Consider the following 55,591-nt stretch of genomic DNA (forward strand, 5'->3'; position numbering starts at 1 on the left):
ATGCCGGCAAAGGGGTCGAAGTGGCCGCCTATGTTTCGGGTGACGAGAGCGCGCCTTACGTGGTGCTCAGCGTGCTGGACCGGGGCACGGGGATCGACGAGTCGGAGCTGGAGACCATCTTCAACCCGTTCATTCGTGGGGACCGCGCCCGGGGTGGCAAGGGCACCGGGTTGGGCCTGGCGATCGTCAAGCGGATCGCGGCCCAGCATGGCGGCAATGTCGAGCTGCGCAATCGGTCCGGTGGCGGGATCGAGGCGCGGGTGAGGTTGCCGTTGGGGCTTTTGCTGCCGCGTAATGCCGTGTGATTGCCGGGGCCGCTTTGCGGCCCATCGCGACACAAGGCCGCTCCTACAAGGGTTACGCGATCCCCTGTAGGAGCGGCCTTGTGTCGCGATGGGCTGCAAAGCAGCCCCGAATCTCAGCCCTTACCCTTGGTCCGGGTCTGATTCGGCCCGCCGTTCTTCTCCAGGTGTTCGATGATCATCCCGGCCACGTTCTTGCCGGTGGTCACCTCGATCCCCTCCAGCCCCGGCGATGAGTTCACCTCCATCACCAACGGCCCGTGGTTGGAGCGCAGAATGTCTACCCCCGCCACGCTCAAACCCATCACCTTGGCCGCACGAATAGCGGTGATGCGCTCTTCTGGCGTGATCTTGATCAGGCTGGCGACCCCACCCCGGTGCAGGTTGGAGCGAAACTCCCCTGGCTTGGCCTGACGCTTCATCGAGGCAATCACCTTGTCGCCCACCACGAAGCAGCGAATGTCGGCACCGCCGGCCTCCTTGATGTATTCCTGCACCATGATGTTCTGCTTCAGGCCCATGAAGGCTTCGATCACCGACTCGGCCGCCTGGGTAGTCTCGCATAGCACCACGCCGATGCCCTGGGTGCCTTCGAGCACCTTGATCACCAGGGGGGCGCCATTGACCATCTGGATCAAGTCCGGGATGTCGTCGGGCGAGTGGGCGAAGCCGGTGATCGGCAGGCCGATGCCGCGCCGCGACAGCAACTGCAGCGAGCGCAGCTTGTCGCGCGAGCGGGCGATGGCCACCGACTCGTTGAGCGGGTACACGCCCATCATTTCGAACTGGCGCAATACCGCGCACCCGTAAAAGGTGACCGAGGCACCGATGCGCGGGATTACCGCATCGAAGCCTTCCAGCGGCTTGCCCCGGTAGTGGATCTGCGGCTTGTGGCTGGCGATGTTCATGTAGGCCCGCAGGGTATCGATCACCACCATTTCGTGGCCACGCTGGGTACCGGCTTCGACCAGGCGGCGGGTGGAATACAGACGCGGATTGCGCGACAGCACAGCGATCTTCATGCAGCACCTGTGACAGGGGAAAGGGTGGCCGGAAAGGCCGGTTTGTCTTGTACGTACTTCAGGCCAGGGTTGACCACCAGTTGGCCGTGAATAAGTGCCTTGGAGCCGAGCAGCAGGCGGTAGCGCATGTCCTTGCGGCAAGCCAGGGTGAACTCCACTTCCCATACAGCATCGCCCAATGCCAGCGAAGTGCGGATCACATAACGGGCCTGGGCATGGCCGTTGGAGCTCTTGATAGTCTTCATGGTCACCAGCGGGGCTTCGCAACGGCGGTGGCGCAACTGAACCACCGAGCCCAGGTGCGCGGTAAAACGGACCCACGGCTGGCCGTCACGCTCGAATGGTTCCACCTCGGTGGCGTGCAGGCTTGAGGTGCTGGCCCCGGTGTCGATCTTGGCGCGCAGCCCGGCCAGCCCGAGGTCGGGCAGGGCCACCCACTCGCGCAGGCCGATCACAGTCAAATGGTCAAATGTCTTCACGAAGCGCACCCAGGGGATAAGGTGGTGAACTGTAAGCACGGCGTGGACTTTTTGCATCCGCAAGATACGGTAGTACAGTTCGATGAAAGACTGAATTCGAGGTAACGGGATGGCACACAAGGCGGAAGAAGACGACAAGGTTCGCCTGGACAAATGGCTGTGGGCGGCGCGGTTCTACAAGACCCGAGCGCTGGCCAAGGCGGCGATCGAGAGTGGCAAGGTGCATTGCCGGGGCGAGCGCTGCAAGCCAGGCAAGGAGCCGAGGGTAGGCGATGAGTTCGTCCTGCGCACCGGGTTCGACGAGCGTACGGTCGTGGTAAAGGCGCTGTCGGTAGTGCGCCGTGGGGCGCCGGAGGCGCAGGCGCTGTACGCCGAAACCGAAGAGAGCGTGCGGCGCCGTGAACAGGCTGCCGAGCTGCGCAAGGCCGGTGCGATGGGTGTGACCACCGACGGCCGGCCTAACAAGAAACAGCGGCGGCAGATTCATCAGCTGCACGGCAGCTTCGAGTGAACGGGGCCGCATTGCGGCCCCAAGCATCAGCGAACCACAGCCAACCGCCCGACCAACGGCAGCTTGGCTGCCAACCGGAACAGCGGCGCCGTCCAGCGCATCAATGCCGCACTGCCCTTGGCCGCCAACGGTGTATAGCAGCTCCACCCCAACGCCAGTATCGCCATCAGCAACCCGCCGATGTAGTCATCCTGGCCCCAATGGGCGCCTGCCACCAAACGCGGCAGCATGAACACCACCGCCAGCCCCCAGACCACCAGGTAGTGCACCAGGCGCCGGCTGAACAGGCTCATGAACAACGCCCAGATCAGCAACACCGAGGCGTGATCACCCGGGAAGCTCTTGCTGGAGCGGTCCTTGAGTTCCCAGGCAGCCTCCAGGTTCGGGTAGTAGTCACTGAGGTGCACGACGTCATCGAAGATCATCGACGGGCTCTTGTGTTGCCATCCAGCGGCATCGACCCACTTGGAAAACAGCGCGCGAATCACCACTAATAGAACCAGGGTGACCAAAAAGCCGAAAAAGGCCTCACGCACCTGGCAGGCTTTGAACACCCAGTTGCCACGGATCAGCACTGCCAGCAGGATCAACCCGACCACGATGTCGAACGGGCGCAGGCTGCCAAGGGTCCAGATGTAGCGCCAGGCGGTGTTGTCGGCCAGCGGCGCATTGAGGCTGTGAAACAGCCATTCGTCGAAAGTCAGGCACAGGATCTGGCCAATAGGCCATAACCAGAAACACATTAGAGCGATGGGCAGCAGCGTGCAGGCTGCCAAGGGTCCCAAGGACCACCTTGCTTGGAACAGTGGTCGATTGTCCATAAGATACCTCTATTGCCAACAGGAATCGGAGCGCCTTGTGAGCGCTCTGTCACGGGCTTCGCAAGTGTTTCGAAATCCCGTGTAACCATTTTGTCATCATTTTTAGATAGCCAGAACCTATGAGCGAATTGCCGGATACCGATTTCACCCAACGCTTCATCTTCGACGACCGCGATATCCGCGGTGAGTGGGTGGGGCTCGACCGCAGCTATGCCGAAGTGCTGGCGCGTCACCCGTACCCCCAACCTGTGGCCGCGCTGCTCGGTGAGCTGATGGCTGCCACCGCATTGCTGGTGGGCGCGCTGAAGTTCGATGGCCTGCTGATCCTGCAGGCACGTTCCCAGGGGCCGATCCCGCTGCTGATGGTGGAATGCTCCGGTGATCGCGAGATTCGCGGCGTTGCCCGTTACGAGGCGGACCAGATCGGCGCAGAGGCGACCTTGGCCCAGCTGATGCCCGACGGCCACCTGACCCTGACCATCGACCCGGTCAACGGCCAGCGTTACCAGGGTACCGTCGACCTGGACGGCGCCAACCTGTCGGAATGCTTCACCAACTACTTCGTTCAGTCGCAGCAGCTCAATACCCGTTTCTGGCTTGATGCCAAGGACGGCAAGGCGCGCGGCCTGCTGTTGCAACAGTTGCCGGTAGACCGCCAGCGCGACGAAGAAGAGCGCGCCGAGAGCTGGCAGCATGTAACGGCCCTCGCCAGCACGCTCAAAGCCGAAGAGTGGGTGCTGGACAACGAAACCCTGCTGCACCGCCTCTACCATGAAGACGCCGTGCGCCTGTTCGATATCGAGCCGCTGCGCTTCCACTGCAGTTGCTCGCGCGAGCGCTCCGGCAATGCGCTGGTTAGCCTCGGCCAGCACGACGCCGAGCAGTTGGTCGAAGAGTGCGGTGGCAAGGTGGAAATCGATTGCCAGTTCTGCAACGAGCGCTATTTCTTCGATGCAAGCGATGTCGCGCAACTGTTTGCCGGTGGCGGGACAGACACGGCGTCAGAAACTCGGCACTGAAACGATTAACTACAGGGAATTCTGCTGTCGAATTGCGCAAAAGCGCAGTAACGACAGGAGGGGCCTACTTTTTTTGGGCGTTTCTGGCATAATCCGGCCACTTTTTTCGCTGTAGTAGTTTTTTACAGACAACTACAAAACGTTTGGAGCACTCGGCCTCGGGCCGGATGGGGTATCTCATGACGCAAGCCAACAACACCGTGTACACCGACCTGAGCGTCGATAAGCTGGTAGAAGAAGCGCTGCAACGCGGTGAGGGCGTGCTGGCCGATACTGGCGCACTGGTGGTCGAGACCGGTCACCGCACTGGCCGTTCGCCGGCTGACCGTTTCATCGTCGAAGAACCTTCCACCCAGGCTGCCATCTCCTGGGGCCCGATCAACCGCAAGTTCCCGGCCGACAAGTTCGATGCCCTGTGGGACCGCGTCGAGGCGTTCAACAACGCCCAGGATCACTTCGTTTCCTACGTTCACGTAGGTGCGGCCGCCGAGCACTACCTGCCGGTGAAGATGACCACCCAGACTGCCTGGCAGAACCTGTTCGGCCGTTGCCTGTTCATCAACCCTGAGCAGTTCAACCCGGCTGGTCGTGACCAGTGGCAGATCCTCAACGTTGCCAACTTCGTTTGCGAGCCTGAGCGTGACGGCACCAACTCCGACGGCTGCGTGATCATCAACTTCGCCCAGAAGAAGGTGCTGATCGCTGGCATGCGTTACGCCGGTGAAATGAAGAAAGCCATGTTCTCGGTGCAGAACTTCCTGCTGCCGGCTGCCGACGTGCTGCCAATGCACTGCGCTGCCAACATCGGCGAAGAAGGCGATGTGACCCTGTTCTTCGGCCTGTCCGGCACTGGCAAGACCACCCTGTCGGCCGACGAAAGCCGTTACCTGATCGGTGACGACGAGCACGGTTGGGGCGAAGGCGTTGTCTTCAACATGGAAGGCGGTTGCTACGCCAAGTGCATCGACTTGTCCGAGAAGAACGAGCCGGTCATCTGGAAAGCCATCAAGCATGGTGCAGTGCTGGAAAACGTCGTGCTCGACGCCAACAAGCACGCCGACTACACCGACGTCAGCCTGACCCAGAACAGCCGTGCGGCCTACCCGCTGGAGCACGTTGCCAAGCGTTCCGAAGCGAACCTGGGCGGCGAGCCTAACGCGGTCATCTTCCTGACCTGCGACCTGACCGGCGTTCTGCCTCCGGTTTCGATCCTGAACAACGAACAGGCTGCCTACCACTTCCTGTCCGGTTACACCGCGCTGGTCGGTTCCACCGAAATGGGTTCGGGCGGCGGCATCAAGTCGACCTTCTCCACCTGCTTCGGCGCGCCGTTCTTCCCGCGCCCGGCTGGCGAGTACGCTGAGCTGCTGATCAAGCGCATCAACGGCTTCAACTCCAAGGTCTACCTGGTCAACACCGGCTGGACCGGTGGTGGCTACGGCGTTGGCAAGCGCTTCAGCATCCCGACCACCCGCGCGGTGATCGCTGCGATCCAGAGCGGCGCGCTGGTAGGTGCCGACACCGAGCACCTGGACATCATCAACCTGGACGTGCCAAAAACCGTTCCGGGCGTTGATACCGAGCTGCTCAACCCGCGCACCAACTGGGCTGACAAAGCTGCCTACGACGAGGCCGCCAAAGGCCTGGCCAAGCTGTTCATCGAAAACTTCAAGAAGTTCGAAGTTTCCGACGCCATCAAGGCTGCTGGCCCACAGCTGTAAGCTGTCGTTAGCTGTAAAGAAAAGCCGCCTGAGATGGCGGCTTTTTTGTGCCTGATGCTTTTGCACGATTACTAATGGCCTTTTCGCGGGCTGCCCGCAAAAAGGACGTAAAGACATCCTCCAGTCTGGATTTTCTGTTTCACTGTTAGCATCCATTGCGACCTCGCGAGACAGACAGATGACCGAAGCCCCACAGCGCAGTGCATTCGCCCACTTCCATCCCATCCTCACCCGCCCCCAGGACAACGACCTGAACGGCCACATCGCCGGTGCCACCGTGCATGGCTTTTTCGAAACCGCCATCCAGGCCTTCCTCGTCGAGCAAGCTGAGCTGGACCTGCGTGAAGGTGCTCTGGCCGCGTTCGTGGTCAGTTCGGCTGCGGACTTTTTCGCGCTGCCGGGTTTTCCGGATGTGCTTGAGGTGGGCCTGGGGGTGACGCGGTTGGCCGGCAGTACCGTGGAATACCGGTTGGCGCTGTATCGCCCTGGCGAAAGGGATGCGTGTGCGGCGGGGACGGTGGTGCAGGTGTTCATCGAGCGCTCAAGCGGCCGGCCTGTGCCGCTGCCTGAGGCACTGCAGGCCATTCTCAGCGGCCTTCAGCTCGCCCCGCAGGCATAAAAAAGCCCCGCCGGGCGGGGCGGGGCTTTTGCTGCCAGGGCCAAGCCCTCAGGCATCAGTGGCGCCAGTGGCGCTTGTGCTTGCGGTGGCCGTAATGGTTGCCACGGTCATAGTGACGACGGTCGTCGTAGCTACGGCGGTAGCGGCGATCGTCATGGCGTTCGTCGTCGTCGGCCTTGTTGCCCATGTAGTTACCCAGCGCGCCACCGGCACCGCCGCCGGCTGCCGCACCAATATAGCTACCGGTGGTGCCGCCCACCGAGCGACCAACCACGTTGCCGCCTGCGGCGCCCAGCGCGCCACCGATGGCGGCTTCGCCACGCTGGCGTTTGTCGGCACCCAGGGCGCCGCCGGCTGCGCCGCCCAGGCCGGCACCAATAGCGCCGCCCGTGCTACCACCGATGGAGTTGCCCACTACGGAGCCGAGTACCCCACCCAATGCGCCGCCAATGCCGGCCTCGGTATTGCCGCCGGCCATGGCAACGCCGCTGAGCAAGCTGAAAGACAACAACAGAATCGAGGAGTACTTCTTCATCAAGAGAGCCTCATAAGGATGACGAGGCGAATTTGAGGCTCTGGAGGGCGGCTGGCAATTGAAATCCGACGAGTAGCACGAGTTGTACACAATTCTCTAAGTTACTGTTTTCTAGGTGAAACTTTATTGTTTTTTGGCTGTCAGAGGTACTTATGACAAAGCCCTGAACCGTTACGGAACAGGGCTTTTTCGTTTTTGCCGTAAGCCTTTCGAGCGCTACAGAATACGCCCGTCGTCCCGCGCACGTTCCAGCTTGATGGCAATGAATTTGGACGTCGGCGTATGGCTGCCATCGCCAATGCTCTCCAACGGCACCAGCGGGTTCACCTCTGGATAATAGGCCGCCGCCTGCCCGGCCGGGATATCGAAGGCCAGCAAGGTGAAGCCGTGCACACGGCGCACATGCTCATCCCCCCACAACGAGACGATGTCGACCTTCTGCCCCGGCTGGAAGCCAAGGCGGATGATGTCGGCCTCGTTGACGAACAGCACCTCACGCTGGCCGCGCACGCCTCGGTAGCGATCATCCAGGCCATAGATGGTGGTGTTGTACTGATCGTGCGAACGCATCGACTGCATGACCAGGTCGGGCAATTGGCCGCTGGCCCGCACGCGCTCATCAAGCAAGGTGTCCGGCAGCAAGTTGGCCTTGAAATTGGCGCGCCCGGTGCTGGTCTGCCATTCGCGGTTGGCGGCGCTGTTGCCCAGGTAGAAGCCACCCGGCTCGCGCAGGCGCTGGTTGAAGCCGCTGAACCCGGCAATGGTGTCGCCGATCAGGTCGCGGATGCGGTCGTAGTCGGCAACCAGCCAGTGCCAGTCGACCGGCTGCTTGCCCAGGGTGGCGGCAGCGATACCGGCAACCACCGCAGGCTCCGAGCGCATCTGCGTCGTCAGCGGCTTCAACTGGCCGTTGGAGGCATGGACCATGCTGAACGAGTCTTCCACGGTCACCGCCTGTGGCCCGTCGGCCTGCAGGTCGATATCGGTACGGCCCAGGCACGGCAGGATCAGTGCCTGCTTGCCGTGCACCAGGTGGCTGCGGTTGAGTTTGGTGCTGATGTGCACGGTCAGCTCGCAGTTGCGCAGCGCCTGCGCGGTACGCGCGGTGTCTGGCGTGGCCTGGGCGAAGTTGCCGCCCAAGCCGATGAACACCTTGGCACGGCCGTCGAGCATGGCGTGGATGGCTTCGACGGTGTTGTGGCCATTGTGCCGCGGCACGGGGAAGTTGAAGCGCTTCTCGAGGGCGTCGAGCAGTGCCAGCGGCGGGCGCTCGTTGATACCCATGGTGCGGTCGCCCTGCACGTTGCTGTGGCCACGCACCGGGCACAGGCCGGCGCCTGGCGCGCCGATGTTGCCGCGCAGCATCTGCAGGTTGACGATTTCCTGGATGGTCGGCACCGAATGGCGATGCTGGGTGATGCCCATCGCCCAGCACATGATCACCCGCTTGCCACGGCAATACATGCGCGCGGCCAGCTCGATGTCGGCCAGGGCCAGGCCGGATTGCGTCTGGATATGCGCCCACGGCGTGGCATCGACCACTGCCAGGTAGTCATCGATGCCGTGACCATGCTCGGCGATGAAGGCGTGGTCGAACACGGCAGGTTCGCCGTTGGCCTGGGCCTCACGTTCCCACTGCAGGACGAACTTGGCCATGCCGCGCAGCAGCGCCATATCGCCACCAAGGGCCGGGCGGAAGAACGCGGTGTTGGTCGGCCGGTCGCTGTTGGTCAACATCTCCAGCGGGTTCTGCGGGTGCTGGAAACGCTCCAGGCCACGCTCTTTCAGGGGGTTTACGCACACCACCTGGGCGCCGCGTTTCACCGCATCGCGCAGCGGGTCGAGCATGCGTGGGTGGTTGGTGCCCGGGTTCTGGCCCCAGACGAAGATCGCATCGGCATGCTCGAAGTCGTCGTAGGTGACCGTGCCCTTGCCGACGCCGACGCTTTGCCCCAGGGCCACGCCGCTGGCTTCGTGGCACATGTTCGAGCAATCGGGGAAGTTGTTGGTGCCGTAGGCCCGCACGAACAGCTGGTAGAGGTAGGCGGCTTCGTTGCTGGCCCGGCCCGAGGTGTAGAACTCGGCCTGGTCAGGGGTGGCCAGGTTGTTCAGTTCGCGGGCGATCAGGGCAAAGGCGGCATCCCAACTGATGGGCTGGTAGCGGTCCTGTTGTGCGTCGTAGACCATCGGTTCGGTCAGGCGCCCCTGGTACTCCAGCCAGTAATCGCTCTGCTCGCGCAGCGCGCTGACGCTGTAGCGCGCGAAAAAGGCGGCGTCCACGCGGCGCTTGGTGGCTTCCCAGTTGACCGCCTTGGCGCCGTTCTCGCAGAACTTGACCATGCCGCTTTCCGGCGAATCGCCCCAGGCGCAGCCGGGGCAGTCGAAGCCGCCGTTCTGGTTGGTCTTGAGCAGCGCGCGGAGGTTCTTCAGTGCATTATCGCTGCCGACCCAAGCCTTGGCCACGCTGCGCAACGCGCCCCAGCCTCCGGCGGGGCCGTGGTAGGGCTTGTAGCGAGGGGGGGCGGCTGGGGCGTTGTCAGGGAGGGGCTGGTACGAGGTCACGGCTGTTACGACTCCGCCGCTGGGCTGTAGACCCGCGGTGCACTGTGTTTGGGCAAGTGAATGAGGTTGAGGTTGTGCTTGCGCGCCCATTGCAGGGCCAGGCCGGTGGGTGCCGAGAGGCTGACCAGGGTCTGGATGCCGGCACGCAGCACCTTCTGGATCAGCTCCAGGCTGCAGCGGCTGGTGACGATGGCCAGGCCGCCGGTGCTGTCGATGCCTTGGCGCAGCAGGGCTCCGATCAGTTTGTCGAGGGCGTTGTGCCGGCCGATGTCTTCGCGGCCGAGCAGCAGTTCGCCGTTACGGTCCATGAACAGTGCCGCATGCACCGCGCCGCAATGCTGGCCGAGCGGCTGGAAGGCGTCGATACGCCCACGCAGGCCTGCCAGCCAGTGCGCAGGCGGCAAGGGCGCACCGGGCAGTTCGGCCAGCTCGGGCAGTGCCTGCTCGAGTGCTTCGACCCCGCACAGGCCGCAGCCGCTAGTGCCGGCCAGCTGGCGGCGCTGGTTCTTCAGGTTCCAGAAGGCCCGGCTGGAGATTTCCAGGTCGGCGTACAGGGCCGAACCGGTGCCGGACAGCTTGAGGTCATAGATCTCGTGGGTGCCTTCGACAAGCCCGGCGCCGACGCTGAAGCCGACGGCAAAGTCTTCAAGGTCGGTAGGGCTGACCAGCATCACCGCTTGGTTGAGGCCGTTGTAGGCAATGGCCAAGGCCACTTCTTCGGCCAGGGGCGTACTGGCGCGCTCGGCGTCGCCGAGCTGGGCATAATCGTAGGTGTTGCTGGCGGCGGGCAAGGCCAAAGGCGATGAGGCCGCGCAGACCGGAGGTTTGCTGTTCATCGGGGCTGGCTACCGGCGGCGATTTGATAGCCCAAGCCTAGGCCTGTGGGACGGTCTCGTCTAATCGCTAGGGTCTATGCCTTGATAGACCGCGTCGATTGGTCGCGGCAGGGGCAGGTCGGGTAATCCTGGCCTAGACTCCTGGCTCCGAGGTTTTATCAACAAGGAGAACGCAATGAGCCTGTTCAGTTTCGTGAAGGAAGCCGGCGAGAAGTTGATCGACCTGCTGACCCCCGGTAATGCCAATGCCGAGGAGCAGTTGAAAAAGCACGTGGAAAGCGTCGGCCTGGGTAATCCGGACATCACCGCCACTGTAGAGGGCGACACGATCATCCTCAAAGGCGAGGTTGCCAGCCAGGAGGAGAAAGAGAAGATCATTCTGGCGGCGGGCAACATCAACGGTGTGGCCAGCGTTGATGATCAGATCACCGTAACAGGGCCGGTCGTTCAGGCTGCGCGTTTCGTTACCGTGAAAAAGGGTGACACGCTGTCAGCCATTGCAGTAGTCGTGTATGGCAATGCCAACCAGTACAACAAGATCTTCGAGGCCAACAAGCCGATGCTGTCGCACCCGGACAAGATCTATCCGGGGCAGGTGTTGCGCATTCCGGACTGATAGATCGTGCTGGCTCTTTCGCGGGGCAAGCCCGCTCCCACAGGTACCCTGCAATGCTCAAGGGTTTTGCTTACCTGTGGGGGCGGGCTTGCCCCGCGAAGAGGCCCTCAAAGCCCCGACAACAAATCCCGGTAATCCTCTACCGCGGCAAACTCCTGGGTATCGCGCGGCGCTGCCTGGCTGTCCGGCTGCCTCACTGCCAGCAGGTGCCCGACCCCAAACTGCCGTGCGCTGCGCAAAATGGCCAGGGTGTCGTCTATAAACAGGCTGCGCGCCGGGTCGAAGCCGATATCCGCCTGCAACGCATGCCAGAACTGTGGGCTTTCCTTGGGGTAGCCATAATCATGCGAACTGATCAGCCGCTCGAAGTACGGCGCCAGTTCTACCCGCTCCAACTTCAGTGACAACGAATCGCGGTGGGCATTGGTGATCATCACCACGCGCTTGCCCGCCTGGCGGATGGCGGCCAGGAAGGTGTCGGCATCCGGGCGCAGGGCGATCAGGTCGGCGATCTCGCGCTTGAGCTCACGGATCGGCAGCTTCAGCTCACGGCTCCAGAAGTCCAGGCAGTACCAGTTGAGCGTGCCAGCATTGCGCTCGAACAGCGGCTGCAGCTCCATTTCTGCCATGGCCCGGCTGACGCCATGCAGCTCGGCATAGCGCTGGGGCAGGTGCTCCAGCCAGAATCGGTTGTCGTAGTGCAGGTCGAGCAGCGTGCCGTCCATGTCCAGCAGGACGGTATCGATGGCAGACCAGGGAAGAACAGACATGGGAAACTCTCGTTCAGTCGGCTAGCCACGGTATAGTAACCCGTTCACGCCAAGGAGCTGCCCCATGCGCCAGAAACCCACCGTCCTCAACCGCGAAATCGTCGCCAGCAGCCGCCTGTTCCGCGTCGAGGCCGTGCAACTGCGCTTCAGTAATGGTGCCGAGCGCACCTACGAGCGCCTGGTCGGCCGGGGCAACGGTTACGGGGCGGTGATGATCGTGGCGATGCTCGACGCCGAACATGCTGTGCTGGTCGAGGAATACTGCGGCGGCACGGACGAATACGAGCTGTCGTTGCCCAAGGGCCTCATCGAACCGGGCGAGGACGTGCTGGCGGCGGCAGACCGGGAGCTCAAGGAAGAGGCCGGTTTTGGGGCGCGGCAACTGGAGCACCTGACCGAACTGTCGCTGTCGCCTGGCTACATGAGCCAGAAGATCCAGGTGGTGCTGGCGACCGACCTGTATGAAGAGCAGCTTGAAGGCGATGAGCCGGAGCCGATGCGGGTCGACAAGGTCAACCTGCGCGAGTTGTCGGCCCTGGCCATGCACCCGCAGTTCACCGAGGGCCGCGCCTTGGCGGCGCTTTACCTGGCGCGCGACCTGCTGAGCCAGCGGGGGCTGCTGGAGCTATGAACGACCTGCAGCTGATGCACGAAGTGGTCAAGCTGGCCCAGGTGGCGGGCCAGGCGACTCTGCCGTTCTGGCGCGCCGATGTGGCGGTCAGCAACAAGGCCGACGATTCACCGGTCACTGCGGCAGACCTGGCGGCGCACCGGGTCATTGCCGATGGCTTGCTGGCGCTGGCGCCGCACATCCCGGTGCTGTCCGAAGAAGACTGCGACATATCGCTGGCCGAGCGCCAGGGCTGGAGCCGTTGGTGGCTGGTCGACCCGCTGGACGGTACCAAGGAATTCATTGCAGGCAGTGAAGAGTTCACGGTCAACATCGCGCTGATCGACAATGCTGAGGTGGTGTTTGGCGTGGTGTCGATGCCGACCAACGGGCGCTGTTACTTTGGCGGCCGCCAGTTGGGTGCCTGGCGTGCCGAGGCGGGTGAAGCGGCCGAGCCGATCCAGGTACGCAATGCACCGCCTGCCGATGGCCGTTTCACCGTGGTCGCCAGCCGTCGTCATTCCAGCCCGGAGCAAGAAGCGCTGCTGGCCGGGCTAGGGGCTGCGGTGGGGGACCTGGCGCTGGCCAATATCGGCAGCTCGCTGAAGTTCTGCCTGCTGGCCGAAGGCAGCGCCGATTGCTACCCGCGCCTGGCGCCGACTTCGCAGTGGGACACTGCTGCGGCGCAGGGTGTGGTCGAAGGTGCCGGTGGCGAGGTCATCGAGCTGGACGGCCAGCCGTTCCGCTATCCGCCGCGTGAGTCACTGCTGAACCCGTTTTTCCTGGCCTTGCCCAGCGCTGCCAGCTGGCGCCAGGCCTTGATCGACCTGTCGCGCCGCGCCTACAACAACTAGGGTGCGTGCAGGCAATCAGCGGTGCAGAACGTACTGCCCGCTGAACTGCACGGCCGGTTCGTCGCTGCCGGCATTGCTGACGGTAGTCTCCAGCGTCAGCCGCGCCCGCCCACGGCGCTGGTACATCGTCACGAAGCGCGCCCAGCTCTTTTCATCCGGCGCCGCACAGCGGGCCACTGCCGTACCGGTGACCGGCAACGGGTAACTGATCTGCCCCTCCTGGATGACGATATGCCCGTCATCGATGCCCAACTCGCGCAGGCGCAGGTGCAGCCACCCCCAGCCCACCAGTACCGCAGCGCAGTACAAGCTGCCGCCGAACATGGTGCTCTTGTGGTTGACGTTGGCCGCCAGCGGCAGTTGCAGGCGCAGGGTGTGCTGCTGCCAGTCGATGACCTCCAGGCCCATTTCCCGCGTGAGGGGGATGTCGCTGTGCAGTACGCCCTGCAGGTACTGGCTGTCGGTGCTCATGGACGGTTGTCCTCCTGGTCGTCGTGCCCGCCGCTGCCGCCGTCAAAACTGAGGCTGTGCTTGCGCAGCTTGTCATGCAAGGTCTTGCGTGGAATGCCCAGAGCCTCGGCCAGGCTGCGCATGGAGCTGTGGGGTTGGGCAAGCTCGGCGGCAATCAGCGAGCGCTCGAACTGCTCGACCTGTTCGCTGAGGTTGCCGGCCACGACCACCGGCGCCGGCGTTGCCGCAGCCGGTGCCTGGCCGTCGAGGGCAAGCTCAAGGCCCAGGGCAAAGCGTTCGGCAGCGTTCTGCAGCTCCCGCACATTGCCAGGCCAGGCGTGGCGCAGCAGCATGGCGCGCTGGGCGGGCTGCAGGGTGTGCGGCGTCAAGCCGTGGCGCTGGCTGGCGGCATCGGCGAAGTGCTGGAACAACACCAGGATGTCGTCACCGCGCTCACGCAGCGGGGGTATGCGCAGCGGCGCCACGTTCAGGCGGTAATACAGGTCGGCGCGGAAGCGCCCCTGGTCGGCGGACTGGCGCAGGTCTTCCTTGGTGGCAGCAATGATGCGGATATCCAGCGGGATCAGCTGGTTGCCGCCCAGGCGCTCGACCACCCGCTCCTGCAACATGCGCAGCAGTTTGACCTGTACATCCAGGCTCATGCTTTCGATTTCATCGAGAAACAGCGTGCCGCCATTGGCGAATTCGAACTTGCCGATGCGCCGCTTCTGCGCACCGGTGAAGGCGCCAGGTTCGTGGCCGAACAACTCGCTCTCGACCACCGACTCGGCCAGTGCCCCGGCGTTGATCGCCACGAATGGCCCGTCACGGCGGCTGGACAGGTCGTGCAGGGCGCGGGCCACCACCTCTTTGCCGGCACCGGTCTCACCCAGTATCAGCACATCGGCGCGGGTACCGGCCAAGGCGCCGATCTGCTCGCGCAGGCGCAGCATCGACGGCGACTGGCCCACCAGGCGCGTGGCCAGTTGCTGGCGGTCGCTCAAGGCCAGGCGCAGGCTGCGGTTGTCCAGCACCAGGCGGCGCAGGGCCAGGGCGCGGCGCACGCTGTCGAGCAGGGCGTCGCTGGCAAACGGTTTTTCAAGGAAGTCATAGGCACCGGCGCGCATCGCCTGTACCGCCAACGGCACATCGCCGTGGCCGGTAATCAGCAGCACCGGCAGCTCGCTGTCGCGCCCGTGCAGTTGCTCCAGCAGTTGCAGGCCATCGATGCCAGGCATGCGGATGTCGCTGACCACCACACCGGGCCAGTCGGCTTCGATACGCTCGGCCAGGCCTTGGCCATCGGCCAGCGCCACCACCTTGAGCCCGGCAAGGTCCAAGGTCTGGCTCAGCGCTTGGCGCAGGTGGGGGTCGTCGTCGACCAGAATGACCTGGGCTTGGCTGTCGATCAGTGTCTCGGGGGTCATGCCGAGGGGTCCTCCGAATTGGGCAGGGTAGCGCCGGGTGCGGCCACGCGCAGTTGCAGGGTAAGCAAGGCGCCGCCTTCAGGGTGGTTGGCCAGTAGCAGTTCACCGCCCAGCGCGCGCATCAGGCTTTCGCAGATGGCCAGCCCCAGGCCCAGGCCCTGGGTGCGGGTCTTGGTGGTGAAGAACGGCTCCTTGGCATGCTCCAGCGCCTGGCGGCTGAAGCCAGGGCCGTTGTCGCGGATGAACAGGTAGACGTAGCCATCGCGCTGTTCGGCACTCAGCCACAGACGGCGCGGGTTGGCCTTTTCGGTCAGGGCGTCGAGGGCGTTGGCCAGCAAGTTGCCCAGTACCTGGCGCAGGCGGGTTTCGCCCGCCTGTACCCACAACGTGGCCTCTGGCAGGTCGCGGATCAGCTCGACGGCCATCGCGCGGCGGCGCTTGGCCAGCAACGCCAGGGCATCGTCCAGTGCCGGCTGCAGGGCCACGCTCTCCGGGGCGTGGCGGTCGCGGCGGGCGAAGGCGCGCAGGTGGGCGATGATAGAGGCCATGCGCCCGGTCAGTTCACCGATCAGCTTGAGGTTGCCGCGGGCGTCGTCGGTGCGTTGATGGTCAAGCAAGATCTCGGCGTTCTCGGCGTAACTGCGAATGGCCGCCAGCGGCTGGTTGAGCTCGTGGCTGATACTCGCCGACATGGTGCCCAGCACCGACAGCTTGCCGGCCTGGACCAGTTCGTCCTGGGCCCGCACGGCTTCCTGCTGGGCATTTTCACGTTCCAGCACGGCACTTTTGAGGCGGGTATTGAGGCCTTCGAGGTCGGCGGTACGTTCGGCCACGCGCTTTTCCAGCTCTTGGCGGCCACGGGCCTCGAAGTCGATACGGTCGATGTAGTGGCGCCGCCGCTGCATCACCAGGCCTGCCAGCAGCATCATCACCAGCAGCGTGCCGGCGCCGATGGCCATCACCGTCTGCACCGAGCGGTCGACCAGCATGCGTGGCGCGAGGATGCTGACTTGCCAGCCGGTTTCCTTGATGTCGCGGGTCTGGGTGATCCACGCATCCTGGCTGAGCAGCAGCGGCTGCGGGGCCTGGGTCGGGTACGGCTGGATGGCGATGATCGCCTGGCGCTCGGCCTCGGTCAGCGCGCGGGTGGCACGGAAGCGCCAGTCGGGCCGTGAGGTCAGGATCACCACGCCGTTATGGTCGGTCAGCAACAGTTGCTCTGGGGTGCGGCCCCAGAGGGTTTCGGTGTGGTCCAGGTCGACCTTGACCACCAGCACGCCCACGATGCGCTCGCGGTCCCGCACCGCTGCGGCAAAGAAGTAGCCACGCTTGGCCGAGGTGGTGCCCTGGCCGAAGAAACGCCCCAGGTGGCCGGCCATGGCCTCGTTGAAGTAAGGGCGGAAGGCGAAGTTACGGCCGACGAAACTGTCGTGCTTGTCCCAGTTGGAGGCGGCCAGGGTGTTGCCGCTGACGTCCATCAGGTACATGACCTCGGCACCGGTCTGCTGGACGATGCCCTTGAGCAGGCGGTTGGCGTTGGTCACCGCTTCCAGGCGGAACGGGTCAGCCAGCACGCCGCGCAGGGCCGGCAGGTCGCCGAGGATCTGCGGCAGGGTTTCGTAGCGGTGCAGGGTGCCGAGCAGGTTGGCGACGTACAGGTCGAGGGTCTGGCGGTTCTGTGAGGCCAGTTCTTCCTGGTAGTAGCGCTCGGCCAGGTGATGCAGCGGCCACAGCAGCGGTGCGAGGCACAGGGCCAGCAGGGCCAGGCTGCGCCAGCGGGGACGGCGTGGGGGCGTGGGTTTTGCAATCATCACGTAAGTGCGCCAGAAAAGTCTGACGCAATTATGCGCTACTTGAGGCAGTCGATCAGCGCCTGCTGCCAGTGCGGCAGGCGGATGTGCCATTCGTGGGCCAGGCGTGAGCAGTCCAGGCGTGAGTTGAGCGGCCTGCGGGCCGGCGTGGGGTAGTCGCTGGACGGGATTGGCAGCAGTTCGGCGCAGGGCAGGCCTTGGGCCTTGAGTTGCTCGGCGATGGCCTGGGCGAAGCCGAACCAGGACGTCTCGCCTTGCGCGGTAAGGTGGTAGGTGCCCCAGGCGCCCGCTTGCCCGGCCTGCCAACGTTCGACCAATACACGGGTGCTGGCGGCAATGCTAGCGGCCCAGGTCGGTGCGCCGATCTGATCGTCGACAATGCGCAGTTGAGGCTTCTCTTGCAGCAGGCGCTGCAGGGTCAGCAGAAAGTTGCGCCCGTACAGCGAATAAACCCAGCTGGTACGCAGGATCAAGTGCTGGCCGGCCACTGCGGCAATCGCCTGCTCGCCTGCAAGTTTGCTTTGGCCGTAGACCCCCAGGGGGTTGGGGGCGTCTTGTTCGGTATAGGGCGTGGCCTTGCTGCCGTCGAAGACGTAGTCGGTGGAGTAGTGGATAAGCGGCGCGCCGAGCCGTGCCGCTTCTTCGGCAAGTACGCCAGGGCCGTGGGCATTGATCGCAAAGGCGCGCTCTGGCTCGTGCTCGGCCTGGTCGACCGCCGTGTAGGCACCCGCATTGATGATCAGGTCGGGGGCCAGCTGGCGCAGCGGGCCACGCAGGGCCTCGGGCTGGGCCAGGTCCAGTTGCTCGCGCCCGAGCACGTGAAGCTCGCCAAGGCCGACCAGCTGCGCCTGCAGCGCCTGGGCTACCTGGCCGTTACGGCCACATACGACAATCTTCATGGCAGCAGTTGCGCCTCACTCAGCGGTACGCCGACCTTGTCCTTTTCCGACAGCACCGGCGGCCCTTCGAGTTGCCAGTCGATGGCCAGCTGCGCGTCGTCCCAGCGGATGCAACGGTCGGCGCCTGGGTTGTAGTAGTCGGTGGTCTTGTAGAGGAACTCGGCCGTTTCGCTGACCACCGCAAAACCGTGGGCAAAGCCAGGCGGAATCCACAATTGGCGATGATTGTCGGCCGACAGGTGCACGGCAACCCACTGGCCGAAAGTTGGCGAGCTCTTGCGCACATCCACGGCAATATCGCGGATCTCACCCTGTACCACGCGCACCAGTTTGCCTTGGGTGTTTTCTACCTGATAGTGCAGGCCGCGCAACACGCCCTTGAGGGAGCGGGAGTGGTTGTCCTGGACGAAGTCCACGGCAACGCCGGTCTGCTTGGCAAACTCACGGGCGTTGAAGGCTTCGAAGAAGAAGCCTCGGCTGTCACCGTATACCGTCGGTTCGATGATCAGTACATCAGGGATCTCGGTGGGGATGATGTTCATGCAGACTCGTTAGCCAGTTTGCCCAGGTACTGACCGTAACCGGTCTTTTTGAGTTTTTCAGCCTTGGCCAGCAACTGGTCACGGGTGATCCAGCCCTTGTTGAAGGCGATTTCTTCCAGGCAGGCCACCTTCAGCCCCTGGCGATTCTCGATGGTTTGCACATATTGCGAGGCATCCAGCAGGCTCTCGTGAGTCCCGGTATCGAGCCAGGCAAAGCCGCGGCCAAAGCGCTCCACGCGCAGGTCGCCGCGCTTGAGGTAGGCATTGGTGACATCGGTGATTTCAAGTTCGCCCCGCTCGGAGGGGCGGATGCCCTTGGCAATTTCGATTACGTCGTTGTCGTAGAAGTACAGGCCCGTCACCGCATAGCTGGACTTGGGCTTGAGGGGCTTTTCTTCGATGGACAGGGCATTGCCTTGCTCGTCGAACTCGACCACGCCGAAGCGCTCCGGGTCCTTGACCCAATAGCCGAATACCGTGGCGCCACTCGGGTGGTTGACCGCGCGTTGCAACTGTTCGGTGAAGCTCTGGCCGTGGAAGATGTTGTCGCCAAGAATGAGGCACACCGAGTCATCGCCGATAAACTGCTCGCCGATCAGAAATGCCTGGGCCAGGCCATCGGGCGAGGGCTGCTCGGCATAGTTGATGTGGATGCCGAACTGGCTTCCGTCGCCGAACAGCTGGCGATACTGGGGCAGGTCCTGAGGTGTCGAGATCAGCAGGATTTCGCGGATATCGGCGAGCATCAGCACCGAAATCGGGTAGTAGATCATCGGTTTGTCGTAAATCGGCAGCAGTTGCTTGGAAACCCCAAGGGTGATGGGGTGCAGGCGTGTGCCGGATCCTCCGGCCAGGACGATGCCCTTGGTCATGCAATGAGCTCCTTGATGTCGGTATTGCCCAGGCGTTCACCCTGGTAGCTGCCATCCTGGACATGACGGCACCATTGCAGGTTGTCCAGGTACCACTGCACCGTCTTGCGCAGCCCGCTGGCGAAGGTTTCTTGCGGTACCCAGCCCAGTTCCCGTTCGATCTTGCTGGCATCGATGGCATAGCGCAGGTCGTGGCCGGGGCGGTCCTGGACGTAGCTGATCAGGTCTGCATAGCGGGCCACGCCTTGCGGGTGCTGCGGCGCCAGCTCTTCGAGCAGGGCGCAGATGGCGTGCACCACGTCGAGGTTCTTCTGCTCGTTGTGGCCGCCGATATTGTACGTTTCGCCGACCTGTCCGTGGCTCACTACTTCAAGCAACGCCCGGGCGTGGTCTTCGACGAACAGCCAGTCACGTACTTGCTGGCCATTGCCATACACCGGCAGTGGCTTACCGGCCAAGGCATTGAGGATCATCAGCGGGATCAGCTTTTCGGGGAAATGGTAAGGGCCGTAGTTGTTCGAGCAGTTGGTGATCAGCACCGGCAGCCCGTAGGTGCGGTGCCAGGCGCGCACCAGGTGGTCCGAGGCGGCCTTGCTCGCCGAATAGGGTGAGCTGGGCGCATACGGCGTGGTCTCGTGAAACAGGTCGTTGGCGCCATGCAGGTCGCCATAGACTTCGTCGGTGGAGATATGGTGAAAACGGAACGCACGGCGCTGCTCGGCCGGCAGCTGGCTCCACCAGGCGCGGGTGGCTTCGAGCAGGGCGTAAGTGCCGACGATGTTGGTCTGGATGAACGCGGCCGGGCCGTCGATCGACCGGTCCACATGGGACTCGGCTGCCAGGTGCATGATCGCCCCAGGCTGAAAGCGTTCGAGCACGGCGCTGACGGTTGCCGAGTCGGCGATATCGGCCTGGACGAATTCGTATCGGGTGTTGTTGGCGATGCTCTGCAGCGATTCGAGGTTGCCGGCGTAGGTCAGCTTGTCGAGGTTGAGCACTTCGTGTTCGGTGTTGTCGATCAGGTGGCGGACCAGCGCCGAGCCAATGAAGCCGGCGCCGCCTGTGACGAGTATGCGCATCTCAAGTGGCCTCTGGAAAACCAAGTTCTATGGCATGCAGCCTAGCTCGTCGGCTAGGGTGGTGGCAGACAAATATCATGGGTTTGGCGGGAAGGCTTGGGGTTATTTCGATTGATATCGGTATAATTGGTTTAATGGTTTTCTTAGGCAGGTTTTTTTGCTTTTAATGCCGATATATATCGGTTATAAATTTGCGATAGCCGGGGGCGCTTTGCGCCCCATCGCGACGCAAGGCCGCTCCTACACACACACACACTACCAACGCCCCAGTGCACATCGGCTCAGGGCCTACGCAGAGGTTAACCATGAAAACCCTCAACTCCACCCCCCGTGCCGACGGCTTCCATATGCCCGCTGAATGGGCGCCGCAGACCCAGGTCTGGATGGTCTGGCCGGAGCGTTCGGACAACTGGAGCCTGGGTGGCAAACCGGCGCAGGCTGCGCATGTGACGCTGGCCAAGGCCATCGCCCGCTTCGAGCCGGTGACCGTGGGGGTTTCCGCTGGCCAGTACGAAAACGCCCGTCGCCAACTCGACCTGCCGAACATCCGCGTGGTGGAAATCAGCAATGACGATGCCTGGGTGCGCGATACCGGCCCAACCTTCGTCATCAACGACCACGGCGAAGTGCGCGGTGTGGACTGGGGCTTCAATGCCTGGGGCGGTTTCGAGGGCGGCCTCTACGCGCCCTGGAACCGTGACGAGGAACTGGCCGCCAAGGTACTGGAAATGGAGCGCTGCCAGCGCTACCAGACCGAGGGCTTCGTGCTGGAAGGTGGCTCGATCCACGTGGACGGCGAAGGCACCGTGATCACCACCGAGGAATGCCTGCTCAACCGCAACCGCAACCCGCACCTGGGCCGCGAACAGATCGAGGCGGTGCTGCGCGAGCACCTGGCGGTCGACACCGTGGTCTGGCTGCCGGACGGCCTGTACAACGACGAAACCGACGGCCACGTCGACAACTTCTGCTGTTACGTGCGCCCAGGTGAAGTGTTACTGGCCTGGACCGATGATTCCAACGACCCCAACTACGCACGCTGCCACGCCGCGCTGGAGGTGCTGAAAAACACCCGCGATGCCAAAGGCCGTGAGTTCGTGGTGCACAAGATGCCGATTCCGGGCCCGCTGTATGCCACCGCCGAAGAATGTGACGGTGTCGACCAGGTGGCCGGTAGCCAGGAGCGCGACCCGTCGGTACGCCTGGCCGGCTCGTATGTGAACTTCCTGATCGTCAACGGCGGCATCATCGCGCCCAGCTTCGATGACCCTGCAGATGCCCAGGCCAGAGCGATCCTGGCCAAGATCTTCCCGGACCACGAAGTGGTGATGATCCCTGGCCGTGAGCTGCTGCTGGGCGGGGGCAATATCCATTGCCTGACCCAACAGCAACCCGCGCCGCTCAAGCGCTGAAGCCACGCTGAATCAATAGGCCCGTCATCTGACGGGCTTTTTATTTCCAGGCGACGTCCGGCGCCGCGAATGGCATATGTTTTGTATTGTTTTTCAAAGAGATAGCTCGGCTTGGCCGGGCGCTTGGATCTGTAACAATACCTACGTAGATTAGCCGCTCACGGGCAAGGGAGTACGTGTGGAAATGAACGCAGCAAGTGAGTCGGCTTTGTGCCCATCGGCAGTGAATCATCAATCGCTCAAGGTTCTGGCGCAGTGGTTGAAGCACCATGGAAGCAAACAGGTCAGGACGACCGACCCACGACGTCTGCTTGCCGGGCGATACCCCCAAGGGCTGATCAGTGAAGCGGAGATGCAAGCGCTGATGGCGGTGTGGCACTGACCGTATCGGGCTAGCCTGCACCGGCCCTGACACCGGTGCAGGCAGTAAACATCAGAAGCGGTAAGTGCTCGTCACCACCAGGCTGCGCGGGTCACCCGGTTGAATCTGCGCGGCGCTGGTCGCCGAGCTGTAGTAGGTCTTGTCGGCAATGTTGTTCAACGCCGCGCGCACATCCCAATCGTGCGTGCGGTAGCCGGCGAGCGCATCCCAGCGGCCATACCCCGGCATTACCGTGGTGTTCTGGTTGTCGGCATAACGGTCACCCACCAGCGTCAGCCCCGTCTCGGCGTACCAGCCCAGCTCCGGCTTCCAGGTCACGAACAGGCTGGCGTTGCGCTTGGCCACGTCGTTGATGCGGTTGCCTTCCTGGTTGTTGTTGTCCTTGACGATGGTTGCATCCTGCAGGCCGATGCCCCCGCGCACGTACCAGTTGCCGACGATGTTGCCGGTAGCGGTCAGCTCGATGCCGCGCGAGCGTTGCAAGCCGGTGAGTACAATGATTTCCGGGTTGTTGGCGTCACGCGTGCGGCGGTTGTACAGCTCCAGTTCATACACCGCGAGGGTGGTGGTCAGGCGTTGGTCGAGCCAGTCGCTCTTGACCCCGATTTCCTTCTGCCGGGTCATCTCTGGCCCGGTGTCGTTGGTGTTGCCCGGCGCGCCCGGGGTGATGCCGATCAGGCCACCGCCCACGGGCGAGAAGGTCTTGCTCCACGACGCATAGAACGAGTGATCACGCCACGGCGTATACACCACACCCAGGCGCGGGCTGGTGGTGTTGCTGTCCTGCGGCTCGGAAATGCCCTTGATCTTGTTGGTGGTTTCCACCTCGAACTGGTCGAAGCGCACGCCCGCGAGGATTTGCCATTGATCGTTCAGGCGGACCTGGTCCTGAAGGTACAGGCCACGGCTTTCGACTACGGTGTGGTTGTTGCTCGACACCAGCAGCGGCCCATTGTGCTGCAGGTTACGGTTGGGGTTACCCACGTCCAGGCTCGGCACCGTACCCGTCGGGGCGGTGTACAGGGTCGGGTCACGCCGTTGGCTGCCGAACTCCAGGCCCACCAGCAGTTTGTGCTCCAGCCCCAGGGTGTTGAAGTCGCCCTCGGCTTCCAGGTTGTTGAACAGGTTGCGGGTGTTCAGGTCTTGCTGCCAGCGCTGGCGGGTGACGGTGTTGTTGCTGGCGTTGTAGCCCGTGGCGTAGGTGTTGTCGAACTCGCTGTCGAGCTTGAACAGGCCAAGGGTGTGGCGCAGTTGCCAGGCTTCGTTTAGCTGGTAGTTCAACCGCGAGCGCAGCGACTGGGCGCGGTCGTCGATGTAGTCGCGCTGGGTATCGCCATAGGTGGTGCTGCGGCTTACGTCTGCCGGGCGGCCGTTGACGCCAGGGATGCCGCGGTCGGGCGTGCGGTTGTAGCGGCTGTATTCGTATTGCACCAGCCAGTTCAGGTCCGGCGTCAGTTGCCAGCTCATCGAGGGCGCGAACAGTTGGCGGCTGCCATCGATGCCATCGCGGAAGCTGTTGCTGTCCTCGTTGCCCAGGTTCAGGCGCAGGCTGATGGTGTCGCTGGGGTCGGCACTCAGGTCGGCGTACAGGCTGCGCAGGTCTTGGCTGCCGCCTTGCGCCTCGATGCTCGAACGGCGGCCGTGCTCGGGCGCCTTGCTGACGCGGTTGACGATGCCACCCTGGCTGCCACGGCCGTACAGCACTGCGGCCGGCCCTTTGAGCACTTCGACACGCTCGATGTTGTTGAGGTCGCGAATGTACTGGCTGTCATCGCGAACACCGTCCAGATAGAAGTCGTTGCTGGCATCGAAGCCGCGGATGCGCACGCTGTCGAAACGGGTGTCGGCGCCGCTGCTGACGTTGGGGATACCCTCGAGTGCCTTGCCCAAGGTGTTGCTGCCGTAATCCAGCACGTTGGCGGTTTTCACCGTGTCGATGGCCTGGGGTACATAGCGCACCGGCGTTGAGGTGCGCGTCGCGGTACTCACCTCCTTGACCCGCGGGTTGTCCTGTTCACGCTCGCTTTCGGCGGTGACCGACAGTTCCGGCAGGGTAGTGGTGGCGGCGTTGGCGAGGCTGGCGCTGAACAGCAGCGACAGGCCCAGCGACAGGGGGGAAAGGCGGCAGGGTACAAGCATGGACACATCCGGACCGAGGCAGGTGAAAAGAAGGTGCGAATGGTAATGCTTGCTATTTACTGTTGCTTGGGTATTTGTAAAGGGTTGTCTTTACATATGTATCACTTTGTAACTAGGTACTTTGTATAATCCCCCAGCCCAAGATTGCTCCCACAACGTCAGCTGACTTACCTGACAAGAGAAAAATTGCCCACCGATAGCGCGAACAGGCATGGAAATGCACCAGACCTGCCGGTTATTTTGGTTATATCAACCTGCATTTCACGATTTTTTGACATTTGTAATCGCACACCGCTAGGATTCGGCCAACGCCTGCTGGCCATGACATGGCCATGCTGCTGTTAAAGGCCACCGTGCGATTGCCGGCAAAGCCTTCCAGTTTGGATCCGCATAGCGTCGAACCTACGAAGGGGCGTTGGTTCCTGGCGTCATATTGCAGAGCGTTTTTGATTAAGAAATAAGGAAAATAACATGTTGAAAACCAGGATCAGCCTGGTCGCCTTGGCGATGATCGCCGCGACCCAGGCACAGGCCAATGAGCAGGCCGACAGCAAGGGCTTCATCGAAGACAGCCACGCTAATGTGCTGCTGCGCAACGCCTACATCAACCGTGACAAGAAGCACGGTACCGATGACCAGATCGAATGGGGCCAAGGCGTCATCGCCAACTTCTCCTCCGGTTTCACCCAGGGCACCGTCGGTGTCGGCGTCGACGCATTCGGCCTGTATGCCGTGCGTCTGGACGGCGGCAAGGGCCACAACGGTGGTGGCGGCGTCGACTTCTTCAAACCGCACGAAACCACCAATGCCGAGGGCAACGCCAGCTCGCCGCATAACCTTGCCCGTGGCGGCGCTGCCGTGAAATTCCGCATCTCCAACACCGTGCTGAAGTACGGTGACCAGATGCCGGCACTGCCTGTGCTGCAGTACGACGATGCACGTCTGCTGCCAGAAAGCTTCACCGGCACCCTGCTGACCTCGAAAGAGATCGAGGGCCTGGAGCTGAACGCCGGTCGCTTCACCCAGGAAGCGCGCAAGAGCGCCGAGCGTCGTGACGGTGGTGGCCTGAAGTCGATCAACGTCTTCGGCGGTAGCTACAAGTTCACCGACAACTTCACCGCTTCGCTGTACACCGCAGACAACGAAGACGTGATGAAGAAGCACTACCTGGGCTTGAACTACGTCTTCCCGATCGCCAGCGACCAGTCGCTGACCCTGGACTTCAACGGCTACAAGTCGGACATCGACAAGCAGTACGTCCAGGCCGCTGGCCTGAACGGCGACTCCAACACCATCTGGAGCCTGGCTGCCACTTACGCGTACGGTGCCCACTCGTTCACCCTCGCGCATCAGCGCAGCACCGGCAGCACCGGCTACAACTACGGCTTCTACCAAAACGCCGGTGGCGTGGGTGACGGTGGTTCGACCATCTACCTGGCCAACTCGTACTGGTCCGACTTCAACGCCGAAGACGAGCGCTCCTGGCAGCTGGGCTACGGCCTGGACTTTGGCGCCTATGGCGTTCCGGGCCTGACCTACAAGCTGGCCTACGTGGTGGGTGACAACATCAACACCCGCAACGTCGCCAACCCGCAAGGTTTCGGTGAAGGTAAAGAGCGCGAGATCTTCAACCAGATCCGTTACGTGGTTCAGGACGGCCCGGCCAAGGACCTGTCGATCAAGCTGCGTAGCTCGTTCGTGCGTACCAACAATGCGGTACAGCAGAACGGCTACAACGACGACGGCAACGAAGTCCGCGTATTCGTCGAGTACCCGATCAGCATCTTCTGATCTGATCCCGCTGGGGCTGCTTTGCAGCCCTATCGCGGCGCAAGGCCGCTCCCACACTGGCTGGCTCTAAACCTTCAAGGCCGGCGCAACCCCTGTGGGAGCGGCCTTGTGCCGCGAAAGGGGCGCAAAGCGCCCCCAGCCTTCAAGCCGGCTCCGCCTGTCTACGTCGTACCCCTGCTGCTTTTTCAACTTCCCCCGTCTCCGGTGCAAAGCTGTCGCTACGCGCCATTCGCCACATCCGCGCATAAAACTCGCTTTCAATCGAGCCACTGAGCAATTCGCCAGGCTTGAGAAACGTATGCAAATCCGAGAACAAGCCGATTTCACTGGCGCTGACACGCCGTGCCAGGTGCTTGGGCTTGAGTTCGCTTGGGTGCTCCAGCCCTGCGGCCGCCAGCATCTCGGCCAAGGTGTGCAGCGTGTTGCGATGAAAGCTGGCCACGCGTTGGGCCTTGTCCGGTACCACCAATGCGCGCTGGCGTAACGGGTCTTGCGTGGCAACCCCGGTCGGGCACTTGTTGGTGTGGCAGCTTTGCGACTGGATGCAGCCGATGGCGAACATGAAGCCGCGCGCCGAATTCACCCAGTCGGCACCAATGGCCAGCACGCTGGCGATATCGAAGGCGCTGACGATCTTGCCCGCTGCGCCAATGCGGATGCTCGAACGCAGGTTCAGGCCGACCAAGGTGTTGTGCACGAACATCAGCCCTTCGCGCATGGGCACGCCCATGTTGTCGCTGAACTCGCGTGGTGCCGCGCCGGTGCCGCCTTCCTTGCCGTCGACGACGATGAAGTCGGGGGTGATGCCGGTGGCCAGCATGGCTTTGGCAATGCCCATGAACTCCCACGGGTGCCCCAGGCAGAACTTGAAGCCCACTGGCTTGCCGCCCGACAGTTCGCGCAGGCTGGCAACGAACTTGAGCAATTCGACCGGCGTGCGGAAGGCGCTGTGCGCAGCCGGGGAAATGCAGTCCTGGCCTTCGCGCACGCCCCGGGTCGCGGCGATTTCCGGGCTCACCTTGTGCCCTGGCAGGATGCCGCCGTGGCCGGGTTTGGCGCCCTGGCTGAGCTTGATCTCGATCATCTTCACTTGCGCCGAGCGGGCTTGCTCGGCGAAGCGTTGCGGGTCGAAACGGCCCTCTTCGGTACGGCAGCCAAAGTAACCGCTGCCGATCTCCCAGATCAGGTCGCCACCATGTTCGCGGTGGTAAGGGCTGATGCTGCCTTCACCGGTGTCATGGGCAAAGCGGCCCAGGCGTGCGCCCTGGTTGAGGGCAGCGATGGCGTTGGCGCTGAGGGCGCCGAAGCTCATGGCCGAGATGTTGAAAATCGAGGCCGAGTAGGGCAGCCGGCATTGCCGCCCGCCGATGGCGATGCGGAACGAAGCAGGGTCGGGGGTGGCCACCGGCAGCATCGAATGGCTGATGAATTCGAAGCCCGGCTTGTAGGCATCGTTGAGTGTGCCAAAGGCTTTTTCGGCGCTTTCATTCTTGGCCCGGGCGTACACCAGCGAGCGCTGGGAGCGGGAGAACGGCAGCTTGTCGTCGTCGCCTTCGATCAGGTATTGGCGGATTTCCGGGCGGATGGTTTCGATCAGGTAGCGGATGTTGCCCAGGATCGGGTAGTTGCGCCGCACCGCATGGTGGCTCTGGCGCAGGTCATTGAGGCCGACCAGGCTGAGCAGGGCGGTGAGCACGGTGAACGGCCAGAGCCAGGCCTGTTGGGGCAGTAGCGGCAGGCTGGCGAAGGTGAACAGCAGGCAGGTGACGAGGCAGGCGTAGCGGCTGGGCAGTGAATGTTTCATGGGTCCATCGCAGGCAGGATGACCGGGCCTAGGATAGGCAAAGGCAGGCTGCGGAAAACCTGGTGAATCGGTAAAAGACTGTTACCTGATCGCAGGTTTGCCCTGCGCGACCCTTTCGCGACGCAAGGCCGTGATGGCAGGTTATTCGGGCAACTGCACACTGGCCCGCAAGCCGCCGCCGTCGCGGTTGTACAGCAGCAACTCGCCGCCATGACTGGCCGCGATGCGCTGGGCGATGCTCAACCCCAAGCCATACCCGCCAGACGCCTGATTGCGCGACCCTTCCCCCCGCACGAACGGGTCGGTAACCGTCGCCATCAAGCCGGGTGCAATCCCCGGCCCGCAGTCATCGATGTGGATAAAAACCCCCGTGGCCGCGCGCTCTAGCGTGACCGAAACGTCTTTGCCATAGCGCAAGGCATTGACCAGCAGGTTCTGCAGGCACCGCTGCAGCAGCAGGGCATCGACCCGCACGGTGCCAGCCTGGCCCTCAACGGGAAGCGGCTCACTGGCGGTGGCCAAGTCTGCGCACTGGCGCGCCACCAGCTGGTCCAGGTCCACCTGTTGCAGGTTCTGCTGCTCGCCGGCGCGCAGGTAGTCGAGTACCTGGCCGATCATGTCGTCCATCTGCGTGATGTTCTGCCGCAGCCGTTCGCGCTGCTCATCGTCTGGCAGGCGCTCCAGGCGCAGGCGCATGCGGGTCAACGGGGTACGCAAATCGTGGGAAACGGCGGCGAGGAAGTAGGCCTTGTCGTTGACCATCGCAATCAACCGTTGCTGCATCGCATTGAAAGCCTGCGCCGCCTGGCGCACTTCCTGCGGCCCATCCAGCGCCAAGGGCGGCTGCTCCAGGTTGCTGCCCAGCCCTCGCGCTGCGTCCGCCAGGCGCTGCAGCGGGCGCAGGCACAGGCGCACCGCCAGCAGGCACACCAGCAGCACGGCGACGATACGCAGGGCATACACCCGCAGCAGGTAGTCGCTGATCAACGCCCAGGCAGACTCGCCACTCCAGCCCTGCAGCTCCTGGCCATCGATGGTCAGCCAATGCCCATCGGCCAGCGGCACGGCAAACTGAATATGCGCCTGGGCCGTGCGCAAGCCGAACAGGCTGCGCCAGACAATCGGCTGGCCCAGTTCGTCAGTCAGTTGCACCTTCATCAGGCGCACGTCTACAGCATGGCCAAGTTCGTACTTGAGGGCCTGGTGCAGCAGCAATTCGATGCGTTTGCGCCCCCTGCGTTCGTCCCCTTCTTGCGCGGGCAAGGCTTCGGCACAGCGCAGCTGATAATGGGCTGGCGCCTGCACTGCGTCGGCATGGCAGTCGGCCTTGGCAATCAGGGGCGCGCTGCGGGCGGCGATCAGCCGCACCGGGGCTTCGAGCACCTGCGCGAAACGCACATCGAACCAGATGCTGCTCGACATCAGTTGGATTACCAGCGTGCCGCTGACCATGATCAGCAGCAGTTGGCCAAACAGCGTGCGCGGCCACAGCCGGCGGAGCCAGCGCACCTCAGGCATCCGCCTCGCTGCGGGCGAGGCTCAGCAGGTAGCCTTCGTTGCGGATGGTGAGGATCTGCGCGACGGCGCCCGGCGCGCGGCGCAGTTGCTGGCGCAGGCGGCTGACGCACATGTCTACCGAGCGGTCATCGGGCAGGTGGTCACGGCCGAACGCACTGCGGGTCAGATGATCGCGCGACACCACACGGTTGTTGGCTTCAAGCAGCTCACGCAGCACGCGGTAATCGGAGCGGGGCAGGGGCAGTGTCTCGCCGTCCGGGCGGGTGAGCAGGCGCTTCACGTGGTCGAGGCGAAAACCGGCAAATTGCTGCGCTTCGACAGCCGGTTTTGCCACCGGTGTATCGAGGCGCTGGGGGCGACGCAGCACGGCCTTGATCCGGGCAATCAGCTCGCGTGGCTCGAAGGGCTTGGCCAGGTAGTCGTCCGCGCCCACTTCAAGGCCAATGATGCGGTCCAGCGTGCTGCCTTTGGCAGACAACATGATCACCGCCAGGCCAGGGGTGGCTTGCAGCTGGCGGCACAGGCTCAAGCCATCCTCGCCGGGCAGCATCAGGTCCAGCACCACCAGCTCCACTTTGTGCGCAGCCAGTTGCTCACGCATCTGCTCGCCATCAGCGGCGGCCAGTACGGTGTAACCGGCATCTGTCAGGTAATCACAGAGAAGTTCGCGGATTTCGTCGTCATCGTCGACAACCAGCAGCGTTGTACTCATTGCTAAACACACCTGTTCGGTGAGGGCCGGAGGCGCTCGTTACGTTCAATTACATCCCCGTACAAGCCGGGGCTGGAGCCCCAAGGGCGGATCCCTAGAATCGTAACAAAAAATCATCTGCGAATACGAAACCTTCCCAAATGAAACCTCGGAGTATCATGAACGACTTCTCTTCCATCGGCCGAGGCGCAAGTCACCTCACCCCGCTCGCCTTCTTCATCGCCGCGGCCATCAGCGGCAGCGCCATGGCTGCCGACAGCAAGCCACTGGTGCTGGATGCCACGCAGATCGAGGACAGCGCGCTGGCGCCTGCCGATGAAGCCGGCCAGCTAGGGTACACGGTCGAGAGCAGCCGCAGTTCAACCGGCCTCAAGCTGACGCCGCGGCAAACGCCGCAGTCGGTAACCACCATTACCCGCCAGCAGATGGACGACCGCGCCATCCACACCATCGAGCAGGCGCTGGAAACCACGCCAGGGGTGACGGCCAGCAAAGCCGAAGTCGGCGGGCGCACCGACTACCGGGCGCGAGGTTATTCGATCAGCAACTGGAAGGTCGATGGCCTGCAGTTTCAGGGTGGCTCCGACTTCAGCGGCGGTGGTAACGCGCTGAACATGGACCTGTACGAGCGCATCGACATCGTGCGTGGCGCCAACGGCCTGCTGGGCGGCACCGGCGACCCCTCGGCCACCGTCAACCTGATCCGCAAGGCCCCGACCAAGACCTTCGGCGGCAGTGCCTACGCGACCTACGGCAGCTGGGACAAACGCCGCCTGGGCGCCGACCTGAACCTGCCATTGTCCGAGGACGGCCGCCTGCGTTCGCGGTTTGTAATGACCCAGCAGGACGCCAACTCGTTCCGCGACAACCAGTCCGAGCGCGCCCGCGCTGCGCTGGCCAACTTCGAATTCGACCTCGACGACGCCACCACCCTGGGTGCCGGTTACCAGTACGAATACAACAAGGTCGTCGGCGGCGGCTGGGGTGCGAACATCCCGATCTGGTACCGCGACGGCAGCAAGACCGACCTGCCGCGCAGCACCAACGTGGTGCCCAGCTGGAGCTTTGGCGAGTACACCACCCGCACGGCGTTCGGCTCGCTCGAGCATCGCTTCGACAACGACTGGACGCTGGACCTGAAGGCCGCCCAAAGCACCGCCGAGGCCCTCAACCACCGCGGGCTGGCCAAGGTCAACTCGGCGGGCCGCGGCACCTTCGGCGGCTACTGGGACCAGGACGGCAGCGGCGCCGTGCTCAACGGCCTGCACAGCGCCAGCGACACCACCCAGCAGTCGGCGCAGATCGACCTGTCCGGCCCCTTCCAGCTGTTCGGCCGTACCCATCAGGCGATGGTCGGTTACAACGACAGCCGCACCGTGGCCTGGTCACCGGAATACACCTGCAACATGGTCAGCGACGGCCGCGTCAGTGCTGCGGCGCTGGGTTGCCAGTTCCGCGCCAACAACGGTTTCCCGCTGACCGACTGGCGCAATGGCGTGGATGACGACTACGACATGATCGCCTCGCGCACCGGCCGCCACAGCAAGACCACCACCCGCTTGCAGGGTATGTATGCAGCTACTCGCCTGAGCATCACCGACCCGCTGTCGGTGATCGTCGGCGTGCGCACCAGCAACTACTCCGCAATCACCCGCAGCAATGCCGGCGTGCGCACCAGCCAGGAAGAAAACGGCATCGTCACCCCCTACCTGGGCGCGGTGTACGACCTCAACGACACCTACTCGCTGTATGCCAGCTACACCGACATCTTCACCCCGCAGACCGCCGAGACCAGCAGCGGCAGCAAGGTCGAGCCGATTCGCGGGCAAAGCTACGAAACCGGCATCAAGGGCGAATGGTTCGATGGCCGCCTGAATGCCTCGGCGGCGTACTTCCGTACCAAGCAGGAAAACAAGGCCGTGCTGGACGGCGACCTGACCACACCGACCGGTAACGACGCCTACAAAGCCGGCTCTGGCCAGGAAACCGACGGCATCGACCTGGAAATCGCCGGTGCACTGACCCCGAACTGGAACGTTTACGCGGGCTACACGTACCTGCACTTCCGCCGTATCGACAGTGATGGCCGCAGCGACCCGTCGCACCTGTTCAAGGCTTCGACCACGTATCGGCTGTCTGGCCCGCTGGACCGCTTGACCCTTGGCGCAGGGGTGACCGCGCAGAGCAACATTCGCGCGGTATCCAGCCCGGCTGGGCAGCCGAGCAATGGCGTGAGTACGGGCGCTACCGACGTCAACTGGTCGGGGTATGCGATCTGGAATGCCATGGCCAAGTACCAGCTGACTGACGATACGAGTGTCAGCCTCAATGCCAATAACCTGTTCGACAAGCACTACTACACCCGCTACGGGTTCTACGCGGGGGCGATTTATGGTGATCCGCGGAACCTGTCGTTGATGGTGAGTACGGCGTTCTGACGGAGGCACCTGGGGCTGCTGCGCAGCCCATCGCAGGCCAGCGCTGTGCCTGTGGTGTTGCGCGTTTTGTGTAGGAGCTGGCTTGCCTGCGATGGGCCGCAAAGCGGCCCCCTGCGGTCAGTTGGATTGCGCCTGCTGAACCTCGCGAACCGGCTTGTCCAACCGGTCCTCCATACGGTCCCAGTCCTCCCCGAACAACTCCACCGGATGCATAGTGCGATCGGCTCCATTGCCGCAGGCCAGCGCTTTGGCGGGGCAATACAGGTCGCACCCCCAGCAGATGCGTTCAGGGTGGCTGGGGTTGGTGGGGAATTTCTTGGCCATAGCGTCCATTCTCGCAAGTGGGGTGCTGAGCCCAAGCTATGCCTTCCAGCGCTTTCAGCCTTGATTGAAATCAAGGCGGGCTGCGTCTGCGGTAAGGTTTCAACTTATCGTTTCTGCGATCGGCATGTGATCGCGAAAGTCGGTCCGAGCAGTATCACTGACTGGAGGTGATAGGGGCTCTATCTGACACAAGAAGGAGTGGATGAAATGGCATCGATGAAACGTCCCCGCCTGCGGGCGGTTCAGCCTCGGTCGGGCGCTAGCCTTGAGCTGACTTTTACCAATGGGCAGCGGTTTACCCTGGATATGAGCGACGCGCTTAAAGCGTATCCGGGCTTGGCGCCACTGGCTAAGCGCAAAGCGTTCGAAGACGTAACGTTAGGGGATGGAGGCTGGTCCGTGGAATGGCCGGCGCTGGATATTCAGATCGGTGCCGACACCCTACTGCTGGACGCGCTTGCCCAAAACGCCCCGGATGAGAACACCCGGATATTCATTCGCTGGCGGCTGCGGCATCGGATGACGCTCGACCAGGCTGCCGAAGCACTGGGCGTCAGTGCGCGCAGTATCAGCCGTTACAGTAGCGGTCGTGAAGCGGTACCACGCACACTGGCGTTGGCTTGTTTGGGCTGGGAGACGTTGGAGCAGAAGGCAGCCTGATAGGTCATGCTTGCTCCGCCCTGGGGTAATTGCGCGGCGGGGTAGCGAACACACAAACAAAGGCCCACCTTGCGGTGAGGGTCTGGATCGAAAATTAAACTCCAGAGCGGATTGCGAGATTCTTACGGATGTACGCTTTATTTACTGCGGCACTTGAAAAGCCAAAGCAGTGTTAGCACCGTCGGCCAAAATAATGTGTTGAGAACGTCATGAGCGCTGGCCTGCCAGCGCCAGTATCCGAAGCTGCCAATATCGTCTCGCCGATCTACCCACTCGCCAGCACACGCAATGAGTAAAACAACCAGCCAACCAAAGTATGGCCTGAATCGTTGGGTGCCAACGATCATCGTCAAATAGACCGCCATGCCAAAATAGATATGCAGCGCGTCTTTTGACAGTCCGGTTGCCGCCACAATCGCGAGCTTGATGCTTTGTACAGTTGAGATATCCATGTCAATTTTTCATGTCTGTGCCAAGGCGTTTTGTCTCGTGCGTGATGCTATGCGGGAAGCTCTAACCCTAAAGCAGCGTCTATCGTTCCACGCTGCTTGATCGATTCCAAGGGCTGCATGAGGTCATATCGACAGTGCCGCGCGGGACCTCGTAGGTTTTGAGGCGGCTCTCAGGTGCGACATAAGGTACTCCCTTTCTTCGAAGTGACCTTGATCCCCAAACTGAAACGGTTGGAACCCACCAGTTTTTGAAGGAATCCGACGGAACGCCAAAACGAAAAAACCCGCCAGAAGGCGGGTTTTTCGGGTGTTCCAGAGATTTTGAAGGCTTTCTATGGAACCTTGAATGGTGCGGCACCAGGAGTCGAATAAAATCGTAACTATATAATATATATGATTTTAATCTGTGTGGTTGAGTTAATCTATCTCTAAAACTATCCTTTGGTACTTTATGAACATTGCGTGGGGTTGAGGAAGTCCAGGCGAGGCGCAGTTTCTTCGATGAGTGGCAGTGCTGGCGCATCCAAATTGGATAGTTGCCTTCCTCCCCAAAATGGTGAGTTGCAGGAGGTGGTGCCAAGCCGCGCTCACGATGCACCTTTATCGGCCAAAGCAGACGTACACGGTTATAGGCTAATGTCCATTGGCGGTTTCTAGGTTAGCAGTTCGTTAGTGCTTAAAACTTTTGTTGATCAATAGCTGGTTTAATAGTTTTAGCTTTTCATTGTTTGGGAAGTCGTCAAGTAAGACACGGACAAGCGCCTTAAGTCCTTCCGGTAAGCTGCCGGAAGCCGCTTGGTTTGACGCACGAAACCAACGATCTGCCGAGTTTACCGAGGTGGGCAGAGAAGCCGCGCGTCCTCCTGCACGAACCCACAGATCCTCCAAGCGGTCATGGGCTATTTCACTGCCAACTTCCGCGATACTGGCAATTATTTCATTTCTCTCGATCTCTATTGATCCTATGTCAGAAGGTCTCGGGATTGAAATTTTGTCGAAGAAACCTAAGAGTGCATAACAGGCATGAAGTGCGGGAAGTACATCTTTTTTCCTATGCCGATATTCGGAGGCGAGTTCTCTGGCAATAAGTTTCCATTGCCTTTCCTGTACTATTTCGCCTAGCATTTTAGAATCCTTTGACCAGTCCCGTATACTGCGGACCAGATTGATTGCTTTTGATTCTGTGATGGAGCTGTCCCAGCGAAGCAGGTAATTTGCTTGAGCAGAGCTTAGACTGCTATTTGGCACTTGCAAAATAACGTGGCTCAGCAAATAAGGCTCTGGGTTTGGTAAGTCATATGCAGTGTGGGAGCGCTGTAGTAACAGTCGTGCGACGACAGTCGCTAGTGCACGAGCGTCGGTCGAGTCTAAACGGTCCCAGAGATTTTTGCGATTCTCAAGGTCAATTGCAATAGGTGCAAAATCTTCAGCTAATTGCGCAATAATACCAGGGCGATAATTTCTTGTCTCAACCGAAGAAAGATATTTTTTTGCCTGTAAATATATATCTACTGACGTTGGCCAGGGATTTCCGCCGAGCGTAACATGAAATGCCCATAGTTCACTCCAGGCTGGCACTCCAAGGTCTAAATTCGTCAATAGATCGGGATCTTTTGACGTGCGAGTTGCTACCAAGGAGGTCAGCTTTGGGTTGGCAATGATAATGGTTGCTTCTACCAATTCCTCACCGTAGATTTGGTCGACCATAATTGATAGGCCAAGTAATGGGTCTGGTCGAAATGCTAGCTGGCTTTGTAGAGCCTCAAGAGCATTAGTCTCTCGCAATGTTGCGATCGCATGCATGCCAGACCATCCTAAGGAGATAGCATTTTGTCGAAGCTTCGAAAACTGAGCCGCCGACAATACTGAGGATGGCAAGATAGTCAGTAACTGCCGCTCTGTTGCATCGGTTATGATGCCTAACGATACAATAAAACGCGCATGCAGCTTTTCTGACAGCCAATTGAGTAAAAAAACATTCCAATGTCCACTATTGGAGCGCAGTCCATTTACGATCTCGGGACGAACTGCAGAAAGCCACCATTCCTGTGCCGTTCCAGCTTCAAGACGTGATAGAAATTTATCCGCATTTGGAACTGACGTTTGTGGTAAAACGTTCGCGATCCATGATGCTACTATCTCGGCTAGCCTTTCTCCGTCCAGCAATTGCTCACACGGGATGTTTGCCAAGGATACAATGACGTCTGGTGAAGCATCAGGAGTAGTAGCAGCAAGGACTGAAATAGCTTCTTGCTTGAAATCTTTCAGCTCTTCACGATTAGAAGATAAGTTCAGCAGAGATCGGAGCAGATATATGGCGGTAGTGGCATCCGGCGCCTTCCGTAATGTCTCTAGATGGTCGGCTGCGCGTGCGATTCGCCTCAGGGTGCTCAGAGTTGAGCCAAGATTCGTACCAGACTCGAATAGTTCCTTGAGAACCGTATCCTCCTGACCCATCAGCCAGCGTGCTGCACGAGAGGGGTTGGCTGTTTCAGACACCGCGGAGGTGATGACTTTGCTATTGGTCCACTCAAGCAAGCGCCCGGAGTCGACGCCGTACAACCAAGGAGGCGCAACGGACTCTCCACCTTGAGAAGGGCTAATCGCAACTCGAGCAGAGAATGCCCGACGCGCTTCCGGCCATAATCGCTCCCAAAGCATCGTCAGAAGCCCAGGCCAGAGGTGCAGATTTCCAAAGACGGGAGCCGACGCAGCGTCCGCAATAAGAGCTTCGGCCACAAGAGCAACGACGGAAGGTGGCGGTAGTGAAATGGCCTTGCCACCGCTCAGCACTTCAAGCTCTCTGCCTAGGTCGTGGACTTCGCTAATTTCTTCTAACGGCCATAGCGCTACTTGGCTCATCACCATACCAGCTCGCAAGGCCGATGGGTCTGGCTCGGTCCACCACAGCGCCCACCATTGGCCAATTGGCCCGCAGCCAACCGAAGGCCCCCACGCTTCCCCTGACGATGTGTAACCTGGCGGCTTGTCGGTGAGATCCAACAAAATCGGTGGCAGTAGACTCAAGTCACCGCTGCACGTGAGTAGCCCATGCGTCTGGTTAGTCTCTCCGTAGGTCGCGCGAATAGGGTAGGCGGTTTCTGTAGGGGACATTAGATATCCATTTCTTTCAAAACCCAGGCGAGTGGAAGGGTGAGATCGCTGCTTCGATTGCCAGCAGGATCAACAATCCACCCCAGTGTTTCCGGGCCTTCATCAATGAAATGCTCATCACAGCTGTCTTTATCGAGTTCCCCGCCAAGAGCAGAGAGCCCCCAGACGCTGATTTTGTCTGAATTCCAGTTGCTTTTAATGAATGAGGACACGAGGGGGAGACGCTCGGCAAGAACTGCAGCTGGGGGCTTATTTGAGGTCTTCAATTCATCGTAGCACGACAGCATTACGGCCAGTTTTGGTTTATTGAGTCGATCAACGACTCCATGCCCTGCCACGTGTAGAAAGATCTGAAGCATTTCGACCCAACGGGCATTAGCGTCCCACTGCGACACGCGCGCAGTGTTTACATTACCCTCGGGGGGACCATCTCGAAGTCGTGTAAGAACTTCGGGATAGGTCGTCTCTGTTTTGAGTCGAATTAACACAATCCAACCACCCGCGCATTGCAACCGCTCGCGCCATAACTCAGATATCGCGCGTTGCTGAAAAGCGTTCGTCAATTGCTCTCCACCGTAATCAGGCCAGCGAAGATCGAAGCAGTTGCCATCGTTGTCTACGATGGGCAAGGTGATTTCAGCCCACGTTTGCACTTGGGTATGCTCGGCGGCGTGTCCCGATGCGAGGCTGTTTAGCACGTTGTCGAGCGGGGTTAGGTCAGGCGGGGTGCCCTTATCCTGGCGCAACAGGAGATTCCCCGTAGTACGCCGCAGGCGTCCATACAATTGCCCAGCAAAATGCGTCTTGCCGCTGCTCGGTAGTCCCAGCAAGACAATTTCAGGCGTGTGCATGGTGCCCCCTAAACGAAAGAAAAGGATCGTCTGTCTGAGTCTCGATCAGAATTTCGCCTGCCGCAGCCAAACGCCAAGCCGCTCTTACAGTGGCATCAATTGGGGTCGCAAAGCTCTCAGGCGTTTTGATTGAAACTGCGTGCTCAGTTGCTCTAGGGAAGCTGTTCTTCAGCGCCTCACTGATTGCTTTTTTAATACCTACTGGTACATCGTACTCGCTTTTAGTCCAAAGAAGTGTTAGTGGCCGATCTGCGATATGATTGGCTAATCGGTCAAGAAGCTGCAGCAGTTCCTTTCTGGCAAGACCGCGTTCTTGGCCACTCAACCTCTGGCAATCAGCGACAACGATAAATGCGTCCGAATGCATAGAAAGCCAGCGAGCACCTTCCGCCTGTGGTGCACTTTCGCTCACCGCCCAACTCGAAAACCACTCACCGGGAGCGTCGGCAAGCAATACATCCCGAAAATCGCCGCCCTCCCTCCGCAACGCAATGTGCAGCAAACCGGGAACCCGATTACTTGCACGAGGGGTATGCGGTGGGAAGGTCGGTGGCCTTGCCGAATCGTCGAACCGCATCCAGGAGGCGAGTGATTCCCAAGCGTGTAAGGTGCGGGAGCCGGAAAACATAGCGTCCGCCATCGCGCGCCCTTGCAGCATCAGCAAGTAATTAGCCGCGAGCAAGGTGGTCTTTCCACCGTTATGGGCTCCTAGAACACCTACCAGAATGTGTTTACTGCGTGGTAGCAGTAGCAGCAAATCAGACAGGCCAAGCGCACTTCCGGACCATGGGACACGCGTTTCTATTGGGTGGGAAACGGCTTCAGTAGTGGAATTCGACTCCTTCAGCGTCGAATTCCATTCAGTACATGACTCGGGAACAAGTTCACCAAGGACGCACGTCTCGCCATCATGCACATTGCAATTGGGATTGGTGCAGCGTCGCATCGTCACTTAATCGACTCCGTCAAGCGTACGGCCTGCTCTTGGCGGAGTAGTGCCCGTGCAAGATGCGGTAGGCTAATGGTTGCGTCCTCCGCTATACGCGCGCGCTTTAGTAAGCCGACTGCAGAGGGGGCAGGATCTTCCAACGCTAACCGAAGGATATCTCTCAACGACAGACGCCCCGTCCTCGTTGGCAGATTAAAGCTGTCCATCATACTGCGTGGAATTACTGCGCGTAGTGAGGAGGTCCGCTCAAGAACATTTTGCAATGATAAACCGGTCTCAAACCCTGCATTGGGCAGTCGAGCAACCGCTTCCGAAAGCAGATATGCCACGCTTGTCGGAGTTACAGTGGGCATTATTGAAATCAGATCTAGCGGCATTAGGATGGCGGCAGCCAAAGGATCCATTTCGCGGTAGCTCATTTTGGCCGAGGCGGAGTACATTGACTCATACCACCATAGCGCATCCAACCGTACCTGCTCTCGTGTGGATGTAGATTGGGCAACCGCAAGGGATTTCTGAACTTCTTGCGCCTGTTTTTTTAAGGCTTTCTCTAGCGCCTCGTTAATTCCGTTTAGTTCAGCTGCGTAAGAGTCTCCGAGATTATCAAATCGCTCGCCGAGCACATCTTTCATCAAGTTGGCGAAATCTTCCGCCCAATGCTGATTTTGGTTTGGCATGTAACGGTTATGTGTCTTGCCGTTAACGAAGAGGTTATTTTGTGCATTATGCTTAGCACTTGCCGCACCAATTTCGCCGAAGAGAGCCGTACGATCGACTTTGTCGATGGTGACCTCTTTCAAATCCAGTTTAATCGAATCTGCAGGCTTCAGAGCAGTCTTTTTCAAAGGCGCTAGAAGCGAAATATCCTGCTGCTCAGTAGTTTCGGCAAACAGGGAAATTAGCTTAACGACCACCGACTTCTCGCGCCCAAGATGCGAAAATCGCAGCGTGTCGCTGGCAGTAAGCCAAAGAATTGCAGCGTTGCGTTCTTGTGCCACCGCTGCACACGCTGCCAGTAATATGGCACGGTAGATGTGAATCGGTTTATCGGTGTGGACTGACTGCAGGGTTTCCCACTCCGCTAGTAGTGCGCTTTCAGCCATTTCAATTAGCGGATCGTCCGTCGCGGTATCGCTATCCAAAGCGGTCAGGATGGCAGGAATAAGCAACGCAGGAGTCGCGCTCAATGCCTTGGCCACGCCTTCAACCGCTTGAGTCATTTTCTTAAAACGCTCGTCATTACCTTCGAGCTTGTCAATCAACCCTGCTGCCAAGAGTTCTTGAAGCACATTTGCCATTGGGCTCTCCTTAGCTGTTGGTTTTAGCTATTAGCCAGGTTCGTTTAACAACCGATTTGCGAGAGGTATCGGTTCAGGATCGGGTTGTTAGGGAAGTCATGTTTGACTTCAGACAGCAAACTTACTGAGCTGACCGACGAGCCTTGTTGAGTGAGTGTCCACATACGCTGCCAAGTGTCGAACGAGCGATTCATGATGGGCACTTGGCCAACTTTGCCTCCTGCTCGCACCCAGATAGCTCTGGCGTCATCGTGGCTTGGGTAGGATTCCGAGAGAAAATCAATAAGATCCCTGGGGAAACCGCCATTCGCTGGCGAAGACAGCGATTTAGCCTTATCCTCGGTGGATTCGCGGGTTGGTACGTTGGAGGTGCCATGCAGCAGGTCAACCGAGTGCCGCATCAGTAACACGAGATACTCAGCTGAGGCGCGAGCGGCAAAAGTACGATAGCGGTCGTCTTTGTGCTGGTCACCAAAATCGGACACACCCTTCGCGACAATAACCGGCACGCGGATAAACTCTCCAGCCGCACCTAACGCACTCGCTTCCATGTCGAGTCCGAGCACTTTGCGCATTGACTCACCAAGGCGCGAGAAAATCTTGTCATCTTCGACAACCGCTGAGCCGGTTGCGATGGGGGCGACGTGTACTTGGAAGGGTGATGCTAGGCGCGGCCGACCATTAAATTGGAGGTGCAATTCGCCTGCACGATCGTTACCAGCAGCCGTGATTAAACCCTTATCGTCTATTAGCCCTCGTTTCTGCAGTCGCTCTAAAACCAACGTCCAATCAGGACACTCCAGCCAAAAGTCCGGATGGGCTTGCGGATGCATACCCTTTAACCCGCACAGCAGAACCCAATCTTCTTGAGTTTCGAGAGTTAACTGTGGGCGCTCTTTGATCCAGCTTCCAGGGGCAGCCCTCGCGACGATCTGCATGCGTTGGACCCAATGAGGGCCAGGCCCAACCTGGATCGGATCGCCCTGAAAATGTGATACGCCGTCGACGACGATCAGTTTACCGGCGTCGTAAGAGTAGAGGCGATCGGCAATGAGCACGTCCCCGAGAGCAACTTTGCCACGACGTCCCGCACAAATTCCCGACATGGCAATGCAACGAGCAGGTACTTCGCCCCAGAGGTGGGCCAATGTCGCAGACGCCTGCTCTTTACCCATGAATGCGCAAAATGACGCAACCACTAGCACAGGAGACCCATTGTCGGAAAGGAACTGTGCTTCCGCAATCTGCCAGCCGCTGCTGGTTTTTCGTTCTTGCCAACCTTGACCCGTAATTCCCGTCGTTACGGATAGAAGGGCCTGATACTCATCTTGCAAGGCGCAGAGAATTAGGACGTCGGCTAGGCCAGGCTGAGGCATTAGAGAAGGCGACATACGATGTGGGTGCTCATTCTAGATTTGTGCGCAAGGGGGCGGACTTGTCGTTTCAGGAGACATTCTCACCCGGCGAAACCATATACTACGCCACTGTAATGGCATTTCGATACGAGTGACGCAACGCGTTCAGGTTGGTTTGCCTCGTGTTCTGTAGAAAAGCGAGCTGGCCGCTGGCCGCTGATGGCTGAGTGCTTTCGGTCGCGATTCTCATCATTAGATCCCGCTCAGAGACTGAACGTCCATGGCGCTTCTAGCCGTTGAGCGAGTAGCCGGAGCGTCAGCACGTAGTAATACCGCGTAACCTCACTGCGTTCGCTTAAGCGATACTCGAGAAACCACGTCAGATGCTTCCTTTTCCATGTCCAAGGATTTTCTCGCAGCCAGTGCTTTGCGATTTCAGCCTGAACGATCTTCGCTTGGCGCAAATGACGTTGTCGGGTTGTGTGCGAACCGCTCAGCACGCCAGCCAAGAACAGTTCCATATCGAATGGCCTATTCATCTACGACCTCCGATGTAGGCAGCGACCACATCATCCCGAGCGTGCCCCAGTTCATAGCTGATCTGCTTCCGGGCCTCACGATCAAGGTTTATATCTACTTGGCAAAAGTGCCCGCCATTGATACGCGCACGGTGTTGGGTAATTTGCTCATAGCGCTCACAAGCGTATGCCGCTCGTAGCTCATGGAAACCTTTGAGGTCGTGTGTATGCAGGATTTCCCGCGCAGGGCGGACGATTTTCTGCAAAAAGTTCAGGTAGCTTTCGCCTGGCGCAATCAGGTTGCGGCTACCGGAAGGCGACGCCTGCCGTGCAAACTTAAGTGCACTTCGGACATGATCGTCCACCGTAATCCAGCGGGCGGCTGAGGCGCCGGCGCGGCCGCCTTTGGTACCATCCTGAATGTTAATTTTGCCTAGCTTATTAGCCTCACGGCTTAGCCGTGGTAGGTCAGCTAGGATGGCCTCACGCAAACGCATTCCTGTGGCTCGCGCTAGCAGAACGATCGCGGCGGCGCGTTGCTGATGTTGGCGGCAAAGTGCATCGACGATCTGCGTAACCTGCTTGCGGTCCTGGCCTTGTGGCACAGACTGTCGGACCCCGGTGCGCTGCATACCCAACGCCTTGCTCGGACTTGGCACCTTCATGCACTGATCACCGCGAAGCGCCGCCATGGTCCTGTTAACGCTGGATAGCCGGTTTTGCGCGGTACTGACGGCGAGGTCACCGCGATTAACCATGTCGCGCAGATACGCCGCATAGTCCGCCAATACCTTCCCATCAATTTGCCGCGCATCATTGATGCCGGGCCCCTGTTCGGAACGGCACCACCTCACGAATGCCAACCATCGATCACTGTGCGCCTTGACCGTGCCGTAATGGCCACCGCCAAACATGTCTTTCAGCGCCTGCGGTCCTGCGTAGCTCAATTGCCTGCCATAGCCGAAATTACGACCATCGCGTCTACCTACCAATGCCATGTCGGTCACCTCATCGTTCGCTTTCCGATCCTCGCCCCACGTCATCCCGCCAAGAATGTTGAGTGTTATCAGGGATCAAGGCCCCTGCGACCTGTGGGGATGTCCTCTAACGCGGACTGGCGGCTCTTTACGACCAAGAGCAAGGGCATCTCATGATCTGGCCTCCTGAGCACCGTTACCGGTGGGCGGGTGGAGGCAGCATTGGCTGACGAGACCAGTGCCTGAAGATCCTGAGCCAGGTGCAAGCAGCAATGCGATGACCGGGGCATGCCTAACTGTCAGTCAGGTGCAGTCCATTCCGTGGTCTGCGGCACCATCATCTACATGGCTGTTGCTGGTGACATCGGCGTTTGTCACGCCGATTGTCACGAGGAGGATTGCCGCAAAGCCATGTGCTATCAGGGCTGCAGCAGTGGTAGAAGTGCCCGTCTCTTTCCACAGAAAGAGACGGGCACAGGTTGGCGCAATATTCGGCCAAGCGGATAGGTTGCTGCAGGGCAGCGAGGTACGGTGTATCTGGCGCACGAGCGCTATATGTGTAAGAGCATCCATCACATGGGTAGTGACCGGGCGAGCTGCCGGATGCGAATCGTCCTTGGGGAGAACCACCGCGGGAGCGGCGTGACCTTTAAGGTTCGGGTCACCTGGGGTGCTGTCATCGACAGCGCCTGCAACTCCCGGTCTACGCCTGTGGACAATATTCGTCAAGCAAAGCGATTTCAGGGATTTAGCGCCTGTGGATAAAACTATCCCCCGGTGGACATCAGTGGTTTTCCACAGACGCACTCTGTGCCAGCAGTTTTTTTCTTAGGTATGGTCCTTTCAAACGGGGCGGCTTTGCAGCCCCGTTTGAAAGGACCCGCGCGGAGGAGCTTCATGCGGTGCTGTGGGTAACTTCACTACGAGTTGAGGTGGTGATGCGGCGGGTTACTCGGTCCTTTTGGCACTGCGAAGCCGCGTGACGTTCTCGCCCGTCTGCTTGGCAAACTCATGCGGCGTCACATGGTCCTCGCGGTTTGCCTCTAGAAACCGACTCCACCAGGTCATGATCATCCGGCGCTCTTCGAGGAACTCGGCCTTGTGGGTATAGGCGGCGCGCACGTTGTTGCGTTCCTTGTGGCTCATCTGGCGCTCGATCGCTATCTCTGACCACAGCCCGGACTCGACCAGTGCACTGCACGCCATGGCTCGGAACCCGTGGCCGCAGATATCCACCTTAGTGTCGTAGCCCATCGTTCTGAGCGCGGCATTCACCGTGTTCTCGGACATCGGTTTCCACGGCTTGGCATCCCCCGCGAACACCAGCTCGAACTTGCCGGTGATCGCGTGGATCTGCTCAAGCAAGGCCACTGCTTGCGGCGATAAGGGTACAACGTGAATGTCCCCGGCCATCTTCGTACCCCTTGTGGAAAACGGCACGCCGTCCAGCGCCGGGCGGGTGTCGGGGATCTCCCAGATGCCGCGCTTGAGGTCGAACTCGTTCCAGCGGGCGAAGCGCAGTTCGCTGGAGCGTACGAATACATGCAACGACAGCATCACCGTGAGGCGCGTGAGCGGGCGGCCTCTGTAGTCCTCGATGCATGCCAGTAGCTCTGGCAGTCGCGATAAGGGTAGTGCGGGTCTGTGAGTTACCCGTGGTGTCTTGATCGAGCCATCGAGGTCGTGAGCTGGGTTCGCTGTGATCAGCCGCAGCCGTTTGGCTTCGCGCATGATGCTTTGCAGGTAGTTCTTGATCCTGAGCGCCACGTCGATGGTGCCGCGCTTCGTCACGGCTTCCAGTGGCTGCATGAGGTCGTGGGTGTCCAACTCAACGATTGCTCTGGCACCGATCAAAGGGAATACGTGAGTTTTCAAGCGGCTGAGCACTGTCTTGGCGTGGCCGGGTGCCCATTTCGGCACCATGCTCGCATGCCAGTCGAGCGCAACGCTTTCGAAGGTCCGCCCGTTGATCACGGCCTGGGTCTTGTTTTGTTGCTTGTACTGGATAGGATCTATGCCGTTGGCGAGCTGCTGCTTGATCTCGAAGCGCTTGCGGCGTGCGTCGCCGAGCCCGACCACCGGGTAGCTGCCGAGGGCGGTCAGGCCTTCGCGGCCATCGGGTTTAACGTACCTGAGCCGCCAGCCTTTGCGGCCGTTGGGTTGCACAAGCAGGTAAAGACCGTCGCCGTCGAAGAGCTTGTACTCGCGCTCTCTGGGCTTTGCTGTGCGACAGGCGGTATCTGTAAGCGGGGCAGTGGTGCGGGCCATAAGGGTAGTCTCCGATATCGAAACGGACCTCTATCCTTAAAACTACCCTTATTAGCGCTGGCTACCCCCGGAATCCGACGGAACGCCAAAACGAAAAAACCCGCCAGAAGGCGGGTTTTTCGGGGGTTCCAGAGATTTTCAAAGCTTTCTATGGAACCTTGAATGGTGCCGGCACCAGGAATCGAACCCGGGACCTACTGATTACAAGTCAGTTGCTCTACCATCTGAGCTATACCGGCAATGGGGCGTCATTATAACGATCGTTTGGCGCCTGTAAACCACTTCCTTGCGATTGTTTGCAAATGACCTAAGTCACCGGCTTAAAAGGAGATTTTTCTTACCAGCCGCGGTGGATCGTGTTGACGCTTGGTTCGGTTTTGCCGGGGTTGAAGAACAGCTTGTCGTTGTCGCAGCCGCGCTTGCGGCAAGGGCTCTCGACGCGCAGGGGCAGGCCTCTGTCGCCACCCAGTTGCATGCCGGGGGTGTCCCAGCCCAGGTGGCTGGAAGGGTGGCTTGGGGTGTCGCTGGCGCAGGCGGTCAGGGCCATGGCGAAGGTCAACAGGGCTAGGGGTTTGGCTTGGGTCACGATGAGGAAGTCCGTTAGTCCATTGTCGGTTCTGGCGCAACGCCAGAAGGTCGCGGGGCTGGCGGGCAGCGCGCGACGTCTCTTTTTAATGATTTGGGGGTGAATGATACACCGTGGGGAGGTGTGCAGTGCGAGCTTTGCGGGCGCTGATCGACCGTCTTCAACCGTCGCGCGTGCGTGTGTGTGTAGGAGCGGCCTTGCGTCGCGAAAGGGCTGCGAAGCAGCCCCAGCAATGTGTGAACAAACGTCGATACCTGCGTTGGTTCGAAAACCTGGGGCTGCTTCGCAGCCCTTTCGCGACGCAAGGCCGCTCCTACAATCAAGGCAGCTATCAGCTGTAGGGCATTTCTGAACCTGAAACCAAATGCTTCGGGGTTTGCATGCTTCGGACCTATCCTACGCGCGCTGCTGAAGTATCGCTGTTGTCGGGGAAATGCCTCACGGATACCGTTTCTGGGTCGCTTCGGCGACCGGGTGTGAGAACCCGATTGAGAAATGGCGGCACTGTAATGGTGGCCGTACGCGGGCAGACTTCGGTCTGGCCGAGTCTTTTCGCGTTTTTTCTCCTCGGTTTCTCACCCCGCGTACGGCTGCCACCTTCAATCCGTGAGAAAGATCGGGTGGTAGTTCCTTTTTGAGAAAAAATGGAAGTTCGCCATGATCAAGATCGTCCCTGACCCACCACGCCCACTCATCCACACCCCCTACTTCTCTATCCACAGCGACATCTCCCCACACGACGCACTCACCCAGGCCCGCGAGCTCATCCGCGCTGTGGCCCAAACCATCGACGAACACTGCCGCGCCCACGCCGGCGAACCTGACCTTAGCCGGCTGGCCCACACAGCCCAGGCCGCCGAGTCGGCAGCGATATTGCTGCAGCACGCCAGTGAACGCATGAGCGCTAAGGGGAAATCGCATGAACGATAGCCCCAAGCCCATCACCACAGCCGGCCTGGAAACCTTTCTGGAAGTCGGCGACCCACCCGTTGGCCTGTTGCGGGTGCAGCCCGGTATTGCGATCGACGATGCCTATGAACAGGTCTCTGTGCTGCTCAGCTACATCAAGCATCTGCTCAGGGAGGGTGATATGGAAGACGACCACAAGCTGTTGGGTGCGGCCGATTACCTGACGGCGATGGCCAAGGCATTGATGAACGATATCGAGCTGGCCAAGAACAAATCCCGCTGACCCACCGGGCCGCTTTGCGGCCCCAGGCGGGCGCACAAGAAAAGTTTATGCACAAGTAGCATTGCCAACTTGCGCGAAAGGCATGCCGAGCTGCTACACCGCTGGTCTTTGCGCAAACGCCTGTTTTTGCTGGCCTTGAACTGTACGAAGGAATAAGCCAAACGCTTGAAATAGCGCTTGGATCCAACCATTCATCAAAAGCTTGTGCACAGAGTTATCCACAGGTTGTGCTGCGGCTAACGGTCGCGTTCTGCCAGGATGAGGATGTTGCGCGGGGTGAGTGGGTAGTCACAGAACAACCCGATGCGTACGGCATAACCCTGTTCTTCCAGAAACAGCGCACGGTCGAGTATCAGCCACAGTTCCAGCGGGCGGCGGAACAGGTTGCGCACACGTTCCAGGTTGCGCACTTCGGCCAGGCGCTGCCAGCCGGCGGCTTCCAGGGCAGCCCAGTCGGGGGTGCCGCTCAGGGGCACGTGCTTGAGCTCGGCCAGGCCCCGGCAGTACGCCTCGAAAGGCTTGTCCAGCCAGGCCACCGGCAGCGAGGGAGTGGGCAGGTAATCATCACACTGGCGCTGCTGGCGTTGCAGCAGATCGAAGCCCAGGCGGCGGGCCATCGAGGTGTCGCGTTGGCGACGCACGCGGGCGCCCGCGGTGACGGTTTCACTCAACGGCAAGCCCAGGTCGTCCAGCGACAAGTGCAGGCTGGAGGCTTGCGCGGCGGTGGATAACGCCTGGTACTGCTGGGCCTGGATGCGGTTGTAGCAGCAGGGGGCCACGGCCATCTGCCGGCAGCCTTGCTCGCTGGCCAGGTGCAGAAGGCGTACGTGCAGGTCGCCGCAGGCGTGCAGGGCGACCACGGTCTTGTCGCTATCCAGGTGGCCGGCGCTGTCTGCGGCCATGACATCCTGATGGATATGGTGTGCAGGCAGGTGGTGGTGGTCGCTCAGGGCCTGGCCCGCGGTCACGAGCTCGGCGTCGTATTCCAGGCAGGTCAGGTGCTGGCCGGGTTGCAGCAGGCGGCGACCGAGGTGGCCTTTACCAGAGCACCAGTCCAGCCAGTGCCGGGTTGGCGCGTTGAAGGCCAGCCGGCGGGTGAAGGCTTCGATCTGCTGCCATTTGCGGCCGGGCACGCCAACGTCGAGGCGGTGGGCGGCGGCTGGCAGGCCAGCGTCCGGGAGTGCGTCGAGGGTGCAGAGTTGCTGGGCTTGTTGGGCCAGTTGGGGGAAGGGGGCGGGCACGCCTTGCGTCACCCGTTCGGCTTCGGCGTCGTTCAGGCTGCATTGGCGCAAGTGGGCGGAGAGTGCGGGGTGTTCGGCTTCCCAGTCCAGGCGCAGAGCGGTGAATGGCCTGGGTTTCCACAGGTGCTGGTGCTCGGTCAGGAACTGGTCGAGGGCCTGGAAGCGGTCGCTGTGGGGGATGGAAGGTGGGGTCATGGTTGTTGTCGGCAGGGTTGGGGCTGCTGTGCAGCCCTTCGCGGGGCAAGCCCGCTCCTACAGGGTCGGAGCGGGGGTGAGGTCTAGCGCCCTTGGCAGGCGTCTACCCGCAACCAGCGCTCCAGCAGTTTGAAGCCCTGCACCAGGACAAACGAGATAACCAGGTAAAACACCCCGGCGGCAAAGAAGATCTCCACCGGCAGGTACGTCCGGGCGATGATGGTACGCGCCATGCCGGTCAGCTCCAGCAGGGTGACGGTACTGGCCAGGGCGCTGGCCTTGAGCATCAGGATCACCTCGTTGCTGTAGGCCGGCAGGCCGATCCGCGTGGCGCGCGGCAGCATGATGTAGATCAGGGTCTTGGTGCGCGACATGCCCAGTGCCCGTGCCGCTTCGATCTCACCCTTGGGGATCGACTGCAGCGCACCGCGCAGAATCTCGGCGATATAGGCGGCCGTGTGCAGGGTCATGGTCAGCACGGTGCACCAGAACGGATCGCGCAGGTAAGGCCACAACGCACTGCTGCGCACCGCCTCGAACTGGGCCAGGCCGTAATAGACCAGGAACAGCTGCACCAGCAACGGCGTACCGCGGAAGAAGAAAATGTAGCTGAACGGCACGGCGCGCACGTACCAGTGCCGCGACGAGCGGGCGATGCCCAGCGGGATGGCCAGGATCAACCCGGCAACCACGGCAATGGCCACCAGCTCCAGGGTCAGGGTCGCACCCTGGGCCAGGCGTGGCAGCCATTTGATGATGACTTCCCAATTCATTGTTCGGCCCTCGCAAAGCCGCGAGCGGCGCGTTTTTCCATGAAGTACATGCCGGTCATGGCGACGACGGTCAAGCCCAGGTAGATGCAGGCCGCAACCATGTAGAAGGTGAACGGCTCCTTGGTCATGGTCACGCCGATTTGCGCGTGGCGCATGATTTCTTCAAGGCCGATGACCGATACCAGCGCGGTGTCCTTCATCAGGATCATGAACAGGTTGCCCAGGCCGGGCAGGGCGATGCGCCACATCTGCGGCAGGATGATGCGCGAGAGGATGCGCGCCTTGGACAAGCCCAGTGCCAGGCCCGCCTCACGGTGCCCCTTGGGGATCGCCAGGATGGCGCCGCGGAACACCTCGGTGGCGTAGGCGCCGAAGCACAGGCCGAGGGCGATGACGCCGGCAGCGAAGGCGCTGAGCTCAAGGCCCGGCATGTTGAGCGCTTCGCCGATGCTGTTCATCAGGCCGACGGTGCCGAAATAGATAAGCAGGACCCAGAGCAGTTCGGGCACGCCGCGAACCAGGGTCGAGTAGAAGCCGCCAAGCCATTGCAGCGGCTTGACCGGGGAAGTCTTGGCCAGGGCACCGAGCAGGCCCAGGACCAGCCCCAGCAGCAAGGCGCAGAGCGCCAGTTTTACGGTCATCAAGGTGCCAGCCGCCAGGGCCGGACCGAATCCGTGCAGGTCGATATTCATGGGTAGGGTCGTTCTAGGGACCGGCACGCCGCAAGGGCGTGCCGGTCGGGGCGAATCAATAGATGCTGAACGGGAAGTACTTGTCGTTGATCTTTTTGTAGGTGCCGTCGGCGACAATTTCCTTCAGTGCGGCATTGAGCTTGTTACGCAGCTCATCGTCACCTTTGCGTACGGCAATGCCGACCTTGTCGCTGTCGTTCACCGGTTCGCCTTTGAACTCGAAGTTTTTGCCAGCGGCAGACTTCAGCCAGTCGTAGTTGGCGTACTTGTCGGCGAGGATGGCGTCGAGGCGGCCAGAGGTCAGGTCCAGGTAGGCGTTTTCCTGGCCATCGTACAGGTTGACCTTGAACTCGTTGTCCATGCCGCCGTTGTCGTCCAGCCAGGTCGCGGCCTGGGTGGCGCGCTGGGTACCGATGGTCTTGCCCTTGAGCGAGGCGCGGTCGGTCTTGAAGTCGACGTTTTTCGGTGCGATGAACTGCTGCTTGTTCGAGTAGTACGGGTCGGTGAAGTCGACGGCCTGCTTGCGCTCGTCGGTGATCGACAGCGAGGAGATCAGGAAGTCGAACTTCTTGGCGTTCAACGCCGGGATGATGCCGTCCCAGTCAGAGGTGACCACTTCGCATTCGACTTTCATCTTGGCGCACAGTGCGTCGCCGATGTCTTTGTCAAAGCCGACCACCTGGCCGCTGGCATCCTTGTTGTTGAACGGCGGGTAGGCCGCCTCGATGCCCATTTTGAGTTTTTCGGCTGCCATGGCATTTGCCGAGAACACCAGGGTGGCGGCAGCGGCCAGGAGGAATTTCTTATAGGTCTGCATTCGTGTTGCTCCGTTAGCGGTGGCTGGACATGAATTGCTTGCAACGCGCCGAGGTCGGGTTCTCGAAGACCTGCTGCGGCGATCCTTGCTCTTCAACCAGGCCCTGGTGCAGGAAAACCACTTCACTGGACACCTGGCGGGCAAAGTTCATCTCGTGCGTCACCAGCAGCATGGTACGGCCTTCTTCGGCCAATGCGCGGATAACGTTTAGCACTTCCTGGACCATTTCCGGATCGAGCGCCGAGGTCGGCTCGTCGAACAGGATGACCTTGGGCCTCATGGCCAAGGTACGGGCAATGGCGGCGCGCTGTTGCTGGCCACCGGAAAGCTGGGCGGGGTAGCTGTGGCGCTTGTCGTAGATGCCAACCTTGTTCAGCAAGGCTTCTGCGGCTTCGATGGCCTCGGCCTTGCTTTGGCCGAGCACGCGGCGCGGGGCCTCGATGATGTTGTCGAGGATCGACATGTGCGGCCACAGGTTGAAGTTTTGGAAGACGAAGCCGATCTCGCTGCGCAGGCGGTTGATCTGGCGGTTGTCGGCGGCGATCAGGTCACCGTTTTTGGCGGCCTTGAGCTTGAGCGATTCGCCGGCGACCAGGATTTCGCCCTGGTGCGGGTTTTCGAGCAGGTTGATGCAGCGCAGCAAAGTGGACTTGCCGGAACCGGACGACCCCAGGATGGAGATCACGTCACCATCGCGCGCGGTCAGCGAAATGCCCTTGAGAATTTCCTGCTCGCCGTAGCGTTTGTGCAGATTGCGGATTTCCAGCGCGGGCGTGGCCTGGGCCATGTGCGGTCCTCATGTGTTCGGGTGCGTTCCCAGCTGTTGGCGGCCTTCCTGGCGTGCGCCAAGCTAGCATAGCGGCATTAGGCGGCCAACAGGGTCGCTAGGGGCTCGGGTCGCTGTCGGGGCAGATTGTCGCATCGCTGCAGTGCAACGTCGCGAGGATGACCGCGAAGGTCTAGCCCAACACCAGAGCCTTGATGAAAAAAGGCGCGATGGTGCCAGCTTTGGCCCGCTCTTGGAAGCGGTTTTGGACCATTCGCGGGTAAACCCGCCGGCACAGGGCTGGTAATCGGTTTACCTGCAAAAGGGTCAACGTGGGTAATGGGTTGTACCTTAAGGTTGTACTTTTTTGCATTGCAACGGTGCAAAGGTGTTACCTGGGAGCACCTTTGGTGCGTTTGTAAGTGGGTATTTCCGTAATCCCGACTTGGAAGGTGGTTTTGGCGACCTTTCGGTCAAAGCATGGCCGAAAGCCCTGCAAGCCGCGCCCTTAATGGTTGCCAGAGATTTCTGACGAATGCATTCAGCAACTGGCTCGCTTATTGCCACTGGGAAACCGCCGATTGCAGCGACGCCTAAATAACCCCAGGCGCGCTTCGTTCCCGTAGTCGGCGTGGTCCACTCCTTACAAAGGTAGTTTTATGAGCGGTAACAATTCCAACGACCTCGCTCAGGGGCTCAAATCGCGGCATGTCACCATGCTGTCCATCGCTGGCGTAATTGGCGCCGGTCTGTTCGTGGGTTCCGGCCACGCCATTGCGGCCGCAGGGCCTGCCGTACTGATGGCCTACGCGGCTGCCGGTACGCTGGTGGTGCTGGTCATGCGCATGCTGGGCGAAATGGCCATTGCCTCGCCTGACACGGGCTCCTTCTCGACGTATGCCGACCGCGCCATCGGGCGTTGGGCCGGCTTCACCATCGGCTGGCTGTACTGGTGGTTCTGGGTGTTGGTGATCCCGCTGGAAGCCAACGCGGCCGCAGCCATTCTGCATGCCTGGTTCCCTGCTGTTGATCTGTGGGCCTTCTCCTTGATCATCACGCTGGTGCTGACCCTGACCAACTTGTGCAGCGTGAAGAACTACGGCGAGTTCGAATTCTGGTTCGCCCTGCTCAAGGTGCTGGCGATCATCGGCTTCATCGTGGTGGGCTGCGTGGCCATGTTCGGCCTGGCGCCGGGCAGCCAGGTGAGCGGTGTCAGCCACCTGTTCGACACCCAGGGCTTCATGCCCAACGGCTTGGGCGCGGTGCTGGCCGCCATGCTGACCACCATGTTCTCGTTCATGGGCACCGAAATCGTCACCATCGCCGCTGCCGAGTCCAAGGACCCGGGCAAGCAGATCAGCCGCGCCACCAACTCGGTGATCTGGCGTATCTGTCTGTTCTACCTGGTGTCGATCTTCCTGGTCGTGGCGCTGGTGCCGTGGAACGACCCGGCCCTGGCGGAACTGGGTTCCTACCAGACCGTGCTGAGCCGCATCGGCGTGCCGAATGCCAAGCTGATCGTCGACATCGTCGTGCTGATCGCCGTGACCAGTTGCCTCAACTCGGCGCTGTACACCTCTTCGCGCATGCTGTTCTCGCTGAGCAAACGTGGCGATGCGCCGGCTGTTGCACAGCGCACCACCAAGGCGGGCACCCCGCACTGGGCGGTACTGTTGTCCACTGCCGCGGCCTTCCTCTGCGTGTTCGCCAACTTCGTTGCGCCGGCCCAGGTGTTCGAGTTCCTGCTGGCCAGCTCCGGCGCCATCGCGCTGCTGGTGTACCTGGTGATCGCTATTTCGCAACTGCGCATGCGCAGCCAGCGTGAAGCGCGTGGCGAGAAGATCGACTTCAAGATGTGGCTGTTCCCGGGCCTGACCTGGGCGACCATTGCCTTCATCATTGCGGTGCTGGTGGTGATGGGGCTGCGTGAAGATCACCGTGCCGAGATCATCGCGACTGCCTTGCTGAGCATTGGTGTGGTGGCCGCAGGGCTGCTGGTGCATCGCAAGCGCGAAGCGGCTGGGCGGGTGGCGCTGGATAACTGATCTGCGCTGCTATGAATGAAAAGGCCGCGCCCTGTGTTGGGTGCGGCCTTTTTGTTTGTCTGGCCTTTTCGCAGGTCAGCCGTACAGCTTCTGCTGTTGCTTGGCCACCACTTCGGAAGCGGTGATATAGGCTTCCTGGAACGCGTCGCTTTCCAGCCAGGCCATGGTGGTGTCTTCGTCGGCGCCATCGAGCCAGGTGCGGTAGGCGGTAAACACCAGCACGATGTAGTCGGTGGCGTGCTCTTCCTTGTGGCCTTTGAGTACCAGGGTCAGCAGCGGGTCGACCAGGAACACCGAGATCATCGCGACCAGGCTGGTTTCCTGTGCCGCCTTCATCTTGTCGAACAGCTCTTTGTAGCTGTCCGACTCCATGGCCTTGTTGAACACCTGCTCGATGCTGGCGCTGTCACCGGCGCTGGCCTTGACCGTCTGGCCGCTGCGCACCATGCGGTTCTGCTTGGCCTTGCTGGCGGCGCGTTTGGCGCGTTTCTGTTGCTTGGTAGGGGTGGCCATGGGTAGGTCCTTGGGGGTGCCTGAAAAAGTGCGCGTATTGAATCGTACTTGCCTGCGAAACCCAAGCGGCAAGCGAGGGTCCTAGGCAGGTTGCCGGATGTCCGGTACCCACTCATGAGGAATTCACGGATGAAAACAGCGATCTCGCTTGGCCTGCTGGCTGTGGCGCTGTCCGGCTGCGGCAACATTGCCGCCGTCAAGTCGTTCAACACCCCGTATGGCTCGCCGACGTCGGGCGATACCGCACGCCTGCGGGTGATTGCCGATGGCATGGTGCGCGCTGTGCCGGGCAAGGATTGCGTCGACTGGTACAGCCCCGGGGCAGGGGTGATTGCAGTGCCCAAGGAGGGCTTTGCCGACCGCAATGGCGAAACCCTGGGCATGCCTGCCAGCGCCCCTGTGGCGGCGGGCGATGCGGTCAGCGAAGTGCTGGTGCCGGCCGGCAAACCGTTCACCTTGCACTTTCTCGACGGCGGGCGCAGTAGCTACAACAGCGTCACCAATTGCCTGGGCATGTTCTATTTCGTGCCGCAAAAAGGCGCCGATTACGAAGTGGTGGTGCGCGGCTACAACGCTTGTGGCGTCGAGCTGCGCCAGCTGGGCGTAGAGCAGCCGGTGAAGACCACCAAGGCTGAATACTGCAGCGCCATGGCCAACTTCTGATTGCCCCTTTCAGTGGGCGGTGGCTGGCGCCTCGTCCTCTTCGAAGTCGCGTGATGCGCGCCCTACCAGCATGGGGTCCGGGGCATGTGCCACAGCCGAGTCCTTGCCCGGGTAATCCAGCGAATGCAGGAAGTGGCGGATGCAGTTGATGCGTGCGCGCTTCTTGTCATCGGACTTGATCACCGTCCATGGCGCATCGGCCGTATCGGTATGGAAGAACATCGCCTCCTTGGCTGCGGTGTAGTCGTCCCACTTATCCAGCGACTTGATGTCGATGGGCGACAGCTTCCAGTGCTTGAGCGGGTCGTCGCGGCGTGAGATGAAGCGCCGTAGCTGTTCCTCGCGGTTCACCGAGAACCAGTACTTGAACAGCAGGATGCCGCTGTTGCACAGCATGCGCTCAAGGTCGGGTGCCTGGCGCATGAACTCCAGGTACTGCAGCGGGGTGCAGAAGTCCATCACCTTCTCGACCCCGGCGCGGTTGTACCAGGAGCGGTCGAAGAAGACCATTTCACCCGCCGTCGGCAGGTGCTGGATGTAGCGCTGGAAGTACCACTGGCCTTTCTCTTGTTCGGAAGGCTTCTCCAGCGCGACGATCCGCGCGCCGCGCGGGTTGAGGTGCTCCATGAAACGCTTGATGGTGCCGCCTTTGCCCGCCGCGTCGCGGCCTTCGAACAGAATCACCACGCGCTGGCCGGTTTCTTTTACCCAGCTCTGCACCTTCAGCAGTTCGATCTGCAGGGCATGCTTGGTCTTCTCGTATTCCTGGCGGTGCAGGCGGGTGCGATA

At 60.9% G+C, this 55,591-nt stretch carries 53 protein-coding genes and 1 tRNA gene (2 of these 54 cut by a window edge); 17 read left to right on the plus strand and 37 right to left on the minus strand.

The genetic code is table 11. From position 1 onward, the window contains the following. Nucleotides 1-305, plus strand: the end of a protein-coding gene (locus CKW22_RS20750) for an ATP-binding protein (protein WP_033703234.1). 1,009 nt of this gene lie to the left of the window's left edge; only the last 305 of its 1,314 coding nucleotides appear in the window; its start codon lies off the left edge, out of view; its stop codon occupies nucleotides 303-305. Nucleotides 306-418: 113 nt separating this feature from the next. On the opposite strand, the gene rimK is transcribed toward CKW22_RS20750, so the two are convergent. Both rimK and CKW22_RS20760 read right to left on the minus strand, forming a co-directional pair. Then, nucleotides 419-1,324, minus strand: coding sequence for a 30S ribosomal protein S6--L-glutamate ligase (rimK, locus tag CKW22_RS20755; RefSeq protein WP_012316721.1), 906 nt, complete (start codon nucleotides 1,322-1,324; stop codon nucleotides 419-421). Then, nucleotides 1,321-1,803 (minus strand): ATP-dependent zinc protease, encoded by a 483-nt coding sequence (locus tag CKW22_RS20760; protein WP_047582975.1) that lies wholly within the window; start codon nucleotides 1,801-1,803, stop codon nucleotides 1,321-1,323. The genes rimK and CKW22_RS20760 overlap by 4 nt, the downstream gene beginning before the upstream one ends. A 109-nt stretch (nucleotides 1,804-1,912) precedes the next feature. Between CKW22_RS20760 and CKW22_RS20765 the strand changes: the two genes are divergently transcribed. Beyond that, nucleotides 1,913-2,314 carry an RNA-binding S4 domain-containing protein gene (locus CKW22_RS20765; protein ID WP_047582909.1) on the plus strand — a complete coding sequence of 134 codons (402 nt, stop codon included), beginning with the start codon at nucleotides 1,913-1,915 and terminating at the stop codon, nucleotides 2,312-2,314. 26 nt (nucleotides 2,315-2,340) lie between these two features. On the opposite strand, the gene CKW22_RS20770 is transcribed toward CKW22_RS20765, so the two are convergent. After that, nucleotides 2,341-3,135 (minus strand): phosphatase PAP2 family protein, encoded by a 795-nt coding sequence (locus CKW22_RS20770; protein ID WP_095064973.1) that lies wholly within the window; start codon nucleotides 3,133-3,135, stop codon nucleotides 2,341-2,343. A gap of 119 nt (nucleotides 3,136-3,254) precedes the next feature. Between CKW22_RS20770 and hslO the strand changes: the two genes are divergently transcribed. The 3 genes from hslO (at nucleotide 3,255) to CKW22_RS20785 (ending at nucleotide 6,494) form a co-directional block, all read left to right on the plus strand. Beyond that, nucleotides 3,255-4,154 carry an Hsp33 family molecular chaperone HslO gene (hslO, locus tag CKW22_RS20775; RefSeq protein WP_047582911.1) on the plus strand — a complete coding sequence of 300 codons (900 nt, stop codon included), beginning with the start codon at nucleotides 3,255-3,257 and terminating at the stop codon, nucleotides 4,152-4,154. Nucleotides 4,155-4,333: 179 nt separating this feature from the next. Further along, nucleotides 4,334-5,875: a phosphoenolpyruvate carboxykinase gene (locus CKW22_RS20780; protein ID WP_033703229.1), complete on the plus strand. Its 1,542-nt coding sequence runs from the start codon at nucleotides 4,334-4,336 to the stop codon at nucleotides 5,873-5,875. A 178-nt stretch (nucleotides 5,876-6,053) separates the two neighbouring features. After that, nucleotides 6,054-6,494 (plus strand): thioesterase family protein, encoded by a 441-nt coding sequence (locus CKW22_RS20785; protein ID WP_033703228.1) that lies wholly within the window; start codon nucleotides 6,054-6,056, stop codon nucleotides 6,492-6,494. Nucleotides 6,495-6,549: 55 nt separating this feature from the next. On the opposite strand, the gene CKW22_RS20790 is transcribed toward CKW22_RS20785, so the two are convergent. The 3 genes from CKW22_RS20790 to fdhD form a co-directional block, all read right to left on the minus strand. After that, a complete protein-coding gene (locus CKW22_RS20790; protein ID WP_033703227.1) occupies nucleotides 6,550-7,029 on the minus strand; it encodes a glycine zipper domain-containing protein in 480 nt (159 codons plus the stop codon). 216 nt (nucleotides 7,030-7,245) lie between these two features. Then, entirely contained in the window at nucleotides 7,246-9,591 is a 2,346-nt protein-coding gene (locus CKW22_RS20795) for an FdhF/YdeP family oxidoreductase (protein WP_095064975.1), read from the minus strand. Between the two features lie 5 nt (nucleotides 9,592-9,596). Then, the gene (fdhD, locus tag CKW22_RS20800; protein WP_033703225.1) at nucleotides 9,597-10,427 is read right to left on the minus strand and encodes a formate dehydrogenase accessory sulfurtransferase FdhD; all 831 of its coding nucleotides are present in this window, start codon (nucleotides 10,425-10,427) and stop codon (nucleotides 9,597-9,599) included. Between the two features lie 175 nt (nucleotides 10,428-10,602). Between fdhD and lysM the strand changes: the two genes are divergently transcribed. Beyond that, nucleotides 10,603-11,043: a peptidoglycan-binding protein LysM gene (gene lysM / locus CKW22_RS20805; RefSeq protein WP_047582915.1), complete on the plus strand. Its 441-nt coding sequence runs from the start codon at nucleotides 10,603-10,605 to the stop codon at nucleotides 11,041-11,043. Nucleotides 11,044-11,150: 107 nt separating this feature from the next. On the opposite strand, the gene yrfG is transcribed toward lysM, so the two are convergent. Next, nucleotides 11,151-11,813: a GMP/IMP nucleotidase gene (gene yrfG, locus CKW22_RS20810; RefSeq protein ID WP_095064977.1), complete on the minus strand. Its 663-nt coding sequence runs from the start codon at nucleotides 11,811-11,813 to the stop codon at nucleotides 11,151-11,153. Between the two features lie 64 nt (nucleotides 11,814-11,877). Here yrfG and nudE point away from each other — a divergent pair, with 64 nt between their 5' ends. Both nudE and cysQ read left to right on the plus strand, forming a co-directional pair. Further along, entirely contained in the window at nucleotides 11,878-12,444 is a 567-nt protein-coding gene (gene nudE, locus CKW22_RS20815; RefSeq protein ID WP_033703221.1) for an ADP compounds hydrolase NudE, read from the plus strand. Then, nucleotides 12,441-13,277 (plus strand): 3'(2'),5'-bisphosphate nucleotidase CysQ, encoded by an 837-nt coding sequence (gene cysQ, locus CKW22_RS20820; protein WP_033703220.1) that lies wholly within the window; start codon nucleotides 12,441-12,443, stop codon nucleotides 13,275-13,277. The genes nudE and cysQ overlap by 4 nt, the downstream gene beginning before the upstream one ends. Nucleotides 13,278-13,292: 15 nt before the next feature. Here cysQ and CKW22_RS20825 read toward each other — a convergent pair whose 3' ends face one another. Genes CKW22_RS20825 through rfbB form a run of 7 tightly spaced genes read right to left on the minus strand, consistent with a single transcriptional unit; the run spans nucleotide 13,293 to nucleotide 20,357 of the window. Beyond that, nucleotides 13,293-13,748 (minus strand): YiiD C-terminal domain-containing protein, encoded by a 456-nt coding sequence (locus CKW22_RS20825; protein ID WP_033703219.1) that lies wholly within the window; start codon nucleotides 13,746-13,748, stop codon nucleotides 13,293-13,295. Beyond that, on the minus strand, nucleotides 13,745-15,154 hold the full coding sequence (locus CKW22_RS20830) for a sigma-54 dependent transcriptional regulator (protein ID WP_095064979.1): 1,410 nt from the start codon (nucleotides 15,152-15,154) through the stop codon (nucleotides 13,745-13,747). Before CKW22_RS20830 ends, CKW22_RS20825 begins: the two co-directional genes overlap by 4 nt. Continuing rightward, complete coding sequence (locus CKW22_RS20835) at nucleotides 15,151-16,965, minus strand: ATP-binding protein (RefSeq protein ID WP_033703216.1); 1,815 nt, start codon at nucleotides 16,963-16,965, stop codon at nucleotides 15,151-15,153. Before CKW22_RS20835 ends, CKW22_RS20830 begins: the two co-directional genes overlap by 4 nt. A 38-nt stretch (nucleotides 16,966-17,003) precedes the next feature. Beyond that, on the minus strand, nucleotides 17,004-17,864 hold the full coding sequence (rfbD, locus tag CKW22_RS20840; RefSeq protein ID WP_095064981.1) for a dTDP-4-dehydrorhamnose reductase: 861 nt from the start codon (nucleotides 17,862-17,864) through the stop codon (nucleotides 17,004-17,006). Further along, nucleotides 17,861-18,406, minus strand: a complete 546-nt coding sequence (rfbC, locus tag CKW22_RS20845; protein ID WP_033703214.1) for a dTDP-4-dehydrorhamnose 3,5-epimerase — start codon at nucleotides 18,404-18,406, stop codon at nucleotides 17,861-17,863. The genes rfbD and rfbC overlap by 4 nt, the downstream gene beginning before the upstream one ends. Continuing rightward, entirely contained in the window at nucleotides 18,403-19,278 is an 876-nt protein-coding gene (gene rfbA / locus CKW22_RS20850) for a glucose-1-phosphate thymidylyltransferase RfbA (protein WP_033703213.1), read from the minus strand. The genes rfbC and rfbA overlap by 4 nt, the downstream gene beginning before the upstream one ends. Next, a complete protein-coding gene (rfbB, locus tag CKW22_RS20855; protein ID WP_033703212.1) occupies nucleotides 19,275-20,357 on the minus strand; it encodes a dTDP-glucose 4,6-dehydratase in 1,083 nt (360 codons plus the stop codon). Before rfbB ends, rfbA begins: the two co-directional genes overlap by 4 nt. 305 nt (nucleotides 20,358-20,662) lie before the next feature. Between rfbB and aguA the strand changes: the two genes are divergently transcribed. Then, entirely contained in the window at nucleotides 20,663-21,769 is a 1,107-nt protein-coding gene (aguA, locus tag CKW22_RS20860; RefSeq protein WP_095064983.1) for an agmatine deiminase, read from the plus strand. A gap of 184 nt (nucleotides 21,770-21,953) precedes the next feature. After that, entirely contained in the window at nucleotides 21,954-22,151 is a 198-nt protein-coding gene (locus CKW22_RS27970) for a hypothetical protein (RefSeq protein ID WP_077068774.1), read from the plus strand. Between the two features lie 51 nt (nucleotides 22,152-22,202). On the opposite strand, the gene CKW22_RS20870 is transcribed toward CKW22_RS27970, so the two are convergent. After that, nucleotides 22,203-24,290 carry a TonB-dependent siderophore receptor gene (locus tag CKW22_RS20870; RefSeq protein WP_033703210.1) on the minus strand — a complete coding sequence of 696 codons (2,088 nt, stop codon included), beginning with the start codon at nucleotides 24,288-24,290 and terminating at the stop codon, nucleotides 22,203-22,205. A gap of 471 nt (nucleotides 24,291-24,761) precedes the next feature. Between CKW22_RS20870 and CKW22_RS20875 the strand changes: the two genes are divergently transcribed. Then, complete coding sequence (locus CKW22_RS20875; RefSeq protein WP_033703209.1) at nucleotides 24,762-26,081, plus strand: OprD family porin; 1,320 nt, start codon at nucleotides 24,762-24,764, stop codon at nucleotides 26,079-26,081. Between the two features lie 142 nt (nucleotides 26,082-26,223). Here the strand turns inward: CKW22_RS20875 and CKW22_RS20880 are convergent, their stop codons facing one another. The 3 genes from CKW22_RS20880 to CKW22_RS20890 all read right to left on the minus strand — a co-directional run bounded on the left by CKW22_RS20880 (nucleotide 26,224) and on the right by CKW22_RS20890 (nucleotide 30,115). After that, nucleotides 26,224-27,885, minus strand: coding sequence for an FMN-binding glutamate synthase family protein (locus CKW22_RS20880; RefSeq protein WP_095064985.1), 1,662 nt, complete (start codon nucleotides 27,883-27,885; stop codon nucleotides 26,224-26,226). Nucleotides 27,886-28,026: 141 nt separating this feature from the next. Continuing rightward, nucleotides 28,027-29,403 carry an ATP-binding protein gene (locus CKW22_RS20885; protein WP_095064987.1) on the minus strand — a complete coding sequence of 459 codons (1,377 nt, stop codon included), beginning with the start codon at nucleotides 29,401-29,403 and terminating at the stop codon, nucleotides 28,027-28,029. Next, nucleotides 29,396-30,115: a response regulator gene (locus CKW22_RS20890; protein WP_033703206.1), complete on the minus strand. Its 720-nt coding sequence runs from the start codon at nucleotides 30,113-30,115 to the stop codon at nucleotides 29,396-29,398. The genes CKW22_RS20885 and CKW22_RS20890 overlap by 8 nt, the downstream gene beginning before the upstream one ends. Before the next feature lie 140 nt (nucleotides 30,116-30,255). Here CKW22_RS20890 and CKW22_RS20895 point away from each other — a divergent pair, with 140 nt between their 5' ends. Further along, entirely contained in the window at nucleotides 30,256-32,553 is a 2,298-nt protein-coding gene (locus CKW22_RS20895; RefSeq protein WP_095064989.1) for a TonB-dependent siderophore receptor, read from the plus strand. Nucleotides 32,554-32,670: 117 nt separating this feature from the next. Here the strand turns inward: CKW22_RS20895 and CKW22_RS20900 are convergent, their stop codons facing one another. Then, nucleotides 32,671-32,877 carry a DUF3079 domain-containing protein gene (locus tag CKW22_RS20900; RefSeq protein WP_047582976.1) on the minus strand — a complete coding sequence of 69 codons (207 nt, stop codon included), beginning with the start codon at nucleotides 32,875-32,877 and terminating at the stop codon, nucleotides 32,671-32,673. 207 nt (nucleotides 32,878-33,084) lie between these two features. Here CKW22_RS20900 and CKW22_RS20905 point away from each other — a divergent pair, with 207 nt between their 5' ends. Next, on the plus strand, nucleotides 33,085-33,537 hold the full coding sequence (locus tag CKW22_RS20905; protein ID WP_033703203.1) for a DUF2442 domain-containing protein: 453 nt from the start codon (nucleotides 33,085-33,087) through the stop codon (nucleotides 33,535-33,537). A gap of 137 nt (nucleotides 33,538-33,674) precedes the next feature. Here CKW22_RS20905 and CKW22_RS20910 read toward each other — a convergent pair whose 3' ends face one another. From CKW22_RS20910 to CKW22_RS20955, 11 genes are all read right to left on the minus strand, one after another. Continuing rightward, nucleotides 33,675-33,989, minus strand: a complete 315-nt coding sequence (locus tag CKW22_RS20910) for a hypothetical protein (protein WP_033703201.1) — start codon at nucleotides 33,987-33,989, stop codon at nucleotides 33,675-33,677. Between the two features lie 669 nt (nucleotides 33,990-34,658). Further along, nucleotides 34,659-37,103: an effector-associated domain EAD1-containing protein gene (locus CKW22_RS27350; protein WP_256577327.1), complete on the minus strand. Its 2,445-nt coding sequence runs from the start codon at nucleotides 37,101-37,103 to the stop codon at nucleotides 34,659-34,661. After that, complete coding sequence (locus tag CKW22_RS20915) at nucleotides 37,103-37,954, minus strand: hypothetical protein (RefSeq protein ID WP_095064991.1); 852 nt, start codon at nucleotides 37,952-37,954, stop codon at nucleotides 37,103-37,105. Before CKW22_RS20915 ends, CKW22_RS27350 begins: the two co-directional genes overlap by 1 nt. Next, nucleotides 37,941-38,900 carry a hypothetical protein gene (locus CKW22_RS27355; protein WP_256577328.1) on the minus strand — a complete coding sequence of 320 codons (960 nt, stop codon included), beginning with the start codon at nucleotides 38,898-38,900 and terminating at the stop codon, nucleotides 37,941-37,943. The genes CKW22_RS20915 and CKW22_RS27355 overlap by 14 nt, the downstream gene beginning before the upstream one ends. Before the next feature lie 2 nt (nucleotides 38,901-38,902). After that, nucleotides 38,903-40,201 (minus strand): GTPase-associated system all-helical protein GASH, encoded by a 1,299-nt coding sequence (locus CKW22_RS20920; protein ID WP_095064993.1) that lies wholly within the window; start codon nucleotides 40,199-40,201, stop codon nucleotides 38,903-38,905. A gap of 44 nt (nucleotides 40,202-40,245) precedes the next feature. Then, nucleotides 40,246-41,592 carry an effector-associated domain EAD1-containing protein gene (locus CKW22_RS20925; RefSeq protein ID WP_095064995.1) on the minus strand — a complete coding sequence of 449 codons (1,347 nt, stop codon included), beginning with the start codon at nucleotides 41,590-41,592 and terminating at the stop codon, nucleotides 40,246-40,248. A gap of 227 nt (nucleotides 41,593-41,819) precedes the next feature. Further along, the gene (locus CKW22_RS27975) at nucleotides 41,820-42,095 is read right to left on the minus strand and encodes a hypothetical protein (protein WP_095064997.1); all 276 of its coding nucleotides are present in this window, start codon (nucleotides 42,093-42,095) and stop codon (nucleotides 41,820-41,822) included. Continuing rightward, nucleotides 42,092-43,072, minus strand: a complete 981-nt coding sequence (locus tag CKW22_RS20935) for an integrase domain-containing protein (RefSeq protein WP_095065018.1) — start codon at nucleotides 43,070-43,072, stop codon at nucleotides 42,092-42,094. Before CKW22_RS20935 ends, CKW22_RS27975 begins: the two co-directional genes overlap by 4 nt. A 927-nt stretch (nucleotides 43,073-43,999) precedes the next feature. Next, nucleotides 44,000-45,319 (minus strand): integrase arm-type DNA-binding domain-containing protein, encoded by a 1,320-nt coding sequence (locus CKW22_RS20945; RefSeq protein ID WP_095064999.1) that lies wholly within the window; start codon nucleotides 45,317-45,319, stop codon nucleotides 44,000-44,002. 163 nt (nucleotides 45,320-45,482) lie between these two features. After that, nucleotides 45,483-45,558 (minus strand) — tRNA-Thr (locus tag CKW22_RS20950). A gap of 98 nt (nucleotides 45,559-45,656) precedes the next feature. Next, nucleotides 45,657-45,905 (minus strand): hypothetical protein, encoded by a 249-nt coding sequence (locus CKW22_RS20955; RefSeq protein WP_033703195.1) that lies wholly within the window; start codon nucleotides 45,903-45,905, stop codon nucleotides 45,657-45,659. A gap of 657 nt (nucleotides 45,906-46,562) precedes the next feature. Here CKW22_RS20955 and CKW22_RS20960 point away from each other — a divergent pair. Continuing rightward, nucleotides 46,563-46,835: a hypothetical protein gene (locus CKW22_RS20960; RefSeq protein WP_095065001.1), complete on the plus strand. Its 273-nt coding sequence runs from the start codon at nucleotides 46,563-46,565 to the stop codon at nucleotides 46,833-46,835. Next, entirely contained in the window at nucleotides 46,825-47,097 is a 273-nt protein-coding gene (locus tag CKW22_RS20965) for a DUF3077 domain-containing protein (RefSeq protein WP_095065003.1), read from the plus strand. The genes CKW22_RS20960 and CKW22_RS20965 overlap by 11 nt, the downstream gene beginning before the upstream one ends. A gap of 236 nt (nucleotides 47,098-47,333) precedes the next feature. Here the strand turns inward: CKW22_RS20965 and CKW22_RS20970 are convergent, their stop codons facing one another. The 5 genes from CKW22_RS20970 to CKW22_RS20990 all read right to left on the minus strand — a co-directional run bounded on the left by CKW22_RS20970 (nucleotide 47,334) and on the right by CKW22_RS20990 (nucleotide 51,602). Continuing rightward, nucleotides 47,334-48,533, minus strand: coding sequence for a methyltransferase (locus CKW22_RS20970; protein WP_095065005.1), 1,200 nt, complete (start codon nucleotides 48,531-48,533; stop codon nucleotides 47,334-47,336). A gap of 83 nt (nucleotides 48,534-48,616) precedes the next feature. Further along, entirely contained in the window at nucleotides 48,617-49,306 is a 690-nt protein-coding gene (locus CKW22_RS20975; RefSeq protein ID WP_047582943.1) for an ABC transporter permease, read from the minus strand. Further along, nucleotides 49,303-49,998, minus strand: coding sequence for an ABC transporter permease (locus tag CKW22_RS20980; protein WP_033703191.1), 696 nt, complete (start codon nucleotides 49,996-49,998; stop codon nucleotides 49,303-49,305). Before CKW22_RS20980 ends, CKW22_RS20975 begins: the two co-directional genes overlap by 4 nt. Nucleotides 49,999-50,053: 55 nt before the next feature. Beyond that, nucleotides 50,054-50,815, minus strand: coding sequence for an ABC transporter substrate-binding protein (locus CKW22_RS20985; protein WP_033703190.1), 762 nt, complete (start codon nucleotides 50,813-50,815; stop codon nucleotides 50,054-50,056). A gap of 13 nt (nucleotides 50,816-50,828) precedes the next feature. Then, complete coding sequence (locus CKW22_RS20990) at nucleotides 50,829-51,602, minus strand: ABC transporter ATP-binding protein (protein WP_027917578.1); 774 nt, start codon at nucleotides 51,600-51,602, stop codon at nucleotides 50,829-50,831. Nucleotides 51,603-52,240: 638 nt separating this feature from the next. Between CKW22_RS20990 and gabP the strand changes: the two genes are divergently transcribed. Next, nucleotides 52,241-53,626, plus strand: coding sequence for a GABA permease (gene gabP / locus CKW22_RS20995; RefSeq protein ID WP_095065007.1), 1,386 nt, complete (start codon nucleotides 52,241-52,243; stop codon nucleotides 53,624-53,626). Nucleotides 53,627-53,701: 75 nt separating this feature from the next. Here the strand turns inward: gabP and CKW22_RS21000 are convergent, their stop codons facing one another. Next, nucleotides 53,702-54,139 (minus strand): hypothetical protein, encoded by a 438-nt coding sequence (locus tag CKW22_RS21000; RefSeq protein WP_033703188.1) that lies wholly within the window; start codon nucleotides 54,137-54,139, stop codon nucleotides 53,702-53,704. A 129-nt stretch (nucleotides 54,140-54,268) separates the two neighbouring features. Here CKW22_RS21000 and CKW22_RS21005 point away from each other — a divergent pair, with 129 nt between their 5' ends. Further along, nucleotides 54,269-54,802 (plus strand): hypothetical protein, encoded by a 534-nt coding sequence (locus CKW22_RS21005; RefSeq protein ID WP_050506183.1) that lies wholly within the window; start codon nucleotides 54,269-54,271, stop codon nucleotides 54,800-54,802. Between the two features lie 9 nt (nucleotides 54,803-54,811). On the opposite strand, the gene ppk2 is transcribed toward CKW22_RS21005, so the two are convergent. Further along, on the minus strand, nucleotides 54,812-55,591 hold the 3' portion of the coding sequence (gene ppk2 / locus CKW22_RS21010) for a polyphosphate kinase 2 (protein WP_095065008.1). The gene runs 201 nt beyond the window's last position; only the last 780 of its 981 coding nucleotides appear in the window; its start codon lies beyond the right edge, outside the window; its stop codon occupies nucleotides 54,812-54,814.

Origin of the sequence: Pseudomonas sp. Irchel s3f19, assembly GCF_900187555.1 — a bacterium.
Lineage (GTDB): Bacteria > Pseudomonadota > Gammaproteobacteria > Pseudomonadales > Pseudomonadaceae > Aquipseudomonas > Aquipseudomonas capeferrum.

Coding starts and splice junctions, on each gene's coding strand:
- CKW22_RS27350 (WP_256577327.1), bottom strand. CDS start 37,103: ATGTCCCCTACAGAAACCGCCTACCCTATTCGCGCGACCTACGGAGAG.
- hslO (WP_047582911.1), top strand. CDS start 3,255: ATGAGCGAATTGCCGGATACCGATTTCACCCAACGCTTCATCTTCGAC.
- CKW22_RS20965 (WP_095065003.1), top strand. CDS start 46,825: ATGAACGATAGCCCCAAGCCCATCACCACAGCCGGCCTGGAAACCTTT.
- CKW22_RS20790 (WP_033703227.1), bottom strand. CDS start 7,029: ATGAAGAAGTACTCCTCGATTCTGTTGTTGTCTTTCAGCTTGCTCAGC.
- CKW22_RS20915 (WP_095064991.1), bottom strand. CDS start 37,954: ATGCACACGCCTGAAATTGTCTTGCTGGGACTACCGAGCAGCGGCAAG.
- cysQ (WP_033703220.1), top strand. CDS start 12,441: ATGAACGACCTGCAGCTGATGCACGAAGTGGTCAAGCTGGCCCAGGTG.
- yrfG (WP_095064977.1), bottom strand. CDS start 11,813: ATGTCTGTTCTTCCCTGGTCTGCCATCGATACCGTCCTGCTGGACATG.
- lysM (WP_047582915.1), top strand. CDS start 10,603: ATGAGCCTGTTCAGTTTCGTGAAGGAAGCCGGCGAGAAGTTGATCGAC.
- CKW22_RS21005 (WP_050506183.1), top strand. CDS start 54,269: ATGAAAACAGCGATCTCGCTTGGCCTGCTGGCTGTGGCGCTGTCCGGC.
- CKW22_RS20935 (WP_095065018.1), bottom strand. CDS start 43,072: ATGGCATTGGTAGGTAGACGCGATGGTCGTAATTTCGGCTATGGCAGG.
- CKW22_RS27975 (WP_095064997.1), bottom strand. CDS start 42,095: ATGAATAGGCCATTCGATATGGAACTGTTCTTGGCTGGCGTGCTGAGC.
- CKW22_RS20830 (WP_095064979.1), bottom strand. CDS start 15,154: ATGACCCCCGAGACACTGATCGACAGCCAAGCCCAGGTCATTCTGGTC.
- CKW22_RS20960 (WP_095065001.1), top strand. CDS start 46,563: ATGATCAAGATCGTCCCTGACCCACCACGCCCACTCATCCACACCCCC.
- CKW22_RS20910 (WP_033703201.1), bottom strand. CDS start 33,989: ATGGATATCTCAACTGTACAAAGCATCAAGCTCGCGATTGTGGCGGCA.
- fdhD (WP_033703225.1), bottom strand. CDS start 10,427: ATGAACAGCAAACCTCCGGTCTGCGCGGCCTCATCGCCTTTGGCCTTG.
- CKW22_RS20885 (WP_095064987.1), bottom strand. CDS start 29,403: ATGCCTGAGGTGCGCTGGCTCCGCCGGCTGTGGCCGCGCACGCTGTTT.
- rfbB (WP_033703212.1), bottom strand. CDS start 20,357: ATGCGCATACTCGTCACAGGCGGCGCCGGCTTCATTGGCTCGGCGCTG.
- CKW22_RS27355 (WP_256577328.1), bottom strand. CDS start 38,900: ATGCGACGCTGCACCAATCCCAATTGCAATGTGCATGATGGCGAGACG.
- CKW22_RS20765 (WP_047582909.1), top strand. CDS start 1,913: ATGGCACACAAGGCGGAAGAAGACGACAAGGTTCGCCTGGACAAATGG.
- CKW22_RS20920 (WP_095064993.1), bottom strand. CDS start 40,201: ATGGCAAATGTGCTTCAAGAACTCTTGGCAGCAGGGTTGATTGACAAG.
- CKW22_RS20900 (WP_047582976.1), bottom strand. CDS start 32,877: ATGGCCAAGAAATTCCCCACCAACCCCAGCCACCCTGAACGCATCTGC.
- CKW22_RS20875 (WP_033703209.1), top strand. CDS start 24,762: ATGTTGAAAACCAGGATCAGCCTGGTCGCCTTGGCGATGATCGCCGCG.
- CKW22_RS20780 (WP_033703229.1), top strand. CDS start 4,334: ATGACGCAAGCCAACAACACCGTGTACACCGACCTGAGCGTCGATAAG.
- CKW22_RS20945 (WP_095064999.1), bottom strand. CDS start 45,319: ATGGCCCGCACCACTGCCCCGCTTACAGATACCGCCTGTCGCACAGCA.
- aguA (WP_095064983.1), top strand. CDS start 20,663: ATGAAAACCCTCAACTCCACCCCCCGTGCCGACGGCTTCCATATGCCC.
- CKW22_RS27970 (WP_077068774.1), top strand. CDS start 21,954: ATGAACGCAGCAAGTGAGTCGGCTTTGTGCCCATCGGCAGTGAATCAT.
- CKW22_RS20770 (WP_095064973.1), bottom strand. CDS start 3,135: ATGGACAATCGACCACTGTTCCAAGCAAGGTGGTCCTTGGGACCCTTG.
- CKW22_RS20905 (WP_033703203.1), top strand. CDS start 33,085: ATGGCATCGATGAAACGTCCCCGCCTGCGGGCGGTTCAGCCTCGGTCG.
- CKW22_RS20870 (WP_033703210.1), bottom strand. CDS start 24,290: ATGCTTGTACCCTGCCGCCTTTCCCCCCTGTCGCTGGGCCTGTCGCTG.
- CKW22_RS20825 (WP_033703219.1), bottom strand. CDS start 13,748: ATGAGCACCGACAGCCAGTACCTGCAGGGCGTACTGCACAGCGACATC.
- CKW22_RS20890 (WP_033703206.1), bottom strand. CDS start 30,115: ATGAGTACAACGCTGCTGGTTGTCGACGATGACGACGAAATCCGCGAA.
- CKW22_RS20835 (WP_033703216.1), bottom strand. CDS start 16,965: ATGATTGCAAAACCCACGCCCCCACGCCGTCCCCGCTGGCGCAGCCTG.
- rimK (WP_012316721.1), bottom strand. CDS start 1,324: ATGAAGATCGCTGTGCTGTCGCGCAATCCGCGTCTGTATTCCACCCGC.
- rfbC (WP_033703214.1), bottom strand. CDS start 18,406: ATGAACATCATCCCCACCGAGATCCCTGATGTACTGATCATCGAACCG.
- CKW22_RS21000 (WP_033703188.1), bottom strand. CDS start 54,139: ATGGCCACCCCTACCAAGCAACAGAAACGCGCCAAACGCGCCGCCAGC.
- gabP (WP_095065007.1), top strand. CDS start 52,241: ATGAGCGGTAACAATTCCAACGACCTCGCTCAGGGGCTCAAATCGCGG.
- CKW22_RS20985 (WP_033703190.1), bottom strand. CDS start 50,815: ATGCAGACCTATAAGAAATTCCTCCTGGCCGCTGCCGCCACCCTGGTG.
- rfbA (WP_033703213.1), bottom strand. CDS start 19,278: ATGACCAAGGGCATCGTCCTGGCCGGAGGATCCGGCACACGCCTGCAC.
- CKW22_RS20925 (WP_095064995.1), bottom strand. CDS start 41,592: ATGTCGCCTTCTCTAATGCCTCAGCCTGGCCTAGCCGACGTCCTAATT.
- CKW22_RS20990 (WP_027917578.1), bottom strand. CDS start 51,602: ATGGCCCAGGCCACGCCCGCGCTGGAAATCCGCAATCTGCACAAACGC.
- nudE (WP_033703221.1), top strand. CDS start 11,878: ATGCGCCAGAAACCCACCGTCCTCAACCGCGAAATCGTCGCCAGCAGC.
- rfbD (WP_095064981.1), bottom strand. CDS start 17,864: ATGAAGATTGTCGTATGTGGCCGTAACGGCCAGGTAGCCCAGGCGCTG.
- CKW22_RS20880 (WP_095064985.1), bottom strand. CDS start 27,885: ATGAAACATTCACTGCCCAGCCGCTACGCCTGCCTCGTCACCTGCCTG.
- CKW22_RS20785 (WP_033703228.1), top strand. CDS start 6,054: ATGACCGAAGCCCCACAGCGCAGTGCATTCGCCCACTTCCATCCCATC.
- CKW22_RS20975 (WP_047582943.1), bottom strand. CDS start 49,306: ATGAATTGGGAAGTCATCATCAAATGGCTGCCACGCCTGGCCCAGGGT.
- CKW22_RS20895 (WP_095064989.1), top strand. CDS start 30,256: ATGAAACCTCGGAGTATCATGAACGACTTCTCTTCCATCGGCCGAGGC.
- CKW22_RS20970 (WP_095065005.1), bottom strand. CDS start 48,533: ATGACCCCACCTTCCATCCCCCACAGCGACCGCTTCCAGGCCCTCGAC.
- CKW22_RS20980 (WP_033703191.1), bottom strand. CDS start 49,998: ATGAATATCGACCTGCACGGATTCGGTCCGGCCCTGGCGGCTGGCACC.